Below are 41,497 nucleotides of genomic sequence, written 5' to 3' on the forward strand. Positions count from 1 at the left end.
GAAATCGTGGAAATAGATGTGGCAGAGCCAAAAGCCAAAGAAGTATTGGTGAAAATTCTTTACACTTCCGTCTGTCATACCGATGCGTTCACTTTGTCGGGTGAAGATCCGGAAGGTGTTTTCCCTGCCGTGTTGGGCCATGAAGGCGCCGGTGTGGTCGTTGCCGTGGGTGATGAAGTCACTTCCGTGAAGCCCGGGGACCATGTCATTCCTCTTTACACGCCGGAATGTGGGGAATGCGAATTCTGTCTGTCCGGCAAAACAAATCTGTGTTCAGCCGTCCGCGAAACCCAAGGCAAGGGCTTGATGCCGGATGGAACGACCCGTTTCTCTTACAACGGAGAGCCGATTTATCACTATATGGGGACAAGCACTTTCAGTGAATACACCGTTGTGAATGAAATCAACCTAGTCAACATCGATAAAGAGGCGCCATTGGATAAAGTTGCTTTGTTCGGTTGCGGCGTGACGACCGGCCTCGGGGCTGTCGAAAACACGGCAAAAGTCGAAGAAGGCGCAGTGACTGCAGTCTTCGGACTTGGAGCGATCGGACTGGCTGTTATCCAAGGTTTGAAAAAAGCCAAAGCCAAGCGCATCATCGCTATTGATATGAATCCCGACAAATGGGAACTGGCCAAAAAAATGGGCGCCACTGATTTCGTCAACCCAAGCGAACATGATCGTCCGATCCAGGAAGTCCTGATCGAAATGACCAACGGCGGCGTGGATTACAGTTTTGAATGCATCGGAAATGTCGAAGTCATGAAAGCCGCTTTGGAAGCTTGCCACAAAGGCTGGGGCGAAAGCATCATTATCGGTGTCGCGGGAGCCGGCAAAGAGATCCATACCCGTCCGTTCCAATTGGTGACAGGACGCGTCTGGAGAGGTTCTGCATTCGGCGGTGTCAAAGGCCGCACAGAACTGCCCGGAATGGTTGAGGATTTCATGAACGGCGAAATCGACTTGGACAGCTTCATCACGCATCACCTGAATTTCACCGACATCAATGAAGCCTTCGACCTGTTGCACAAAGGCGAGTCGATCCGCACGATTTTGACCTATGGAGAATAAGGACATGACAACAACTCTGATCGAAACGCATAAAGCGTTCGGGGGCGAACAAAGAAAATACCGCCACTATTCTGAAACACTGGATTGCGATATGGTTTTCAGTCTATTCCTGCCCCAACAAACGGACAATAAGCCGACAGATTTAATCTGGTGGCTTTCAGGCTTGACGTGCACCGACGACAACTTCAGCCAAAAAGGCGCCTTCCAAAAATACGCAAACCAGCACCACATGGCGGTCGTCATGCCCGACACCTCCCCACGCGGAACGGCTGTGGCGGATGATGAAGGTTGGGACTTAGGCCAAGGCGCCGGTTTCTATCTGAATGCCACCCAGGAACCGTGGGCAAAAAATTATCGGATGTATGCTTATTTGACGGAAGAATTGCCTCAACTTGTCTATGCTCTGATTCCAAATTTTTCAGGAAAAGAGAGCATCATGGGACACTCGATGGGTGGCCACGGCGCGTTGGTCATCGGCTTGAAGAATCCGGAACGCTTCCGCTCCATTTCGGCATTTGCACCGATCCTGAATCCGTCACAGGTTCCCTGGGGCCAAAAAGCCTTCACCGCCTACCTGGGGACTGATGAAACAAATTGGGCGGAGTGGGACGCGACCAGCTTGATCGCGGAAAGCCCTGCAGCTCCGCCCATCCTTATTTCGCAAGGGATAGCTGACAATTTTTATGATGTCCAACTGAACGAGGAAGCCTTCCTGCAAGCCGCTGAAGGCAAGAAAGTGCGCTACGAAAAACTGGACGGTTACGATCACAGTTACTTTACGATCGCTACCTTCATCGAAGACCATCTGCAATTCCATAAAGACTGTTTGAAGTAGAAAGCAGCAACCATAAGCACACAAAAAGCCGATAAGATCACGGATATTCCGTTTCCTTGTCGGCTTTTTTATTGAGCAATCAGGCAACTATTTTTTCTTCTGGATCCCTTTCTTAGATGGCTTAGACGGTTTAGATGAAGGCGGTTTGATTAGATTTTTCTTCAGCCAGTTGAAATAGTACATATCCGGCACGACCGCAAAGTCGGTCATTACATTGGAAATCGCGATGTAGAGTTCTTCTTCGCTGTCCGCAAGATAATCAACAGCATCGATTGCTTCCACCATGCTCTCCAGATCAAACTCCCGCCGGCCAAAAACTTTTTTGCAGCTTTTGTTTTCTTTCTGTAGATCTTTGTAATAGCGTTTCGCGCTCAACTCGTCATCGTATTTCAATGAAAGCAGAATCAGCGGCAACAGCATCTGAGCGGATGCTTCAGGGGAGCGCTGGTAAAGCTCTTTGGCTTTTTCCATTTGTTCCAACTGACAGTAGATACCCATCAGAATGTAGCGGATCCCCATATTGTCAGCTTCGTTCAACCGCAAAATATCTTCATACTCCCTCACGGAAGCCGTCAACATCCGGCGTTTCTGCAATTCATCCGCATACAGCGCCTTGATGCGCAAGTATGTCCTGGTTTCGACGATTCCCCAATAGTTTCCGATGGACTCCTCATCATCCAGACCGCGCTTTTGCATCACTGCCTTTCCGAGTGTCTCCAGTTTCTTGAGTTCATGAATGAATTCGAGTGATTCAGGATCCAGTTTAAATAGCCGGGCTTCCAAATTATCCGGATCCAACTTCAAGGCACGCTCCAAAATCGCTGCGTATTCGCGTTCGGAAGCCGCGAACTCCAGCTTCTCCAGCTCTTCAGTCGCTTTTTCCTCGTTTGTCATTTCTCCGATTACGAACGTTTCGCCCTTGGCACTGGCCTCGTTGGAAAGCTTCGTGAATGCTTCAACTGCTTCATCCACAGAGTCGTAATCCTCGACGTGATTCAAAATGAATTTGTTCAACTGTTTCAATACTTTTTCCGTTTCTTTCATGCAATTCATCCTCCCCAATTGCAGTTTGCTAAGTATATTATACCCGATTTTTGACGGCTTGCGTTAAGGAGAAGATACCTTCCAGCTGAAAAGTTTTACTCAGTACGGCACTCTGTTCGACGATCGCCATGATGACGTCGACGGATTTCGCCATCGTTTCCAGCGTAACGAATTCGTATTTGCCGTGGCCGTTTTCGGTTCCGGAGAACAGGTTCGGGGTCGGCAAGCCTTTGTGAGAGATGATGCAGCCGTCCGTCCCGCCGCGCATCGGCTTGAATACCGGCGTGATACCGCAGGATTCATACGCCTGCACCGCCAAGTCGACGACAATCGGATGCTGTTCGATGATATCGCGCATGTTGTAGTATTGATCAAACAACGTCAAGGAAATCCGCGGTTCGACAAACTGGGAGTTGAACGCCGCCACCTGTTCGGTGAAGAAACGCTTGCGGGCAGCGAAGCTTTCCCGGTCATGATCGCGGATGTAGTAGGTCTGTTTAACTTCATCGATGGTCCCGCTCTGGCTAGTCAGCAAGTAGTAGCCTTCGTAGCCGCTGGTGCGTTCCGGAGTCTCCTCTTGAGGCAAAGCCGTCGCAAATTGACTGGCGACCAGCAAAGCGTTGACCATCGTATCCTTTGCGGAACCGGGATGGACGCTCGTGCCGCGGATGGTGAGTTCCGCTTGGGCCGCATTGAAATTGTCGTAGGTCAGATTTCCGATCGGTCCGCCATCGATCGTGTAGGCGAAGTCGGCCGCGAAACGGTCCACATCGAACAGTTTCGCCCCGCGAGCCCCAAGTTCTTCATCGGGTCCGAAAGCAAGACGGATCTTCCCGTGCTTCCGTTCCGGATGCGCGATGAATTGCTCGCAGGCGGTCACGATCGAGGCAATGCCGGCTTTGTCGTCGGCGCCCAACAGGGTCGTGCCGTCCGTAGTGATGACCGTCTCCCCGATATAGTTCCGCAAGCGCGGGAATTCCTTCGGCGAGAGGATAATTTTTTCAGCCTCGTTCAAGACGATATCGCCGCCATCATAAGCACAATGGACCTGTGGATGGATATTGACTGAGTTGAAATCGGCCGTGTCCAGATGCGCAATGAAACCGATGACCGGCACTGCTTCTGCCGTATTGCTTGGCAGGGTCGCGGTCAGAAAGCCGTTCGTTTCATTATATTCGACCTCCTCCAGACCGATTCTGATCAGTTCCTTTGCCAACTCCAAGGCAAATGTCACCTGGTTATGCGTTGACGGCACCGTGTAGCTGCTGTCATCCGAACGCGTGTCGATCTTTGCGTATGCGATGAATCTTTCCAATAAATTTTCGTACATATACCTCATCCGCCTTTCTTTGACGCTTTTCATATCAATATAAGGAAATATCCGACTAACGGTCGCCTTCTGAAGGCAAGTCCGTTAAGCGGATATTTTCTCAAGTGCTTGTTTTCAGTCTATTGTCCGTTTACTCTTCCACGTAAGCCGTTCGGAAATACATCGCTGCGCCCACTGGTTGGATCTGCACATCCTTCAAGGACGGATCAACCAAGTTGGCGTTGGCGCCTTGATAGATCGGCGCATTCACGGCGTTCTCGGCAATCAAGGTTTCTTCCGCCGCCAATAGTGTTTCCCAACGTTGTTCCGCATCGTTCGCATACGTGCTTCTGGTGTCGTCCAACAAGGCATCGTAACCTTCATCCGCAAAGCGCGAACTGTTCAGGCCGCTTGTGGATTCATACATCTCCAGAAAGGCAATCGGATCGGCGTAACTCGGGGTATACGTTCCGTAGGCGATGTCGTAATCACCGTTCGTGGTCGATTCCATCCGGCTCTTCAGCGGCACATTGCGGATTGTAATCGTCAAGCCCGGCAGATTCTCTTGCCATTGCGATTGCAGGAATTCGGCAGTCGTCTTGGAAGTTTCGGTATCGGAAGTCAGCAATTCGATCGACAATGTTTCGATGCCCAATTCTTCCTTAGCGGTTTCCCACTCGGCCTGTGCCGTTTCCAGATCGTAGACTGCCAAATCGCCGCTCTCTTCGCGGAAATCTTCATCGGTTTCCGGATTGAAGGCGTAATTGGAAGGCACAAAACCATTCGAAGGCACGGAACCGTCATTCAAAACGGTATCCACATACGCTTCCTTGTCGAACGAAGTAGAAAGAGCTTTCCGCAGATGGACATTGGCTGTGCTCGTGCGGCCTTGGTTAAACCAGACATAGCCGGACAGAGCTTTCGGTTCCGTCACCAAAGCGTCGGATCCTGCATATTGTTCAATGTAAGGATTGCTGATCTGCGTCAACTGGACCTCACCGGATTCGAACAAGTTGATGTTCGTGGCGATTTCTTTGCTGACTTCCCAGTTGATCTGATCCAATTTGACGTTTTCCGCGTCCCAATAAGCTTCGTTTGGAACCATCGACCAGTTCAGATCTGTGCCATCCCAACCTTCCACGACGAAAGGTCCATTGTACACCGTGTTTTCACTGTTCGTTCCGTAGGCGCTGCCCAACTCGCTCGCCACTTGATGGTTCTGCGGCAAGTAGGAAGACGTCCCCAACAAATCCTTGAAATAAGCGGTCGGATTGCCCAAAGTGAACTTCACGGTCTTTTCATCGACCGCTTCGACACCCAGTTCGGCTTTGTCCAACTCCCCGTTGTTGATCGCTTCGGCGTTCTTCAACGGGTACAGTTTATTGATGTTCGGGGAAGCCGTCGCCGGATCGACGATTTTTTGGTAGGTATAGACGAAATCCTGCGCAGTCACCGGATCACCGTTCGACCAGTTCGCATCTTCCCTAATCTTGAAAGTATATTCCAGTCCGTCTTCACTGACGACAGGCTCTTCGGCGGCGATACCCAATTCAAACGCGCCATCGTCACCGACGCGATAAAGACCTTCATTTGCGTTCTCGAGCACCACCAAGCTGGAGTTATCTGCTGAGATGGCGTTGTCCAAGGAAGCCAACTCCCCCGTATTCGTGATCGTGATGACTTGCTCCGCGGCAGGTGTGGCTGATGAAGCGGCTGCCCCTTCGCTGCTTTCCGTATTTGCGGCATCCCCGGTCGAACAGCCCGCCAACACCAAACTTATCGCTAGCGTTGTCGTGATGACCCATTTATCTTTTAACATACTGTTCCTCCTGACGATTCTCATTATTTTTATCCCTATGTTGGAATTCATTTCTTTGATATGTATGTACAAGTAGCTTACCATCACAGGATGCTTTAGGATAATTCCGATTTCCGAACAACTGTGATAGGCAACGCCGATACTTCCAATAACCACAAAAAGCTCGCCCCCGTTGCGAACGGTAGGACGAGCAAGACTTACCCGTTGTCGCTGGAAGTTAAAGAAACGTCCATGTCTGTGTTGATAAGATCCAGAATTTCATTTTTTATTTCCAGATAGGCAGCGTCTACGTTTACGCGATTACTTTTTGTATCTAGCGTTTTATGCGTGTAGTCCAATTCATAAGTCTTTATGATTTTCCCTGGTTGCTTGGACATCACGATGACGCGATTTCCCAAAGATAGCGCTTCGTCGACATCATGGGTAATCATGAGAACCGTGTTTTTGTTTTCTTGCCACAAATCACGAATCAATGTCTGCATATTCAAGCGCGTGAGAGCGTCCAATGCCCCTAATGGCTCATCCATGAGAATCAGTTCCGGCCGATTAGCCAGAACTCGCGCCAATGCCACACGCTGGCGCATACCGCCTGAAAGTTCAAAGACGGCTTTGTCTTTATCTTTCAGTAATCCGATTTGTTCGAGGAAGTGATTACTGATTTGGTCAACTGCTTTTTTGCCCAACCCTCTGATATTCGGGCCGAAGCCGACATTATCTTTTACACTTAACCAAGGATATAGGGTAGGTATTTGGAAAACCACACCTCGATTCCAGTCCGGGCCTTGGATCGGGTTGCCTTGGAAAGTTGCTTCACCTGTTGTTGGTTGTTGATAACCAGCAATGATTTTCAGCAACGTACTTTTTCCACAACCGGAAGGCCCCAACACGCAAACAAAGTCTTGGGGGGCAATCGTCAGGTCAATTCTTTCCAACGCCAACATCTGCTCTTTTCCGTTGCCGTAATCCATGCTGACATTGCGCAGCTCAATTAAAGATTTTTGTGAATTCATATCAAAACATCCTTATCTTTCCAAGTACATTTCAATGTATTGTGGATTAATAAAAGCATCAAATTCATCTTGCGACGGGGATTCTGTGATTGTTCCTTGTCCCAACAAGAAATCGGATGTTTCTTTCATAACTTTCGAAAAAGCACCAGCTTTTTCGCTGGTCCCCATATATTCATCAGATATTTCTTCTTCAGAAGTCAACCAAATTGAACCTTGCATTTGTGCCAACGCATCTTCAGCTGTGATTCCCAATGGATCCGCAACGATTTCAGCAGCTTTGTTCGGATTTTCCCGGTAAATATTTCCACCTGCGACAAGCGCTGCAATGAAATCAGTTGTGAGTTCTGGATATTGTTCAGTGAATCCTTTTCTTGCAAGCAATACGTTCGCCGTTTTGTGGCCCATGGCAGCAGCCTGTTCTGAAGAAATCAGTATATCACCATCTTCCAACAGATGCCCTAGTGAAGGCTGCCATGTATAGGCTGCATCAATATCCCCTCGTTCCCATGCTGCGACAATATCCACGGTCTTCATGTCAAGCAGTTGTACTTGATCGGCAATGCCCGCATCGTTAAGAACTTGCAAAAGGCTGTAATGAGCAGTGGACGCAAATGTTGTTGCCACGGTCATACCCGCCAAATCTTCGACTTTCTCGATTTCGCTATCTTTCCGAACGGCTAAAGCTTCTATTTCACCCAGTATTTCATGTAGCCAAATCAATTCTACATCTAGTCCTCTTGCTAAGGCGATGATTCCGTTGGTGTTTCCCATCGATGCAAAATCGATACTTCCTGACGCAAAGGCTTGGTTCGCTTCCACCCCCGAATCAAAAACCAAAAAATTGGTCTCGATGCCTTTATCAGCGAAATACTCATCAAACAGGGCCTCCGTCTTGGCAATTTTTTCATCGTTTGGTACGCGCAAATAACCGATATTGATTTCTTTCGGCAGCTGGCCTCCTTCGGAACTGACCTGTTCCGTCGTCTCATCGGCTCCGCCACATGCGGCTAATGCACCGGCTGCCAAAATAGTGAGCATAAATCCAAATATTTTTTTTCTTTTCATATTAATCCTTCCCTTTCCAGAATATCAATTTATTTTCCAAATACAACAACCCGCTGTCCATCATAATGCCTGTGACACCCATTATGATGATTCCAACAAACATGACATCCGATTTTAGGTAACGAGAGGCATCGATCACCATCCACCCAATACCGGAAGTTGCCGCAGTCATCTCAGCAGCCACCAGTGTCGTGTAGGAGAATCCTATAGCGGTTCGCAGTCCTGTAAAAATATTCGGCAAACAAGCAGGCAGGACGATTTTGACAAACAAATCCTTTTGGCTTGCCCCCAAAGACAGCGCACTCAGAATGTAGTCCTGATTCACATTATTTACCGCGGCGACACATGCGGTATAAATCGGTGCAAACGCAGCGAGATAAAGCAGGGTGACTTTTGACCCATCATCGATTCCCATCCACAAAATCAACAATGCATAATAGGCTAATGGCGGGATGGGACGATAGAACTGTACGATTGAATCTATAATAGCCCGAAATTTTCTGAAATAGCCGCTCAATAGCCCCAGCGGAACTGCTGTCACAAAAGCAATACCCACAGCCCATAACAGACGCACAAAACTATCGCTCAAATGTTGCCATAGGCTAATGTTGTTGTAACCTTTCCGGACGATAGTGATGAATGTTTTCCATACTTCTTGTGGTGACGGAAGAAGCAAGGAAGATACATCATATAAGTTGGTGACCAAAAACCACAGCAGAAAAATGGTAAACCAAGTGATGAATGTCAACGTAACTTCGAAGCGATTTTTGGTTATTTTCACATTCATAAACATCCCCCATTAATTGTTTTAATAAACTATATTTCAGATAATAACAATCAAGCGAGCAGAAATCGTTTTCTCCTCGCTTGAAACTGACTATTGAATTAATAGACCGAAGTTTTTTTTCGTATTAATTGAAGTTATATTCTGTCACAATCGGATCACGATTCAAAGTAACATCGTTGAAGTATTCATATTCCGAAATACCTAGGAATGAACCATCTATATTATAAACATGCTCGTAACCTAATTGACCAAGCGCACGCACCATATTATAGCTGCGTTGGCTTGAACGGCAGTGAACGTAAACTGGTTTATCTTTAGGAATCTCATCCAGTCTTCCGCGGAATTGACTCAACGGGATATTGACAGCACCTTTAATATGGCTCAATTGATATTCATGTTCTTCGCGTGCATCAATTATCATCTCGCCACTCTCAACCAATTCGCGCACTTTGGTTACCGGTACTTTTTTCACTTCTCCGTTCAAAATATTCAGCCCGACAAGAACGGCATGGTTCACGACATCCTTGGCTGTGGAGAAGTGTGGGGAATAAGTCAATTCCAACTCTTTCAAACTCTCAAGGTTAGCATTCAACATTATCGCTGTTGCGATGACATCGATCCGTTTATCGACATTCCCGCGTCCCACTGCTTGCGCTCCCAATATTTTTCCAGACGGTACAGCGAAAATCAATTTAAAAAACAAGTTTTCCGCATCCGGCATGATGCTGACTTTGTCTTTCGGAATAACGTAGGCAAAGTCATATACAATGCCGCGTTCTTGGCATTGTTTTTCGTTCAATCCAGTATTTGCGGCATTCAAACCGAACATCTTCAGGCTAGAAGAACCGATGACGCCTGTATTCACATACGTACGGCCATAAACATGATCAGCTGCTGCCCGTGCTTGACGCTGTGCTGGACCAGCAAGAGTCAATCGTGTTTTTTGACCTGTAAAGAAGTCAGTTGTCTCAATAGCATCCCCAACGGCATAAATATGTGGATTGCTTGTCTGGTAGTGATGGTTCACTTTGATGGAGCCCCCGAGGCCCAATTCCAAGCCGGCTTGTGCAGCCAAAGTGTTTTCTGGTGTCACTCCGATTGCAATCACTACCGCTTGCGCTTTGAGCGTGCGGCCTGAAGCCAAAGCCACTCCAGTTGGCGCGATTGCTTGGACACTGTCGTTCAAAATCAGATCCACGCCATTCTCCTTGATTTCACGATTGATGATTTGGACCATATCATAATCCATAGGGGGCATTACTTGGTTCTGTGCTTCAATCAGCGAGACATTATATCCAGCGTATTTCAAGTTCTCAGCAACTTCAAGTCCGATATATCCGCCTCCAACCACAGCTACATCTTTGACATGGTTATCTTGGGCATATGCAGTAAGAGAAGCTACATCCGGTACAGTCTTCATGACAAAAACATGTTTGGAGTTGATTCCTTCAATAGAACGCGGACGAACAGCGTTCGCACCAGGCGCCAAGAATAAGACATCATAAGCCTCTATGTACGTTTCACCAGTCTGCACATTTTTTACGGATACTGTCTTTTCCTCTTTGTTGATTGCCACTACTTCATTGTACACACGTGCATCAATCTTATATTGCTTATCGAATTCCGGTGGTGTCATCAATACTAGACTTTCTGATTTTTCGATATCCCCGCTGATGTGGAACGGGATACAACAGTTCGAGAATGACACATAAGGTCCTCTTTCAAATATAACAATTTCAGCTGACTCATCCAAACGTCTTACGCGTGCTGCGACTGAAGCACCCCCAGCAACGCCTCCAACAATCAATACTTTTTTACCCATAGTAAAGGCCTCCTAATATATTATGATGTGCAGTATTCAGGTTTCAGGTTATTGATCCAGATCAAGTAATGTTTATTTCTTTCCGATTCGGTGCGGAAGGATGCATACTTTACCGGCAAATGCCTTCATTCCTACGATACCGCCGAGCGTCATAGCAATCAGGAATATCCATCCTGAGAAGGAAAAGCTGGAAATGGATGCGTACATTGCCCCGATATTGCATCCTAGACCCAAACGAGAACCAAATCCTAACATCAATCCACCTAATCCGAAATAGAATGCATCTTTCTTACTGAAGTCAAAGTTGAATGAAAAGCGATTTGCCAACAAGAAGCTGAGCATAGAACCAAAGAATAGTCCGATGTTCAGGATTGTTCCTCCGTCACTCAATAGTCCGGCGTTCACTTTATCGATATGGGACTGGAAATATTCTACAGGGAATTCAAAGCCCAGCGATTGGAAAATTGCAACATTCCATGTTACAAGCGCAGTGGACACACCCCAGTTTTTATCCGTCGCCACTAATACAAATACCGCACCAAGCGCCAATGCCAACGCCCCAACAGTGAAGCTCCAGCGCTCAACAAACAGTTTGTGGTATGTCTGATAGCTGAAGAAAGAAGCTTTGTCACGGTTATCAAGCGGCAACTCAAAATCTTCATAGTCCCCTTTTGGATCTAGGTAGGTGCCTTCTTGCTTGCGCATATTTTCATAGCGGACGACAATCCAATAAATGACCGCCAACAGGATGACCGTAATCGCAAAGGCGCCGAAATATCCGAACATCTGCGGTAAATGCAATTGATAGCCAATTTTCCCAAGCGTTGTTTTGTCAAAAACTTCACGAGTATATTCTCCAGGAGCTGCGCCTACAACAAAGAAAACAAACGCGATCAAAGCACGCCCGGAACCTTCACCGAAGTCCGCCAACGTACCGGAACCACATCCTCCCGCAAGCATCATACCTACACCGAAAATAAAGCCGCCCAAGATTGTAGCTAGATTTGTAAAATACACGTTTGCGGTTCCCGGAATGATTGATTGGCCATCTGCAGCCAAGTAATCAGGGACCGCACCACCAGCCGCCGCTTTCCATTGAATCCCCATGATAATGAAAGAGGTAACCAAAATCAGGACAAGTATGGATTTTGATAAGCTCCCTTCTCCCCGCATATAAATACGTTTAATTCCACCGCCGAAGCCGAACCGAGAACGAGTCAAAATGTATCCCAAAACTACTCCGGCAAATAAATTGAGCGGCAGATTTTCTTTCAACCCGGCCAAATAGGTTGCAAAAAAAATAGCCCCAAAACTAAGTGCAACACCTATGATTGGTTGCAAGAAAGGTCTCTTTCTTGTTGTTACTTGTGATTCCGATAGTGCTTGTGACATGTTACTTCCTCCTAATTGTTATAAACTCAACTTTCGCACACTAAAAAAGACCATCTGGACTTGATGCATCAACATTTCCAGCTATAATATTATGCCGCTAAAGTACTTGGAAGCTGCTTTTCCGGTTGTGGGAATGCTCGTTTCAAGAAAGTTGGTAAATTATCGAAAACTCTATCCAGAAGGGACTCCACCATTTCTTCGGACAGGACAGGTTCTTCCGTCAGTGAAGCCTTCAGACAGTCAAATACCAATAGAATGGCCTCTGCAAAGCGGATGTCTTCCAGTTCATCACAACACAAGAAGAACAACTGACCGATGGTCCGGGGATCTTTCTCTTCGCGTGTTCGAAGTGCAAGCATGATGTAACGAGTGAAGACAATTGTCGTGTGGGCCACCATCGCATCGTAACTGCGGCATTGGAACTCTTTTCCTAGCGCCAGATGTGACTTTGCCACCTTGAAGAAACACTCGATATCCCAGCGTTTGCCATAGAGACGCACAATTTCTTCTTCAGGCAGATTGACATTCGTGGACAAGATTGCAAGCCAATTTTTGGAGCGATTTCGGTCACGCACGAAGACAATACGGGCTTGGATTTCTTTTTCATTATCGTCCAGTCCCAAGCTGACGACAACAGATGCGAGGATCTTGGCACGACCACGTTTTTTGCGCACAACCTGATACAACTGAGGCAGGGTATACTTTTGACCTTCATACGTGTAGTACACGCGGTGCATGCGTTTCAGCATACAGATCACCTCAAGTGGATACTCCGAAACAACGCGCTTGATTACTTTTGGAAATGCGAACCAACTATCGAAAAGTAATGTTTGAGCGCAGAGTTGGAGCGGATTTATATCATCAAGCAAGTCGAACAGCGCTTCCGTCGACTTTTTGACGGCTTCCTTCCGACGCTTGTAACCCACGGTACGCTTATCTATGGCAGGATTGATTTCCTGGAAACGGTTCGTTTGTTTTTCTGAGCTCAATAAAGAGAACGCAAGCGGCAGGAAAGTGTTGCCATCCGACCAACCCAAAGTCAGCATGCGAAAGCCACGGACGAATTTCTTCGTAGCATGATCATGGACTAGCGCAAGCATCTCGACTGATTTACTGCGGGCGCGGCTGTATAAGGAATCATCCAAAATCAGGACGCGTTCGCGGTTCTCCGAGACAATCGGGAGCAATTTCTGGGTAATGACATTCCGGCTCAGCAGCAACAAAAACCTGCGCCAATTATAGGATGCGTTGTTGAGCAAGCGATACACCGCATCCTTGGCAGGAGCCTCTGGCTCCCGTCCCGCTTCCAACGTCCGATACAAATTTTTCTTTTGAAGGACCAATGAAAAGATGAACTGGACCAGCAGTACCGGTGAGATGCCCGCATCTTTCCGAATGTTGGATTGATTCAGTAACGTTCCCAGTTTCTGTTCGCGAAAAAATTGATGAACGGAAGAATTAAGTTCCTGATTGATTTGATTTTCTGGTAAAATAGCAGCCATAAGACATCCCTCTTTCGTGTATGTTGTTGTGGTAACTACATTTTACCAAAGAGAGGTGTCTTTTTGCGTACATTTTTGATATTGAAGGATTTAAGAACATTGATATATCAAAGGTTTAAGTGGATTTTTAAAGTGCGAAAGTTGAGTTATAAAATAATATATAATTGCGTAGCACCATTTCACCTTTCCCAGTCACTCATACTTATATACCTAAACCCCCAAAAAACTAAATTACTTACTAAATAAATCAAAATAATAATCCGACCAGCCTTTGCTACATAACCTTAATTTCCGAAATTTACAACTCTTTCGCTGATGAACAGTTCTTCGGCAATGATTTCCAGTTCAAACACTACCTTCTGGTCAACCTGTTAAAGCAGAGCCTTTAGTTTGGGTTCTCGAGTACCGCCAAACTGATCGCTAGAATTGTAGCGATGACCCATTTACCTTTCAATATACTCCCCCCTGACAATTCCCATATTTATTCACCCTATATTGGAAGTCATTCCATTTATAGTTCGTAAGAGTAGCTTACCATTGCAGCAACCTTTAGGATAATTCCGATTTCCGAACAAGTGTGACAGGCAGAACCGATACATCCTGCAACACAAAAAGCCCGTCCCCCATTGTGAACGGCAGGACGAGCTGATTAAGGGAGCAGCCACAAAGATCAAGCGCGGGCCAAAATCCGCTGCAGGAACCCTCTGGTGCGGGCTTCTTTCGGATTGCCGAAAATAGCTTCAGGGGCGCCTTCCTCCACAATGACCCCCTGATCCATGAAGATGACGCGGTTGGCCACTTCCTTGGCGAAGGTCATTTCATGCGTGACAATGACCATAGTGGTGCCTTCCTCCGCCAGTTTGCGGATCACATGCAGCACTTCGCCCACAAGTTCCGGATCCAAAGCCGAAGTGGGCTCGTCGAACAGGATGACGTCCGGGTTGACCGCGAGGGCGCGGGCGATGCCCACCCGTTGCTGTTGGCCTCCGGATAGTTGCGAAGGATAGTAGGCCAAGCGGTCGCTCAGCCCGACCTTTTCCAAGGCGCGGATGGCCGCTTCGATGGCTTCTTTTTTGGGAACTTTGCGTCCGACGATCAGGCCTTCAGTGACGTTATCCAATACCGTCTTGTTGTCGAACAGGCCGTAATTCTGGAAAACGAATGCAGATTTTTTCCGCACCGCATTGATGTCCTTCTTGCTTGCTTTCGAAAATTCGGTCTGGATCTCATCGAAATGCAGCGAACCCTCGTCGGCGCGCTCAAGGAAGTTGATGCAGCGCAGCAAGGTCGTCTTGCCCGAACCGCTTGGGCCCAGGATCACGACGATATCGCCCTTTTCAACGGCGATATCCACACCTTTCAAGACTTCCAGTTCACCGAATTTCTTATGAATATTCCTCAATTCCAGCATGGTATCGCTCCTTTCGCGCATCTAAAAAATACTCCGGTTGGTTTTCTGATTTTACGGCAATGTTACGCCCGCGTTTGTAGCGGGACAAGCGCTGCTCCAACAATTGGAAAAACACCTGAACGAGTGAACAGAGCACAATGTACACAATGAAAATCACAAGGTACGACTCCAGATAATTGTAGCCGAATGCCGCTTCCGTCTTGGCGATGGCCGTGATATCCTGGACCGACATCAGAAAGGCCAGCGAGGTCGATTTCAGCAGATTGACGGTGCTGTTGCACAAGTTCGGCGTTGCCGCCACCAATGCTTGTGGAATCACGATGCGACGGTAGGCCTGGATCGGCAGCAGGCCGATCGAAAGGGCCGCCTCCAGCTGACGTTTGTCGACCGTTTCGAGGGCCGAACGGAAGACTTCGGACAGGATTGCGATCGTATTCAGCGTAAAGACGATATAGGCGTAGTAGATCGGATTGATGCCGAAAACGTCGAAATCGATTCCCCTGCTTTTCACGAACACATTCAACAGGCTCGGGAAGATGCTGTACATCACCAGAATCTGAACGATCAAAGGGGTTCCTCTGATGAAGGACACATAAACTTGGGAAACACGGGCCAGTACTTTGAGATTGCGCTGTCTTGCCACTGCGATCAGGAAAGCGAACGGCAACGCAAGCAGCAAGGGGATAAAGGTCAAGCGCAGTGTTGTCGGGATGCCCTTCAACACAAGGATCAGAATTTCCTGCACATAGGCTAAATCAATGGTCATGCGTCTTGCTCCTTTCTCTTAGGCCGCGCGCAGCGGTTGTTTTCCTGCTGATAGTTTGTCTTCCGCCAACTTGAACGCTTTTTCGATCGCCAGCGTCAATAGCCAATAGATGCCCGCCAAGGCGATGTAGGTCTCGATCGAATATCCGCCGAGATTGCGCGCGATGATCAGCTGGCCTTTGCCCATGATGTCGACGATGCCGATGGTGTAGGCCAAAGCCCCCTCCTTCATCAACAGGATGAACGAATTTCCGAGGTTCGGCAACGCACTCACGAGCGCTTGGGGCAAAACGATTCTTCTGAACGCTTGCGCTTCCGTAAGGCCGATGCTGAGGGCAGCCTCACGTTGCACTTTAGCGACCGCCAAGTAAGCCGAACGCATGATTTCCGAGCAAGGTGCGGAGAACAGGAGCGACAGGGCGATGACGACAAAGTAGAGGCGGTTCCAGCTATTGATGTCGATGCCGAAGACACCCAACAGCACCTCCGGCAGACCGTAAAAGACCAAGAACATCATGACGATCGAAGGCGTGCAGCGGATGATCCAGATATAGCTATGGACGATTGCCCGCAGCCATTTTGGACCGCTGAGCCTTGCCCAGGTCGCCAGGAAGCCCAAAAGCCCTCCGATCACGATCGTACCGATCAAAAATTGCAGCGTCACGCCCAAACCGGACAGAATGTCCGGCACTGCCTTCCAAATATAAGTGATGTCGAATGGACGATTCATCTTTTTGCCTCCCTTTGTAGCTTCAGCTGTTGTGTTCCGTTCTCCGGCAGCAGCGCGAATCTTATTCCTTCACGTATTGGAATGTGTTTTCGCCAAGAAATTCGATCATCAAATCATCGATTGTTCCGTCTTCTTGCAATTGCAGGAAGGCTTCGTCGTATGCGTCGGCCAACGCTTGTTGGTCCTTGTTGAACAACGGCCATGTCGGCAGCGCTTCATAGACGAAGTAGGAAAAATCATCCTTGTATTGGCTGTACGGTGCGCCTTCTGCCAGCACATTCACTTCATAAGCGGTCTTAACGGCGAAATAGCCATCATAGCGTCCTTCCAACAACCAGGTGTAGGCATCCGCGATTTCGAATACATCTGCCGCAGTCAGTTCGATCGGTGTATCCGGATGTTCCGCGTTGAAGTCCTCGATCACGTTGTACTGGGCATTATTCGGCGAAATCGGAACAAGGCTCTTGCCTGCAGCCGCAAAGGATTCCAAATCTGTGATTTCTTCGGCATCTTCCGAACGGATCAGCACGCCGATGCTGCTGGCACCGATATAATTTTCAGGGAAGATGAATTTTTGCGCGCGTTCCTCGGTGTACCAAGCGCCTTTCGTTCCGACAGCATACTTGCCGGATTCGATCCCGATCAGCAGATCCTCGTCGGAAGTCGGCACATATTCGAATTCATACTGCGGCAATAACTCGTCGATGGCCTTCAGCACGCTGACTTCGTAGCCGGTCGATTCGCCGTTCTCATCGACATAATTCATCGGTGCGGAACTTTGTGTATGCGCGACTTTCACCGTAGTCACTTCCACCGCCTCGGCTGCAGAACCGCTCGTTGCTTCGCTTGAAGTTTCCGCTCCGATCTGGCCGCATCCAGCCAAAAATGCTGCCCCCAATAAACTTACTGTCGTCACTAATCTTTTTCGCTTCATATATTTACTCCTCCTGTATGTTTCTGATTCGTTTAATGGTTCGCTGTTTTTAGGATGGTCGCCTGCACTTTTTGGGCAGCCGCATGGATGCGTTGGTAAAAATCCGGGTTGGCTTCCAATGAAATCGCGCAGCCCGGCGCAAATACGATGCCCGTGTCGCCGGTTTCAGTCAGGACATCCGCCAAGCGATCGACCAGCAAGTCCTCGATTTCCTGCGCCTGATTTGAGAACGTCAGATCGGTTTTTGGCGAGATACCGCCAACCAGCAGTTTATCCGTCAGGGCACGTAGTTTGCGGAAACTTAACCGGGTTGGATCCTCCGCGTGATCGCTGCCGTCTTCCCAGTTGATGGCTTGGACATCGTAATCGATAAAACGCTCCACAGCCAAATCGACATGTCCATGCGCATGCAGGATATTGAACCAGGTGCGGTCCTTGATATAAGCCAACAGGTCATCCGTATAAGGTTTGGCGAAAGCGGCATAATCGGCTTCGGATATGTCGCCGCGCTGGCTGTACTGTTCGGCGATGAAGAAGCCGTCCACGCCGGCAGCGATCAATTCGTCCACGAACACCTTGTTGGAGGCATGCAGCACATCGAGCGCCGCCTTCAATTCCTCACGGTGATGCTCCAGAAATTCTGCAATCGGGCTTTCTTCCGGTCCGTCGACGATATGCGCGATCGAATCGTTACCCGGCGCAAATTGCTTCACCCATGACAAAGGCGAGAAGACGGTACCGACGACCACTTTTTCGCCTTTGTAGTGCTCCACGATTTTCTTGGCAAAAGCGGCTTCGCGCTGGATCACCGGATTGTCCGCCTTGAGAGGCACCAAACGGGTCAAATCTTCCGCGCTCCGGATCGGATAGTCCAGTATTTTGCCTGCCCATTCTTTCGCATCCGTCGAGAAGGTGATTGGCGTTCCGTAGGCTTCAGCGAAGAATTGGCCTTGCGACATCAGCTTGATCAGGTCCCAATCATTCTCATCCGTGAAGGCGATCGTCGCTTCGGCGAACGCCTCAACATCCCGATCCACCAACGGCATGTGACGCCAACCGGAAATGGCCGGTCTGTCCAAAGGTTGCTTCTTGAGTGCCGCTTCTATTCTTTTTCTTCCATTAAATGTTTCTGTCATGTTATGCATCCTCCTGTTCGATGGGTATCCATGTCTGTGTTGCTTGCGAGCGGTAAGCGGCGGCCAGAATGCGCAATGCCGTTATCCCCTGTTCCGCTGTCACGAAGGGAACTGTATCCTGTTCGATGCTTTCGACGAATCTGTCGACGATCGGTGTCAATGGTTCTGTATAGAAGCCGTCCTGCGAGGGATCATCCAGGTAGGTCTTTTCCCCGTTCTTCCGGTAAAGTGCCACCGGATGCCCGTCCGCATAAGTTACGGCCGTGGCCTTTTCGCCGTAGATGACGGTCTGCCTTTCGTTCGAATAATCAAACCAGTGGGTCAGCAAGGTTCCTTGGATGCCCGAGCGATGTTGGAGTTGCAACACTGCATAATCCTCATAAGGAACCGGGCTTCCGTCCGCCAACTGCTTGCCTTGTGTCGCGGTCTGAGCCAACACTGCAGTGACGGGATCTTCGCTGAATAAGTAGTTCAACAAATCGATACGGTGGACGCCCACCTGCGTCAGAGCGCCGTTCGTATGGCCGATCCGATCGTAGAAATCGGGGACCGCCGTACCCCAACCGTCATTTTCCTGACCTTGGTTGGCCAATGTCGTCCGGTAAGCATGAATCTTTCCGAGTGTCCCTTCCGTCAGCAACTTTTTCAGCAGCTGATGTGCGGGATAAAGCCGTTGGTTATGGATGATCATCAGCTTTTTCCCCGTTTTTTCGGCTGTCTGCTGCATGCGTTCGGCCTCGGCCACCGAATCCGCCATCGGCTTTTCACACAGCACATGCTTACCGGCTTCCAGTGCAGCGATGGTGATGGGGCTGTGCGATTGTTCGTTCGTTGCGACGATAACGGCATCGACCGTTCCGTCTTCCCAGATTTCCTCAAGAGTCCGATAGACTTTTCCGCCGTACTTCTTTTGGAAAGCTTCTGCTTTTGCGATCGTACGATTATAGAATCCAACCAGATCGACTTTTTCGTTTTTATCGCTTAGAGGGGCGTGCCGCTGTTTCGAAACATCCCCGCAACCGATGATGACGATCCCGACCATGGGACCCCTCCTTCCTGAACTCCGGCTTACCGGAATGGCTATCGTTTTTAAGTATGTGTCTGATTCTAACACGGTGCTTATTTTAAAAATAATACCGATTGTCTATCAGGGTTGACCGACTTTGGCGAACACCGCTCCTGCCGTCCTGTTTTATTTTTGCAGCGACCTCGTTTGTTTGTTGTTTTTGCCTGAGACGCCTGCCGCTGTTTGCCTTACCAATTCCAAACGATCCAGTCCGATCTGCGGATCGACAGTGCAATCCGCTCCGATGATGACGCCTGTATCGCCGATTTCGTGGATGATGTCGACCGTGAATCGGGCGATGTCCGCCTTGTTCCCCGAGTCCAACAATGTGCCGGTGTTATTGTCGAAGCCGCCGATCACCGCTTTGTTGCCGAAGAAATCTTTGCCTTCCTTCAGGCTGATTTTTTCGGTGTGTACCGCCCAGTTGTAGGCTTTTGCTTCATAATCCCGGTAGTACGACAAGTCGTTTTGATGATGCTCATAGCCGCAGATATGTAGGATATTGTAGTCGCTGACTTTGTTCGCCTCCGCCAATACCGCCAACTCACTCGGCGCGATGTAATTTTGATAGGCTTCTTTGGTGGCAGTGCTGCTTTGGACGTTCTGCACGCTCAGATAGATGCCGTCCGTGCCCGCCTCTTCAATGACTCTCTGGGTCAAGACTGCGATGTCTTTTGCGATTTCGTTCGCCGCATAAGCGAGGGCTTCCGGTTCGGTCTCAAAGAAACGGGTGAATTTTTCGGGATCCTTGTCCCATGCTTCGAAGGCGATCCGGATATAGTTCGCCGGCGAAAAGATATTATAGAAAGTTGCGACTTCGCCGTTGAAGGATTCCTTGATCCGTTTCACCGTCTTGACCTGCTCCGTGATCCAAGGGTGATTCGGCCCAACTGCTTGGACGTTGTAGAGGTCATCCGCTATTTCAATCCTTTTTTCCAACAGACTCGGATGCCCGAAAAAGCCATCGCTCATGATCTTTACGAAATCGGGTTTGAAGGCGTCATAGAATTCCTTGTGCCCCGCGATCACTCGATCCAAAATCGATCTGTCCTCCAAACCACGGAATTGAGCATCACCGAAAACAAAGTGAAACCAAAAGCCAACCGGCACACGCTCCGTTTCCTTGTTGTCGAAAGTGTCAAAAATCAATTGTTTTCTATTCGTCTCTGTCATATGTTTTCCTCCTAAAATGTAAAATAAAAAGCCGCCCTTCCTGGATTGTTCCAGAAAGGACGACTGTTAGATCGTGGTTCCACCTTTTTTCGCGAAAAGCTTGCGCTTGCCGCCTCAACCGGTACAGAGCCTTTTGCTGCGCTCGATACCGTTGCCTGCCTAACGGGGGCGTCCGGATACGTCTGCAGGAAAATCCCTGTCAACGCATCAACTCCGAGGCCATTTTTCCTGTGCTGCCGTCCGCTCTTTTCCACCGACCAAGAGCTCTCTGAAGGACAATTCAACCAGTACTTTCCTCTTCTTTGCTTTTTTCTGTATGGCTTTTATTTGATAGACAAAGTCTACCACCGCAGCCACGGCCTGAAAAGCACACGATTCCGAACAGGATTGACAGGGAAAAACGAACAGCCGAGTGGCCGGTTGATTATGCATGCTTGGGGAAAACATGGATAACGGCCAAGTATCCATGTTTTCGAATGCGAAAAGGGCCCAAAAAGATGAATACCGCGAAAGTATTCATCTTTTCGAATGTTTGACCTGCATAAAAGATGAATAATATTTATGAATCCATCTTTTCGAGCCGCCGCCTCACGAAAAAGATGGATAACGGCTAGTTATTCATGTTTACGCTCAAAAAAGACGGACGGCCCGCCCCCCACAACATCCATCGTCACGCAACAAAAAGTCCTCCCGGTAAAATGCCGGAAGGACAGATTTTTCATCAATTCAATTTGCCTTGCTCGTTCAGTTTGCCCAGGAAATACGGCATCTGGACGCGCCACCATTCCCAGTCGTGGTGGACGTTTTCACCCCAGAAATCGATCCAGGCGGGGACCCTCTTGAAGCGCAGCGCTTCTTCTATTTTTCTTCGTGTCTTTGATGCTGACTTCTTCCCAGTTGCCTTGGCCGGTGGCGACAATGATGTTGCCGGAACGGTATTTGTCCAGGAACCAGCCGTCGTTCAGATTCCACAGGTAGTCGATCGGCGAATTTTCATAGACGTTGCGGTCGTGGTAATCCCCAAAGAAATAACGCACGTCATATAAACCGCTCAGTGCAATGACGGTATCAAAAGCATCCGGATGACGCAGGTAGAAGTTCAAGCTATGGTAGCCGCCCATGCTGCAGCCGGTCGCAAGCATCGGCCCTTGATAACCGGTCTGATACTTGATGTGCGGCATGAGTTCATCGATGATATAGCGGTCATAGCGTTCGTGCATATTGGCGCGGTCGTAAGGACTTTTCCATTCGCAAAGCCAAGACTCGTTGTCCACGCTGTCCGGTGTGTAAAACTGCACCAAGCCTTGGTCGATGAACCACTGGCAGGCTTCGATCATGCCGAAGTCCGCATATTCGTTGTAACTTCCGCCGGACGATGGGAAGACGATGATCGGTTTCCCGGCATGTCCATAGCGATTGAAACGCATCTCACGGTTTAGGTGGCCGCTCCATTGTGATGAATATTCTACGTGCATCTTTTTTCCCCCATTCTATTCGGTTACGGAAATCATATGGATAATGTCCATCAGTTCTTGATATTCTGCCGCACGGATCACATAGCCGAAATCCCCCATAATAGCCGCAAAAATCCCCGGCATTTCTTCAAACAGGACCACGTTGCCACCGTAACGGGCCATCACTTCCTCATGTGTGAAGCGGTAAGGATGGACGCCCTTGCGGCTGACGTAGCAGCAGTAATAAGGAAAATGCATCTGCGCCGTGAAATTTCCGGTCGCGACCAGTTCGCCATAAGCGGCATAGAGATCGGCGTCATTCGCCCAGTTCCACATGTCCATCGTATGCCCGCCAGGCGGACGCAGGTTGGCCTCCAGGGCAACAAGGCTGCCGTCAGGCAAACGGAAAAACTCAAAATGGAAGAAACGCTCACGGACATTGAAAGCCTGCACGAGCTTGGTGCCGATTTCACGCAAATCATCCGGCATATTGCGGTCGACATAGTAGAACATATCCGCATTTTTTTCGACGATTTCCAACACGGCTTTTTCGTACACCAGAGTAGCATCGAAAAGGATATTCCCCGCGGCATCGGTCAGACCATCATACGTGACGATCTTTCCGTCGATGAATTCCTCGAGAATGTAGGACTCATAAGGATTCTTCACATGGAAAAAGTGCCCGAGTTCCTCTTCGGAACGAATTTTGTGTGTATCCGCCGCACCGACACCGGAATCCGGCTTGATGCAGACCGGAAATCCGTATTCGTGGCATAACCCAAGGGCATCTTGATAGTCGCCGATGACACGCCCGCGTGCCACCCGGATACCGACTTCCTTGAATTTTTCTTTCATGGCGGACTTCAGTTTTACGAAGGCCATATCCTCATTTTTGAAGCCGAACACGTTGAAATCGGTGCGCAGACGCGCATCCTGCGCCAACCAGTATTCATTGTGCGATTCGATTCGGTCCATTTTGCCGTGCTTGTATGTCAAGTAAGCCACCGCGCGCAGCATTTCGTCATAATTTTCCATATCATTGACGCGGAAATACTCGGTCAGACTCTCGCGCAAGTCCGTATCCAACAACTCGTAAGGTTCGCTGGCGATCCCGAAAACATGCACGCCCGCCTTCTTCAGACCGACCGCGAAATTCTTGAAATTACTGGGAAAATGGGGTGAAATAAATACATAATTCATGCTGATTCCCTTCTCTCTTCCGAACATTAGATTATAATGAGAATGTACCATTATAACGGCAGATTTACAAGCGTTTTTCTGGTGAAAACGAAAAATATTGATACAATCGTGAGGTTTTTCTGATAAGCTATGAATAACTAAAATCCATTTCTTCGAAAGGCGTGAACAGTATGAAAAAGATAAATCGGTTCTCAGCCAAAAGAGCATCCGCCAGGATCATTCGACTCTCATCAGATGCGCGAAGCACCCTTCTTTCCCGGCAACAAAATCAGAAAACGAATGATTCGGAAACATTTTTAGCATGTGTGATTGAATCCATGGCTGAATACGACGAAGCTCTAAGGGGATTGATTGAGCGTTAACAACCTCACTTTCTTAAACGAACAGCCATTCCAAATTCAACAGTTCCGGAAAGCTGAGCATCAACCGGTTGACCTGGTCCAAGGTCAGTTCCCCCAACTCCAGTTCACCTGCCCGGATAGCATCCAATCGTTGCATCGCGACCCCACTCACGAAAGCCAACTCATCTGTCGGTTTGTTGACAAGGAAGATCAGTTCGAACAATGCGCGTTCGACCCGATCCAAGAAAGTATCATAAAAAACCTCACCGATTCCGGTTTTTTTTGCCGATCCGTGCGCTATCTTTCCGCAAGCTGAAAGCATATGGTCGATTGTTTCGTCCGTGTCGGCGTAAAAAATGCGGATCCTTTTCTCATCCATCGAAAACCCAATGTGGTCGACATCACTGAAGTTTGCGGAGATTTTTTCAAAAGCCGCGATTATGCCCGGCATCTGAAGTGTGATCGCCCTCGATATGAGCACATCGTCCATGAACATCCGTTTGGACTGGAAATTCAGGTCCAATGGGAAGCCATTTTTTCGCAACTCAAGCGCTGCCCGATTGATGATTTCGTTGCGGAAATCGATCATGCTGATGACCATATCCGGGTGTTCCCACGTCTCGGTTCCATCAGCTGCCGCCACTTCATCCTCCTCACTGGGATCCCAGACCTTTTCCTCTACCTGTTTCTCAATTTCCTCCCAGTTATCGGGCATACCGTAGACCATGACGAACTGCCTGCCTTGGCGGTCCACCGCTTCAACCGTCATCATTTCATGAAAATAATGATAGGCGAAGTCATCCATGAGGGCATATTCGATCCCATCGATTACCCTAGTGCCGTATGTGTTCGCCATGCTTGTGTAGAATTCTGCAGATTCGTTTTCTCCGACATAGAGCTGTTCATCCATCAAATTCAGATAGCGCAGTTCTTGGAAATGCAGTTCCAGGAACGGAAAGCCACCATCCTGAGCAGCCAATTCACTCAATCTCTCTTCAGGTATTTCATAATCGCTCAGTTCTTCCAACAAGTCTTCCCAGTCCATTTCAAAATCAGCTTTTGCCTCAAATTCATGACTCTCAAAAATATTGTCTTCATCCATTATTGTCCGCCTCCCTTTCAACCATGTAACAATGATTCGGAACCGCGCGTCCAGAGTGAATCCCAGAGTTCGTCCGTTTCCGCTTCGGTCAATAGCGCATTTTGATAATCTTCCCAAAAAACAACATTCCGGTCCCAATCCTTGATTTCCGTGAAGGCCTTTGTTTCCTTGCAACTCGGGCAATACATATGTTTGACGTGCCCCAATTTACGCTGCTCTGCTCTTTTGCGGTAAAGCACCATCTGCGCTCCGCATTCTTGGCAGATGAACTTGCTTTGGACCATTCTCTGATCTTTTTTTCTGGTCATTTTCAACACTCCATTCCTCTGAAAGACAAATCCGAAGGGACAGTGCTCAAAAAACAAATGGGTATACGAAACGATTGCAACCTTTCGATATACCTATCATACACCTAGACACACACTGAAACAATTTTGTGAATTCGTCATCAATATTTCACAAAATTGACTTTCATGCCCCTTGATACGGCCGCTTAAACGGCAACTTTTTATACTGATATAACTATTTTCTGGTATGCTCATCCGCAAAATATCAGGTTGCTTCCCAACCCCATTATTGGTTATGATAGGGATACTAACACCCAAATTGCGGCAATTATTTTTGCCAAGGAGGCTCTTACGTGATTTACGAAATGACGATAGAAAAAAATCTGCTGACCGAACCGATTTCACACACAATCCGGATTGAGGACAATTCCACATTCGAACAACTATATCAAGATATTTTGCAAGTCCTCCAGGAAGAGGCTCCCAAAAATCATTCTTTCCAGATCATGCGCTCCAACGGAAAAAAGCAGTCCGGCATCTCGATTCAGCCGCAACCTGCCCCTGACCAAGTGTCTGAAGATCCCTTTGTTTACAACGAAGACTCTGAGAATACCTCGCTTTTCGATGAAAGATTCTATGAAAATGGCACACCCCTCAAGGACTACTTCAAGAAACCCGGTGACGCGGCAACGTACATTTCCGTTCAGGATATTCCAGATGAATACACAGTCACTTTCAGCAAAACATTAACTCCCGCAGAGGCTATCTTGGCAGAGCTCAACCAACTCATTGAACGGTCTCCCGAACGCGGAGAAAGCTATGACATTTTAAAAGGACAGTTGGATGAATTAACACAGCTATTGAATCCATCCTCCAGGAAATCGAAAAAGCCAGCCTCACCTAAGCAGCCACAAATCTATTCCTTCAAGATCACGCTCGAAAACGTCGGCGTGCCTGTCTGGAGGAAGGTGCAGGTCAACAGCTCCAGCACTTTCCTGGAGTTGCACAAAATCATCCAGATCCTGTTCGATTGGCAGGATGACCATCTGCACGAATTCAGGATCCAGAAATCGAACGGCATCCGCCAGAAAAACGTCGTCATCGAATCTGATGAAGAAGCCTCATCCCCCTTCGACAGTATCTTTTTTGATGATGAACAGACCTACCTCTCCGAAACAGAGGAGCGTCTGCATGATCATTTTCTGGTGGAGAAGGATCAGGCGCGTTACACCTATGACTTCGGCGATGATTGGCAACATAAGATTGTCCTCGAAAAAATTCTCGAGCCCGCAGAAGGAACGACCTATCCGATCTGCACGGCCGCGAAAAACGATGCCCCTTACGAAGACAGTCGTTATGAAGTCATGACCGGGGATCTCAGCCTCCTCAACAGCGATGCTAAAGGTATTGTCAGTAGCGTGAACACAGTATTGGAAATGAGGCTACATAATAAAAAAACGGCTCGAAATAAAAATATTAAAGTGTGGCGCGGCCGGTTTCCCGAATAGACCTCCAACATTCGCGGATTTCGTCTTACGTTGGGGGAGAATTGTCGAATGTCACTGCAACATCCGACAATTCCGTTCCATGCTGTAATCGAATTGTCGAATGATTTCACCTATTCGACAATTTCACCTTACGCTGAGGTTAATTAGTCGAATAGCCGTCCACTATTCGACAATCTCACCCTCCTGTACAGTTTTTTATCGGTGATGAATCGGTAAGCACAGCGATTCACTCCGCATAAGCTAAGCCCCGCACCCCTGCGTCTCGATCAAAAAGCAAAAAGCCGATCTCCAAAAGAGACCAGCTTTTTGCCTTTTTCAAATAAATTTCAAAACGAAATACAGAATAAAGATACCCGTCAATCCGTACATCATTTTTGATACCGCTTGTCGATCACCCGAAAACACTTTGATGAACGTATACAGGATAAACCCCCAGCCGATACCATCCGCGATATTAAACGTCAACACCATCATCAGCACCATCAGGATAGCCGGAAAATATTCCGTGAAATCATCAAAATTGATGCCCTTCAGATTGTTGGCCGCTAACAAGGACCCTACAATGATGAGCAAAGCCGAGATGACCGCCAGCGGGATAAGGGCAATGAAGGGAATCAACGCGATGGTGAACAGGAAATAAACGCCCACCATAAAGGATGTCAATCCGCTCCTTCCTCCTACAGCGATGCCCGTTGCGCCTTCCGCACTTGTGCAGGTGGAGCTGCAGCCCAACAAACCGGCAATCATCACTGATAAAGCATTCGATTCCAGCGTTCGTTTCAATACTTTCGGTTGTTCGGATGTCAAAAAACTGACTTGTGTCCCTAAGTTCTGGAAAACGACCAAAATCAGAAGAGAAAATACGGCAACCCAGTAGTCCATCGACAGAACGCCCGAAAAATCATGTTGGAAGACAAACGGCTCCAAGGAACCCAGATCGATGAAGGAATAGGAAAAGGAGCTGATATCCGTTACCCCTAGCGCAATGGAAATGAGAACACCGAAAATAATCGTTAATAAAAAATTGCCTTTTATATTTTTGACGAACAGGATCAGCCCGACCAGCAGCGTTGCCAAGAGCGTCAACGGCACCGGTTGAAAAATATTATTCAGTGCCACGATTGTACCCTCTGAGGATACGATGATGCCGCCGTTCTTCAGGCCAAGAAATATCAGGAAGAAGCCGACTCCCGCGCTCATCCCTTTGATCAAAGTCACCGGGATGGAGCGAAGGAGTTGATCTACCACGTTGAAATGCGTCAACAGAAAAAAGAGCAGCCCGACGATAAAGATAATCGATAAACTTTGTTGCCAAGTAAAAGCAAAGGCACCGACCAAGATATAGGTAAAGAACGCATTGTCGCTCATCCCTGGGGCAAGTATCAAGGGTGAATTGGCATACAGGCCCATCAGAATGTTACTGACGGCCGTTGTCAGTATCGTCGCAATCACAACCGAATTATAATCCATGCCGGCTTGAGACAAAATCAACGCATTGACGGCCACAATATACACAATAGAGAAAAAGGAAGTCGCACTCGCCAACATTTCGGTTCGTAAAGAACTCCCTTTCTCTTTCACATGAAAGAGTTCTTGCAATAGTTCCATCATCTCACGCTCGCATCCGGGCAAGCTGCCGCATCGGGAGCCACTCCAATTCCAACAGAGTCCAAAACAATCAAATGTAGTCTTTTACTTTTCACAATTCCCTTCCTTTCTGTTGCTTGCTACAATTCAATCGAACCGTTTCCTCTTCGAAGTGGCTGGGATGTTGAGCTCCGTCCTGTACTTGGCCACTGTCCGCCTCGAGATATCGATTTTCTCTTGGACCAACAGATCGACTATTTTCTGATCGGACAGCGGTTTGTGCTTGTCCTCTTCCTCAATCAGTTTTTGGATCATCTGTTGGACCGACGTTGTGGAGATGGCGTCTTCATTTCCCGATTTGGCTTTCCGGGACAAGAAGTACTTCAGTTCATAGAGACCCGAATCTGTTTGGACATACGTGTCGTTTATTGCGCGACTGATGGTGGATTCGTGCAGATTCAATTCCTCGGCGAGGTCTGTTAATTGCAGTGGAACAAGCGGATGCGCTTCATCAAAGAAAAAAGCTGCCTGTCTGTGCACGATTGCCGTACTGACGCGTAAAATCGTTTCACTGCGGAGCAACAAATTTTCCTGCAGCGATTCGTACTCTTTCTTTTTTTCTCTGACATACTTAACGACTTCCTTGTCCTTCATTTGCTCCAGTTCCTCTGCATAGGCTTTATTGAAGGAGAGGATCGGCACGCCATAGCGGGCTTCGTTTATCTGAAGTTGTGCATCTTTGATGGTGACAATGATATCCGGTCTGACGGAGATTTGCTCATCGGCTTGGAATGCTGACCCGGGAGAAGGATTCAGATGCTGGACAAAATCGAAAACGGATTGGATATTTTCTAATGTTACCGCATATCTTTTAGAAATGGCGCCCCATTTTCTGTTGATCAAATCATCAAATGACTCTTCCAACACGATATAAGCGATATCGGGTGCATCCTCCCGCCGTTCCGTCTGCAGCATCAGACACTCCTGCAGGTTACGCGCCCCGATGCCAGGCGGATCGAGTTGCTGCAGCAGTGTCAAGGCATCCATCATTTGGATCGGGGTGGCCTTCGTTTCAGCAGCAGCTTCTTCGATGCTTTTGATGACATACCCCTTATCGTTCAATTGGTTAATCCACCAAACAATCAAGGTGCGGAGGTAGGTATCCCGATAAGTCAGCATAATTTGCTCCGTAATATATTCATAAAGGGATTGTTTACGGTCAGGTATCCAACTCAAATCATTGGCTTGACTGCCTCTTCTGGAAACCCGCGACTCCCTTACTTTCATCTGCAGAAACGGATTATCCAAAACCTTCTGATTCAGATAATCGTGCAGTTCGAGAGTACCTAACTGAAGTATATGGATTCCTTGCAGCATCGTTTGGGAAAGCGTTTGCTTTTGTGTCTGCGTTTGGGTAAGATTTTGGCTTTGGCTTAAGTTCACACATATTCCTCTTTTCTCCTTCAACTCTGATTTGATGATGCACGCACTGACACTATACCATTTTTCGGTAAAAAATGGCTTTATTTTGGCGCAAAAATAAAACGTTGCCCTCAAGGGAAACTCCCCGCAGGCAACGAAAAGACTATCCAGCTTTTCCCGCTCATTCATCTCCAACCGTCTTCACAATGCTGTACGCATCCACAACCGACTGGTCGGCGGTTTTATAGGTTGTGAAAGTCAGGGAATCGTCGGTCACTTCGACATTCATAAAAGTCGGTTCCTCCAACTGCAGCGCAACAGCCGCATAGCGTTCATAGACGGAGGAATCCTGCATGTCGTAATATTTGGAGTCAGAAGCTGAGTTACCGGTCAAATACAGTGTGCCTTCCGGATCGACAGCGGCACCTGCCTCATCGTAGGCGATTTCCTCAACGACCGCATCGCCTTTCATCTGATAGGTTCGCACATAGACATGGTCATGCCCCATCAAAGCCACATCGATATCAAGTTCATCGAAGACCGGCACCAATCCGTCCCGCAAAGCCAGGACATCTTCTTCAAGCGCATGGTCCGCGCTGCTGTAGAGCGACTTGTGCAAGAGCACAATCCGGTGGGTGGCATCCGGATTTGCCGCGATCGCCCTTTCCATCGCTTTACGGTGCTCCTCGACATCGCTGCTTTGGGAATTCAGCGCCATGAACAAGGTGTTCCCATAAGAAAAGTAAAAATCGCTGCCTTCGGAATCCCCTCCCAAGCCTGTTTCATTCGGTACATTGAAATAATCCGCAAACGAGGCGGCATCATGGTTACCGACAATGGACATGATGGGATAGGTGGTCAGCTCTTCAGGGAAGAACCAGCCATCATATTGTTTCAGATTGTAGGCTGTGTTCACCTGATCTCCCGCTGATACAAGAAAGGCTGTGTCGGGAAACATTTCCATCGCGGTCGTCACCGTCCGGTCCCAGCCATCCGCATCGATCCGGGCGCCATCGCCCGCTCCTATCTGCGGATCACCGAAGAACAGGAAGTTGAAGTCACCGTCCTCGGTCGCCTGCGTCCGGAAGGTATAGGATTCCGACCAGGCACGGTGGCCATCGCCGAAACGGTAGGAATAAAGCTGTTTCTCCTCCAGTCCGGTGATGGTGGCTTTGTGTCTTGAAAAGCCGCGCAAAATAGCTTCGACATTTGACTCAAACGTTTCGCTCGACAGGACATTGCCTTCTTCATCCAGCTGGGTCAGCTCCACTACGGCTTTTTTGTTCATGCCCCGGGTATGCCAACTGAACGTCCGCTCCGTTTCATCCGATCCGGGGGCAAAGGCTATATGGAATACATCCAATGTATGAGGAGCATCTTTGGTTGCCACCGATTCTTCGACCGGGGAATCCCTGTATGGTTCCTTCGCGCAGCCGGCCATAGCCGTCACTATTATTAGTGTTGCAAAAAGGACTTTCATCCTGTGATTTCTGTTGAACATCGTCCATCCCCTCCAAAATGTCATAGGGCAACTTGCAAGAAAACTGATTTGCTTACATTATATAACATCTGCCATAAATCGAAAGAAAGAGAGGTCGCTTATCTCGTAAGCGCCTCTCGGATAATTCTTTATGCATGCCTGTCACAGCAAGTGCGGCAAGAACATTTTCGCCAAGCTCAAAAATAGAAAGAAGCCGAATACATCGGTCGCAGTGGTCAGGAAAATGGAGGAAGAAATCGCCGGATCAAGATCCCATCTTTTCAAAGCCAACGGAATCAAGAACCCGAAGAAGCCTGCGATGATGAGATTTCCGATCATGGCTATCAGAATGATCAGTCCCAAAAAGAAATTATCATATCTGAAGTAAAGAATGATGCCGGTGATCAATCCGGTCACCGACCCGTTGATTAATCCCAAGCCAACCTCGTTGAAAACATATTTCCAATCGTTTTTTATATCGACTTCCCCCAAGGCGATGCTCCGGATGACCACGGATAACGTCTGGGAGCCGGCATTCCCGCCCATTCCGGTAACGATCGGCATTGCAGCAGCAAGCGCGACCACTTGGATGATGACATCCTCGAACATCCCGACTGTAAAGGAAGCCAGGAAGGCAGTCATCAAATTGATGACCAACCAAGGCAGCCTTCTGACAACAGAAGTGCTGATTTTGTTGCCGACCTTTTCATCCTTGCTTACCCCTGACAGCATCAGCAAGTCTTCTGTTTGTTCTTCGACTATAACGTCGATGATGTCATCAATCGTGATGATGCCGAGGATGACGTTTCGGCGGTTCACGACAGGGATGACTTTCAGATCGTATTTGGAAACAATAAGCGAGACTTCCTCCTGATCGGTTTCCGGGCGGACCGAAAGGACATTGTCGTTCATGATTTCTTCCAAGCTGACATCTTCAGCGGAGGCCAAAATATCACGCAAGTCGGCTGACCCGATCAATTCATTCGATTTATCGACGACAAAAATCGTTTCGATGATTTCTGTTTTAGGGCCGATGCGCCGGATTTCCTGCAGCACATCTTTCATGCTGAGCCCGCTTTTCAAAGCGATGTATTTCGTGGTCATGATCCCCCCGGCAGTGTCAGGTCCATACCCCAAAAGCATCTGAATCTCATTCGAATCGCTTTTTTTCATCATTCCCAAGATTTCTTTGCGTTGTCCGACACCGAGCGTTCCCAGGATATCGGCAATGTCATCGGGCGACATGTAAGCGAAGAACTTGACGATTTTCTTCGAGTCCAACAAGCCGATCATGCCTTGTTGGAGTTCCTCTTCCGCTTCCTCTATGATGGCGGCGATTTCCTTCGCTTCCAACAGATTGAGCAAAGCTGCCAATTCTTCATCTTCAAATTCAAACAGAGCCGTTGCGACATCCACTGGATAGTGATCGCCGACGAGCTCCTTCAATTCTGCAACATTTTTGTTTTCTACTGCATTCAATATCATTTCGTTCAATTCCATGTCCATACCTCCAATTTGATTCATCTTTTTGAAGGCATAACAGACGGATTCGAGACGACAAGTTTCCGGTTTATATTATCTGCGATTGGGCTGAGGATACAAACAGACCTGATGGCTGGCTCCACGCGGAACCATTCAGGCTAAAACCGCGCCTAGGTGGTTTGTCTGCTATACCCTGACTACTATCTGCGTCCATTTGTTCTCACCTCAATCTTTTTATTCTTTCATTACGCACAAGGATATCGATAAATCCCCCTGCTCTCCATACTTAGTCTACTACTTATCATCGTGTATGGCCACCTTTGCCTAAAGAAGTATTCCTTTACGGATTTCATGGCCAAAGTGATATAATAGTCACAAATGAATCCGCTATCAAAATGCGGTGCGAGAGGGGAGCCATTATTGTGAACGAGTCTGAACTATTAGCGCACGGCTATAGAAAATACACAGGGGAAAAGGTCGATGTCTACTTCAACTTAAGCGTCTGCACATACTCCGGCAACTGCGTGCGGGGGAACAATGCAATCTTCGACACGAAAAGAAAACCTTGGATACTGGCTGATGCAGATTCGCCTGAAGAAGTGGCACGTGTCATCCATACATGCCCATCCGGAGCGCTGAAGTACCGCTTGAAAGGCTCGGAAGAAATCTTACCGACCTTTCCCTTGGGAGCGATGAAGCCCGAACAAACTGCGGACGGCCCAGAGGAAACAAATGATTGCCCTCCCGATCAAACCAAAAAATAGCCTTCTACCCAAAAAATCACCCACAAAGGACCTCAAGATCCTTCGCGGGTGATTTTTTATGTCTTTTTTTATTATTCATTCTATTCTGCCGCAGCTATCTGCGCATTTTCCCTTGGTTTCCTCAAGGTCACCACAAATCTGAAGACCGCCAATCCAAGCAGGATCGCAGCTTCGATATAGAAGATACCGCGCACCGAAGTTACCTGGAACAGCCACTCCAATACCACGATGCCGTATGGCGAGAAGGCTGCGCCGATATTGAAGCCTACAAGAATGAGTGACGTCCGGTAAGCCGCATTGCCGGCAGATGACGTGCTGACCTTGTTGAAAAGATAAGGGAGGAACGTCCTGAAGGAAAAGCCGCAGACGACCGCTGCGATGCTGGTCTGCAGGACACTGTTCGATGACGCGATCAAAAACATGCCGACGCTCATGACGGAGAATGAAATCGGCAGCGTGTAGTTTCGAGTGATCCGGTACACTTTCCCGAAAAGAAAACCGGCTGACATGGCCCCTACCCCGATCAGCGCCAGGATGTTGCTGCCGTCAGTCGCATCGCCGTAGCCCAATGTGGTCATCAAGGTCGTCCCTTTCACTGCGATGGACATATAAATGATGACGGCTATGACCAACAAAACGATGTAACCCTGGAAGTCCCGTTTGCCGAGAGCGGGCTCGCTGTTTTTTGGAACGGCCGATGATTTCATTCCCCCGTCTGCAGGCTTTTCTTTCCCGATTTCGTCATAAGCGACATTCGGGACGAAGAGCAGGAACAGGATGAAGACCGGCAATGCGATCAGATAGACCCAAAAGGAGGTTTGCCAATGGACCTTCAGCAACTGTCCGACGGCGAATGTCATGAACATCCCGCTCAGCCCTTCGAAGGCACTCTGGTAACCGATCATGGCCGCCCTTTCGTCGCCTTCGTAAAAATGGCTGATGATTGCGACAAGGAGGGAATTGAACATGCCTACACCGAAACCGAAGAGCGCACGCGATATAAGGATGATCCAAAAATTGCCAATCAGAGCCGGAATGATGCCGGAAACGAGGACGATTGCGATTCCGATCAGGATCGTGCGTTTGTAACCCAAATAACGCGCGAACAGATTGCTCATCAATACCGAAATAATGATGAACAGGGATGGGATGGTCGACAGCATTTCTACCGTTTGGAGCGGAACATCCGCGTATGTTTTCGCCATGGCCGGAATATTGGCAGCGATGGCCCCTCCTGACACCACGACTAACGAGGCCGAGAGGATGGACATTTTCAATAGCAGGTCTTTTTTCAAATCGATACCGCCTTTCCGCGACAAAGCACCTCGTAGATTTGTAATCGCTAACTTGTTAGGCTAAGCATAACACCTGAAGTGAACTCCAGGTCAAGCCTTTTCGCTGAAATATTTGCGGCGAGTGAATTCCCGCGCCGAGCGACGGAATCGGCGCGCTCCTCCGGCGAGAGTTCCCCCACCGGAGGACAGCGGTACCTTGCAGGTTCTTCTCCGGCAAGCCTGTTCTAATCGGAGCACATACTTATAATGTGAAGCGTCCTCCGGCATAGCCTTCGTTCGCCGGAGGACAAACCTCATTGTTGTTGACGTATCACCCGAAGCAAGTAGTATAATGATAATGCATACGCTTCACAATTCAGGAGGATTCCATATGAAAAAAACCTTATACTTGATGCGCCATGGCCAGACGCTTTTCAATGTCCGCAGAAAAATCCAGGGCGCCTGCGATTCGCCTTTGACGGAGCTCGGCATCCAGCAAGCCGGAATCGCCAGTGCCTACTTTGATGATATCGATCTCGACCACGCCTACAGCTCCACCGCCGAGCGCGCCAGTGATACACTGGAGATCGTGACGAACGAATTGATGCCTTACCAACGCCTGAAAGGACTGAAGGAGATGCATTTCGGCACTTTTGAAGGCGAGAGCGAAGACCTCAATCCCAAAGACAAGAGCACCTTTTTTGTGCAGTACGGCGGCGAATCCGGCGACCAGGTAATGGAACGGATGGTCCGTACTTGCACCGAAATCATGGAACAGGATGATCATCAAAACGTACTCGCCGTTTCCCATGCCGGCGCCTGCATCCACTTCCTGCGCGCATGGCAGGATCCCCGTGAAGTAGTGAAGAACGGCATCACCAACTGCTGCGTCTTCAAGTACGAATACGACGTAGAAGCGAAAACTTTTGCGCTGTTGGAAGTCGAACGGCATGGGTTTTAAGGTTCCTTGAAAACAAATCTGGATAAATAAGAAAAGTTAAGGAAATGCCTCGAAATAACGAGGCTTCCCTTAACTTTTTTGCGCTTTTCCCACATTTAATTGGTTACCTGAGAAGCCGAAACGATGAGTAATTTTCTCTTATTCATCTTTCCCCCCCAGGATCTTGCCAGCACACTTCCTAATCCCACTTGGTTTTATCCTGCAAATCGAGACTGAAGCGTTTCAGCAGCCAGGCGTCCGCCAGGTCGATCCATTTGGCGGCATTTTGGTCTACCAACGTTTTAGCGTTGGCTGTAGCCTGCGTGGCAAGGCTCAATCCATGCGGACCTTCTTCAAATACGTGCATCTCAAACGGGATATCGCGCTCCGAAAGAGCCATCCCCATCCGTAACGTGTGCCCGACCGGAACAAGTGCGTCGGATGCGGTGGCCCACAGGAACATCGGCGGTGTTTTTTCGGTCACCAACAACGCCGGGCTCACTTCCTTCAGCGTTTTATCGCTAGGGGTCGCTTCTCCTAGCAGCGACGTTACGGAGGCATCAAACAGAAGGGTGCCCATTTCATCCTTTTCGGTCGCTTTCATGAACAGATAATCGCTCAACGTATAGCCCAAAATCGTAGCAGCGGGACGAAGTTTTTCTTCCGACACTTGGTAATGATCGGTCAGAATCGGTTTGTCCCAATAGACCGAATACATCGCGGCATTGTGCGCACCAGCCGAAAAGCCACACAAAGCGATCCGATCCATATCCACCAACCATGCTTCGCTGTTCTTGTGGATCGTCAGCATAGCTTTGCCGATGTCCCGGATCGCTGCCGGAAAGACCGTATGCTCGCGCCTTTCAACTCCTTCGAAAATGGATTCGTAAGGTTCGTGCTTATCCAAGTAAACAGAATAGCGCAGCACAAAAGCATGATAGCCCATCGCCGCAAACCGCATCGCCACGGGCTCAGCTTCCCGATCCGAACAGGAAAGATAGGCGCCGCCAGGGCAGATCAGTACGGCCGGACGCGTTGCGCCGTCCAATAATTCCGGCGAATCCTGCAGTACATAAGTCGTCAGCGTGACGTCTTCCCGTTCCGGATACAATTTTATCGTTTCAACAATCATATTTTTGCCTCCTTGTACTTTTTGCTTTTCCCAGTTTTTCCACAAAACGGCGAGCTAGCGATCGGTCACCCATACGTGTGTGTTTAGCCCTCGTAAAAAAATGAAGTTTCGCCGTATCGGTGTGATTTTGCTATCCAAACAAACTGATACCGCTTCCACATATCCGCTCCTTTCAGCCATATTCCTTCCCTAAGCTGAAATATATATCAAAGCTTACGCAAGAAAAAGGAACCTGTCAACAGATACCTTTGACCATCAATTATTTTACAGCCAGTTGTTCAATCAGCCTATCAAATTATCCAAACTAAAAGAGGGGCTAATTCCCCCATCACTTCAACTTTTTATTTGCTCACCAAATTTTTCTTGCTCCACTCGCCCATACTCCGCAGTATCGGAATAAAGCTTTGCCCCAAAGGTGTTAAGGAATATTCCACTTTCGGCGGAACTTCTTTATAGACCTCTCTATGAACCATCTGGTCTTCTTCCAATTCCCGCAATTGTCTTGTTAAGATCCCTTTTGAAATATTTGGCAACAACCGTTGAAGTTCATTGAACCTTCTCGTCTGCGTGCTCAGATTCCATAATATAATGATTTTCCATTTCCCTGCAATGATGTCCTGCGTTTGCGTTACGGGGCAAACTTCTATTTGATCCCCTACAGGTTCCCCAAACCGACTTTTTGCCATAATAAACGCCTCCCTTCCGTATTAGTCCTTTTTTTGTGACTAGGTAATAAAAAAGTGCCTACTTCCAAAAATCTGTCTATTACTATACTATTAGTTTACATTAAATAAGTAAATAAAAGAAAGGGAGAGATACAAAATGAAATTATTAGTGACGGGAGCAACAGGAAAATTCGGCACCAAAGTTGTGGAGACGCTGTTGAAGACTGTACCGGCAAGTCAATTGGCCGTCAGCGTCCGCAATCCAGAGAAAGTGGAAGAATTACGAGCTCGTGGCGTGGACGTCCGACAAGGGGATTTTGATCACCCGGAAACACTGGATGCTGCTTTTGCAGGCGTTGATCGTTTATTACTTGTTTCCGCGGATGGGGATAACGAAACAAGAATTCGTCAGCACGCCAATGCAGTGGCTGCGGCAGAGCGCGCCAGAGTCGGTTTCATCGCATACACCAGTTTAGCGAATGCAAAAGAAAGCAAAAACTTATTCGCCCCAACGCATCAGGCCACAGAAGAAGCAATTCTGAAAACTGGGATTCCCTACTCCTTCTTGCGCAACAACTGGTACTTGGAGAATGAAATTTCAGGAATTCAAGGTGTCCTGGCAGGAGCTCCATGGGTCACATCAGCAGAAAACGGTAAGGTGGGCTGGGCTCTTCAGCAAGATTATGCAGAGGCTGCGGCTGCTGTACTTTCCGGTGACGGGCACGAAAACACAATCTACGAGCTTTCTGGCAAGGTATTGACTCAGGAAGAAATAGCAGCAGCGCTCGGAATTGTATTGGGCAAAGAAGTAACTGTACAACAAGTTGATGACGCTGCCTATGCTGAAATTATGCAGAATGCTGGTGTGCCGGATTTCGTTGTCCCTATCCTTGTTGAAATCCAAAGAAGCATTCGAGTGGGCTCCCTTGATGTTGAGAGCGATGATTTCGAAAAACTCCTTGGCCGTCCAGCAACCCCGATCAATGAGGGTTTGAGCCAAATCGTAAATGGACTTCGCAAGAATCAGTAATATCCCACAACAATAGCGTTAGAGATTATCGCATTGCTTGAATGCGTGGCGATGTTCCCCGCCAACATGGTTTTCGCAGGGAATATCGTGTTTTCCGCGGACGCTTTCCCCGCCAAGGCGGATTTGGCGGTTTTTCTGACTGTGATTTGAACTGATTTTCCCCGTCAACAAGGTTTTGACGGGTTATTCCGGACGTAAATTCAATTTCCAAACAGAAGAGGCTGTATCAGCACCAGTTTAGTAGCTCTGGTTTTGATACAGCCTCATTTTTTCACTATGATACCAGCCATGACCTTGCCTGTTATGCAACCCGATAGATTTCCGCTCCGAACGGGAACAATGCCAGCTTGGCGTGCTTGAAATGCTGCAGACCGAACGGAATGCCTACGATGGTCAGACAGAAGATGATACCCAAAACAGCTTCCTCGGCTGCCAATGCCAAGCCGCCCAACAGCATCCAAATGATATTCAACACTAACGACGTACCGCTTTCGCTGATGCGGATTTCCCTACCGAACGGCGCAGCCGCCATCACCGCGAACTTGAAGCACTGCATACCAATCGGGATTCCGACGATGGTCAAGCACCACAGAACACCGATCACGATCCAGGAAGCAAAGCTAATAAAACCACCTAATACAAACCAAATCAGATTCATTAAGAAATTCATGGCCTTTCCCCTCTCTTTCCCTTACATTATAATCCCTGTTGCGCGCAAAGGCATCAGACTAAGTACTGAATTTTCATTCATAGCCTATAATCCACAAACAGGCACTGTCTGCCCTGCTCCGGTGAACGCAGGTTTCGCCGTAGTTCGCCCAACATTTTATCTTTCTTCTCCGATAAGGCTGGCTTCGTCGAAGGTGCGACTGACAGTTATCACCGTCCTCCGGGGAGCGATGCTTAACCGGAGCTGATGACCCAATTCCGCCGCGCTCCCCCGGCTAACCCGCACCCTAAGCATCCGTCGCCGTCACTCTATTTCCCACTCAGATTCTTTTTGCTCCACTCGCCCATACTCTGGAGGATCGGGATGAAACTTTGCCCCAGTGGCGTCAGGGAGTATTCGACTTTAGGCGGGACTTCTTTGTAGACTTCCCGGTGAACCATGTTGTCTTCTTCCAGTTCCCTCAATTGTCTGGTCAATATTCCTTTTGAAATATTCGGCAGTAGCCGCTGGAGTTCATTGAACCTTCTTGTCTGCGTGCTCAGATTCCACAAAATGATGATTTTCCATTTTCCTGCAATGATGTCCTGCGTCTGCGTGACGGGACAAACCGTCTCCTCTATTTGTGCCTCAGCGAGGTCCCCAAACCGACTTCTTGCCATGATAAACGCCTCTCTTTCACAATGGTCCTGTTTTTGTGACTAGGTAATAAAAAAGTGCCTACTTTCAAAAAAATGCCTACTGCTATATTATAAGGTTACTAATGAAAAGTAAACAGAAATAGGAGCGATGCAAAATGAAATTATTAATAACCGGAGCAACAGGGAAATTCGGCACCAAAGTTATGGAGATTCTATTGAAGACTGTACCGGCAAATCAGCTAGCTGTCAGCGTCCGCAACCCGGAGAAAGCGGAAGTATTACGCGCTCAAGGAGTCGACGTTCGCCAAGGAGATTTTGATCAGCCGGAAACATTGGACGCCGCTTTTGCGGGTGTCGATCGTCTGTTGCTGATTTCCGCGGATGGCGATAACGAAACCAGAATCCGCCAGCACGCCAATGCGGTAGCTGCGGCCGAACGCGCCGGCGTGTCCTTCATCGCTTATACCAGTCTGGCGAATGCACAGGAAAGCAAAAACTTATTCGCGCCAACGCACCAAGCTACCGAAGCGGCTATCTTAAAAACAGGCATTCCCTACTCCTTCCTGCGCAACAACTGGTACTTGGAGAATGAAATTTCTGGCATTCAAGGTGTCCTGGCTGGCGCTCCTTGGCTGACAGCGGCAGCTGACGGAAAAGTCGGTTGGGCACTGCAACAAGATTTTGCGGAAGCTGCGGCGGCCGTCCTTGTCGGCGAGGGACATGAAAATACCATCTACGAGCTTTCCGGAAAACCATTGACCCAGGAAGAGCTGGCTGCGGCGCTTGGCGAAGTGTTGGGCAAAGAAGTACCTGTCCAACAGGTTGATGACGCTGCCTATGCCGAAATCATGGCGGGTGCCGGTGTGCCGGATTTCGTGGTCCCTATACTTGTCGAAATCCAAAAAAGCATCCGCGTAGGCTCGCTGGATGTCGAAAGTAAGGATTTCGAAAAACTGCTCGGCCACCCAGCAACGCCAATCAATGAGGCGCTACGCCAAATCGTGGACGGACTCAAGCAAAACGGTTGATTCCGTCCAATAGCCTGCGCACTGTTGTAGATATGCTTTAAGAAATATAAAGGGATCAATGCTTGGGCTAGGAGTATTTTGGGAAACACTCCCAACAAATTTCCACCTTCCAATATTGACTCCTTTATTTTTTATCGTAATTCTCCTTGCTCGCATTCCAAATATATTAAATATTAATAAAAACATAACGATAATTACATAAGTTCATATGAAATCAAAAGGTATACTTAATGCCTGCTGAATAAATCCCTATTTTTAGCTTACGGCTTCATTAGAGGTTCAATTCTAGGGGAGCTCATCCATTGGATGAAAGTCAAAAAAATGCGCAATGAAACCTTGGACAGGTTCATTGTAAGGATGGATAAAGCAATCACACAGAGACTGGTCTCTTCAAGGCGTGTTCGAATAAGCCTGAGCCCGAACTTTCTTTTCGCCAGGCTGAAGCCTCTCTCGACCTCTACTCGATCGCAGTTGTCGCTGTATTCTTGTTTTTTGTCAATCTTCTGATCCTTCTTGGGCCTGCCGAGCGACGGGCCGGATAATCGGATTCCGAGTTCTTTGCAGTAGCTTAAGTTTGTGCGATTTCGGTATATTTTATCCGCCAAAACTCGTTCAGGATACA

General features: G+C 48.2%; 35 protein-coding genes, 3 pseudogenes and 1 other annotated feature (1 of these 39 running past the window's edge). Of the genes and pseudogenes, 8 read left to right on the forward strand and 30 right to left on the reverse strand.

Going from position 1 to position 41,497, the window contains the following annotated elements:
• Both TES5_RS09065 and fghA read left to right on the forward strand, forming a co-directional pair.
• Window positions 1–1,071, forward strand: the 3' portion of a protein-coding gene (locus TES5_RS09065) for an S-(hydroxymethyl)glutathione dehydrogenase/class III alcohol dehydrogenase (protein ID WP_068561550.1). 45 nt of this gene lie to the left of the window's left edge; the window shows 1,071 of its 1,116 coding nt (coding positions 46–1,116); its start codon lies beyond the left edge, outside the window; its stop codon occupies window positions 1,069–1,071.
• A gap of 4 nt (window positions 1,072–1,075) precedes the next feature.
• Window positions 1,076–1,906, forward strand: a complete 831-nt coding sequence (gene fghA / locus TES5_RS09070) for an S-formylglutathione hydrolase (protein ID WP_068561551.1) — start codon at window positions 1,076–1,078, stop codon at window positions 1,904–1,906.
• Window positions 1,907–1,993: 87 nt separating this feature from the next.
• Here fghA and TES5_RS09075 read toward each other — a convergent pair whose 3' ends face one another.
• The 18 genes and pseudogenes from TES5_RS09075 to TES5_RS09165 form a co-directional block, all read right to left on the reverse strand.
• Complete coding sequence (locus TES5_RS09075) at window positions 1,994–2,950, reverse strand: hypothetical protein (RefSeq protein ID WP_068561552.1); 957 nt, start codon at window positions 2,948–2,950, stop codon at window positions 1,994–1,996.
• A gap of 37 nt (window positions 2,951–2,987) precedes the next feature.
• Complete coding sequence (pepT, locus tag TES5_RS09080) at window positions 2,988–4,280, reverse strand: peptidase T (protein ID WP_068561553.1); 1,293 nt, start codon at window positions 4,278–4,280, stop codon at window positions 2,988–2,990.
• A 130-nt stretch (window positions 4,281–4,410) separates the two neighbouring features.
• On the reverse strand, window positions 4,411–6,078 hold the full coding sequence (locus TES5_RS09085) for a peptide ABC transporter substrate-binding protein (RefSeq protein ID WP_068561554.1): 1,668 nt from the start codon (window positions 6,076–6,078) through the stop codon (window positions 4,411–4,413).
• Between the two features lie 197 nt (window positions 6,079–6,275).
• Window positions 6,276–7,088: an ABC transporter ATP-binding protein gene (locus TES5_RS09090; RefSeq protein WP_068561555.1), complete on the reverse strand. Its 813-nt coding sequence runs from the start codon at window positions 7,086–7,088 to the stop codon at window positions 6,276–6,278.
• 12 nt (window positions 7,089–7,100) lie between these two features.
• Complete coding sequence (locus TES5_RS09095) at window positions 7,101–8,153, reverse strand: taurine ABC transporter substrate-binding protein (protein ID WP_068561556.1); 1,053 nt, start codon at window positions 8,151–8,153, stop codon at window positions 7,101–7,103.
• A 1-nt stretch (window position 8,154) separates the two neighbouring features.
• Window positions 8,155–8,940: an ABC transporter permease gene (locus TES5_RS09100; RefSeq protein ID WP_068561557.1), complete on the reverse strand. Its 786-nt coding sequence runs from the start codon at window positions 8,938–8,940 to the stop codon at window positions 8,155–8,157.
• Window positions 8,941–9,064: 124 nt separating this feature from the next.
• On the reverse strand, window positions 9,065–10,762 hold the full coding sequence (locus TES5_RS09105; protein WP_068561558.1) for an FAD-dependent oxidoreductase: 1,698 nt from the start codon (window positions 10,760–10,762) through the stop codon (window positions 9,065–9,067).
• Window positions 10,763–10,834: 72 nt separating this feature from the next.
• Window positions 10,835–12,154 (reverse strand): YeeE/YedE family protein, encoded by a 1,320-nt coding sequence (locus tag TES5_RS09110; RefSeq protein WP_068561559.1) that lies wholly within the window; start codon window positions 12,152–12,154, stop codon window positions 10,835–10,837.
• An 89-nt stretch (window positions 12,155–12,243) separates the two neighbouring features.
• On the reverse strand, window positions 12,244–13,656 hold the full coding sequence (locus TES5_RS09115; RefSeq protein WP_068561560.1) for an IS4 family transposase: 1,413 nt from the start codon (window positions 13,654–13,656) through the stop codon (window positions 12,244–12,246).
• A 670-nt stretch (window positions 13,657–14,326) separates the two neighbouring features.
• Window positions 14,327–15,067, reverse strand: coding sequence for an amino acid ABC transporter ATP-binding protein (locus TES5_RS09120; RefSeq protein ID WP_068561561.1), 741 nt, complete (start codon window positions 15,065–15,067; stop codon window positions 14,327–14,329).
• Window positions 15,042–15,827 (reverse strand): amino acid ABC transporter permease, encoded by a 786-nt coding sequence (locus tag TES5_RS09125; RefSeq protein WP_369813491.1) that lies wholly within the window; start codon window positions 15,825–15,827, stop codon window positions 15,042–15,044. The genes TES5_RS09120 and TES5_RS09125 overlap by 26 nt, the downstream gene beginning before the upstream one ends.
• 24 nt (window positions 15,828–15,851) lie before the next feature.
• On the reverse strand, window positions 15,852–16,562 hold the full coding sequence (locus TES5_RS09130; protein WP_068561563.1) for an amino acid ABC transporter permease: 711 nt from the start codon (window positions 16,560–16,562) through the stop codon (window positions 15,852–15,854).
• A 61-nt stretch (window positions 16,563–16,623) separates the two neighbouring features.
• Window positions 16,624–17,496, reverse strand: coding sequence for a transporter substrate-binding domain-containing protein (locus tag TES5_RS09135; protein ID WP_068561564.1), 873 nt, complete (start codon window positions 17,494–17,496; stop codon window positions 16,624–16,626).
• A 32-nt stretch (window positions 17,497–17,528) separates the two neighbouring features.
• A complete protein-coding gene (locus TES5_RS09140; RefSeq protein WP_068561565.1) occupies window positions 17,529–18,632 on the reverse strand; it encodes a uroporphyrinogen decarboxylase family protein in 1,104 nt (367 codons plus the stop codon).
• Window position 18,633: 1 nt separating this feature from the next.
• Window positions 18,634–19,674, reverse strand: coding sequence for a Gfo/Idh/MocA family protein (locus TES5_RS09145; RefSeq protein WP_068561566.1), 1,041 nt, complete (start codon window positions 19,672–19,674; stop codon window positions 18,634–18,636).
• Between the two features lie 150 nt (window positions 19,675–19,824).
• Complete coding sequence (locus TES5_RS09150; protein ID WP_068561567.1) at window positions 19,825–20,871, reverse strand: uroporphyrinogen decarboxylase family protein; 1,047 nt, start codon at window positions 20,869–20,871, stop codon at window positions 19,825–19,827.
• A 52-nt stretch (window positions 20,872–20,923) separates the two neighbouring features.
• Window positions 20,924–21,183, reverse strand: a binding site (T-box leader).
• Window positions 21,184–21,592: 409 nt separating this feature from the next.
• Window positions 21,593–22,346 (reverse strand): annotated as a pseudogene (locus TES5_RS09160) (esterase family protein).
• Between the two features lie 15 nt (window positions 22,347–22,361).
• Complete coding sequence (locus TES5_RS09165; protein ID WP_143148234.1) at window positions 22,362–23,525, reverse strand: ATP-grasp domain-containing protein; 1,164 nt, start codon at window positions 23,523–23,525, stop codon at window positions 22,362–22,364.
• A gap of 170 nt (window positions 23,526–23,695) precedes the next feature.
• Between TES5_RS09165 and TES5_RS15210 the strand changes: the two genes are divergently transcribed.
• Complete coding sequence (locus tag TES5_RS15210; protein ID WP_143148235.1) at window positions 23,696–23,887, forward strand: hypothetical protein; 192 nt, start codon at window positions 23,696–23,698, stop codon at window positions 23,885–23,887.
• A gap of 13 nt (window positions 23,888–23,900) precedes the next feature.
• Here TES5_RS15210 and TES5_RS09170 read toward each other — a convergent pair whose 3' ends face one another.
• A complete protein-coding gene (locus tag TES5_RS09170) occupies window positions 23,901–24,968 on the reverse strand; it encodes a hypothetical protein (RefSeq protein WP_068561570.1) in 1,068 nt (355 codons plus the stop codon).
• A 17-nt stretch (window positions 24,969–24,985) separates the two neighbouring features.
• Window positions 24,986–25,276: a hypothetical protein gene (locus TES5_RS09175; RefSeq protein ID WP_068561571.1), complete on the reverse strand. Its 291-nt coding sequence runs from the start codon at window positions 25,274–25,276 to the stop codon at window positions 24,986–24,988.
• A 332-nt stretch (window positions 25,277–25,608) separates the two neighbouring features.
• Between TES5_RS09175 and TES5_RS09180 the strand changes: the two genes are divergently transcribed.
• Window positions 25,609–26,763, forward strand: a complete 1,155-nt coding sequence (locus tag TES5_RS09180; RefSeq protein WP_068561572.1) for a plasmid pRiA4b ORF-3 family protein — start codon at window positions 25,609–25,611, stop codon at window positions 26,761–26,763.
• Window positions 26,764–27,078: 315 nt separating this feature from the next.
• Here TES5_RS09180 and TES5_RS09185 read toward each other — a convergent pair whose 3' ends face one another.
• From TES5_RS09185 to mgtE, 4 genes are all read right to left on the reverse strand, one after another.
• On the reverse strand, window positions 27,079–28,374 hold the full coding sequence (locus TES5_RS09185; protein ID WP_068561573.1) for an NCS2 family permease: 1,296 nt from the start codon (window positions 28,372–28,374) through the stop codon (window positions 27,079–27,081).
• 123 nt (window positions 28,375–28,497) lie between these two features.
• On the reverse strand, window positions 28,498–29,793 hold the full coding sequence (rpoN, locus tag TES5_RS09190; RefSeq protein WP_068561574.1) for an RNA polymerase factor sigma-54: 1,296 nt from the start codon (window positions 29,791–29,793) through the stop codon (window positions 28,498–28,500).
• 160 nt (window positions 29,794–29,953) lie between these two features.
• Entirely contained in the window at window positions 29,954–31,273 is a 1,320-nt protein-coding gene (locus TES5_RS09195) for a purple acid phosphatase family protein (protein WP_068561575.1), read from the reverse strand.
• Between the two features lie 141 nt (window positions 31,274–31,414).
• Entirely contained in the window at window positions 31,415–32,752 is a 1,338-nt protein-coding gene (gene mgtE / locus TES5_RS09200; RefSeq protein WP_143148236.1) for a magnesium transporter, read from the reverse strand.
• 377 nt (window positions 32,753–33,129) lie between these two features.
• On the opposite strand from mgtE, the pseudogene TES5_RS09205 reads away from it, so the two are divergent.
• Window positions 33,130–33,387 (forward strand): annotated as a pseudogene (locus TES5_RS09205) ((4Fe-4S)-binding protein); the annotation flags it as partial.
• A 191-nt stretch (window positions 33,388–33,578) separates the two neighbouring features.
• Here TES5_RS09205 and TES5_RS09210 read toward each other — a convergent pair.
• Window positions 33,579–34,793, reverse strand: coding sequence for an MFS transporter (locus TES5_RS09210; protein ID WP_232309342.1), 1,215 nt, complete (start codon window positions 34,791–34,793; stop codon window positions 33,579–33,581).
• A gap of 370 nt (window positions 34,794–35,163) precedes the next feature.
• Between TES5_RS09210 and TES5_RS09215 the strand changes: the two genes are divergently transcribed.
• On the forward strand, window positions 35,164–35,733 hold the full coding sequence (locus TES5_RS09215; protein ID WP_068561578.1) for a histidine phosphatase family protein: 570 nt from the start codon (window positions 35,164–35,166) through the stop codon (window positions 35,731–35,733).
• Between the two features lie 178 nt (window positions 35,734–35,911).
• Here TES5_RS09215 and TES5_RS09220 read toward each other — a convergent pair whose 3' ends face one another.
• Both TES5_RS09220 and TES5_RS09225 read right to left on the reverse strand, forming a co-directional pair.
• Window positions 35,912–36,844 carry an alpha/beta hydrolase gene (locus tag TES5_RS09220; protein WP_068561579.1) on the reverse strand — a complete coding sequence of 311 codons (933 nt, stop codon included), beginning with the start codon at window positions 36,842–36,844 and terminating at the stop codon, window positions 35,912–35,914.
• A 341-nt stretch (window positions 36,845–37,185) separates the two neighbouring features.
• Complete coding sequence (locus TES5_RS09225; protein ID WP_068561580.1) at window positions 37,186–37,530, reverse strand: winged helix-turn-helix transcriptional regulator; 345 nt, start codon at window positions 37,528–37,530, stop codon at window positions 37,186–37,188.
• A 136-nt stretch (window positions 37,531–37,666) separates the two neighbouring features.
• Between TES5_RS09225 and TES5_RS09230 the strand changes: the two genes are divergently transcribed.
• A complete protein-coding gene (locus tag TES5_RS09230) occupies window positions 37,667–38,539 on the forward strand; it encodes an SDR family oxidoreductase (protein WP_068561581.1) in 873 nt (290 codons plus the stop codon).
• Window positions 38,540–38,840: 301 nt separating this feature from the next.
• On the opposite strand, the gene TES5_RS09235 is transcribed toward TES5_RS09230, so the two are convergent.
• Both TES5_RS09235 and TES5_RS09240 read right to left on the reverse strand, forming a co-directional pair.
• Window positions 38,841–39,209, reverse strand: coding sequence for a YccF domain-containing protein (locus TES5_RS09235; RefSeq protein WP_068561582.1), 369 nt, complete (start codon window positions 39,207–39,209; stop codon window positions 38,841–38,843).
• 308 nt (window positions 39,210–39,517) lie between these two features.
• The gene (locus tag TES5_RS09240) at window positions 39,518–39,868 is read right to left on the reverse strand and encodes a winged helix-turn-helix transcriptional regulator (protein WP_068561583.1); all 351 of its coding nucleotides are present in this window, start codon (window positions 39,866–39,868) and stop codon (window positions 39,518–39,520) included.
• A 134-nt stretch (window positions 39,869–40,002) separates the two neighbouring features.
• Between TES5_RS09240 and TES5_RS09245 the strand changes: the two genes are divergently transcribed.
• Entirely contained in the window at window positions 40,003–40,875 is an 873-nt protein-coding gene (locus TES5_RS09245) for an SDR family oxidoreductase (RefSeq protein ID WP_068561584.1), read from the forward strand.
• 305 nt (window positions 40,876–41,180) lie between these two features.
• Here TES5_RS09245 and TES5_RS09250 read toward each other — a convergent pair.
• Window positions 41,181–41,497, reverse strand: a pseudogene (locus tag TES5_RS09250) (transposase); the annotation flags it as partial.

Source organism: Trichococcus sp. ES5, assembly GCF_900067165.1.
Classification (GTDB): domain Bacteria; phylum Bacillota; class Bacilli; order Lactobacillales; family Aerococcaceae; genus Trichococcus; species Trichococcus flocculiformis.

Bases quoted from the DNA above. Each gene is read 5' to 3' on its own strand.
- fghA (WP_068561551.1), top strand. From the start codon at position 1,076: ATGACAACAACTCTGATCGAAACGCATAAAGCGTTCGGGGGCGAACAA.
- TES5_RS09075 (WP_068561552.1), bottom strand. From the start codon at position 2,950: ATGAAAGAAACGGAAAAAGTATTGAAACAGTTGAACAAATTCATTTTG.
- pepT (WP_068561553.1), bottom strand. From the start codon at position 4,280: ATGTACGAAAATTTATTGGAAAGATTCATCGCATACGCAAAGATCGAC.
- TES5_RS09085 (WP_068561554.1), bottom strand. From the start codon at position 6,078: ATGTTAAAAGATAAATGGGTCATCACGACAACGCTAGCGATAAGTTTG.
- TES5_RS09090 (WP_068561555.1), bottom strand. From the start codon at position 7,088: ATGAATTCACAAAAATCTTTAATTGAGCTGCGCAATGTCAGCATGGAT.
- TES5_RS09095 (WP_068561556.1), bottom strand. From the start codon at position 8,153: ATGAAAAGAAAAAAAATATTTGGATTTATGCTCACTATTTTGGCAGCC.
- TES5_RS09100 (WP_068561557.1), bottom strand. From the start codon at position 8,940: ATGAATGTGAAAATAACCAAAAATCGCTTCGAAGTTACGTTGACATTC.
- TES5_RS09105 (WP_068561558.1), bottom strand. From the start codon at position 10,762: ATGGGTAAAAAAGTATTGATTGTTGGAGGCGTTGCTGGGGGTGCTTCA.
- TES5_RS09110 (WP_068561559.1), bottom strand. From the start codon at position 12,154: ATGTCACAAGCACTATCGGAATCACAAGTAACAACAAGAAAGAGACCT.
- TES5_RS09115 (WP_068561560.1), bottom strand. From the start codon at position 13,656: ATGGCTGCTATTTTACCAGAAAATCAAATCAATCAGGAACTTAATTCT.
- TES5_RS09120 (WP_068561561.1), bottom strand. From the start codon at position 15,067: ATGCTGGAATTGAGGAATATTCATAAGAAATTCGGTGAACTGGAAGTC.
- TES5_RS09130 (WP_068561563.1), bottom strand. From the start codon at position 16,562: ATGAATCGTCCATTCGACATCACTTATATTTGGAAGGCAGTGCCGGAC.
- TES5_RS09135 (WP_068561564.1), bottom strand. From the start codon at position 17,496: ATGAAGCGAAAAAGATTAGTGACGACAGTAAGTTTATTGGGGGCAGCA.
- TES5_RS09140 (WP_068561565.1), bottom strand. From the start codon at position 18,632: ATGACAGAAACATTTAATGGAAGAAAAAGAATAGAAGCGGCACTCAAG.
- TES5_RS09145 (WP_068561566.1), bottom strand. From the start codon at position 19,674: ATGGTCGGGATCGTCATCATCGGTTGCGGGGATGTTTCGAAACAGCGG.
- TES5_RS09150 (WP_068561567.1), bottom strand. From the start codon at position 20,871: ATGACAGAGACGAATAGAAAACAATTGATTTTTGACACTTTCGACAAC.
- TES5_RS09165 (WP_143148234.1), bottom strand. From the start codon at position 23,525: ATGAATTATGTATTTATTTCACCCCATTTTCCCAGTAATTTCAAGAAT.
- TES5_RS15210 (WP_143148235.1), top strand. From the start codon at position 23,696: ATGAAAAAGATAAATCGGTTCTCAGCCAAAAGAGCATCCGCCAGGATC.
- TES5_RS09170 (WP_068561570.1), bottom strand. From the start codon at position 24,968: ATGGATGAAGACAATATTTTTGAGAGTCATGAATTTGAGGCAAAAGCT.
- TES5_RS09175 (WP_068561571.1), bottom strand. From the start codon at position 25,276: ATGACCAGAAAAAAAGATCAGAGAATGGTCCAAAGCAAGTTCATCTGC.
- TES5_RS09185 (WP_068561573.1), bottom strand. From the start codon at position 28,374: ATGATGGAACTATTGCAAGAACTCTTTCATGTGAAAGAGAAAGGGAGT.
- TES5_RS09195 (WP_068561575.1), bottom strand. From the start codon at position 31,273: ATGTTCAACAGAAATCACAGGATGAAAGTCCTTTTTGCAACACTAATA.
- mgtE (WP_143148236.1), bottom strand. From the start codon at position 32,752: ATGGAATTGAACGAAATGATATTGAATGCAGTAGAAAACAAAAATGTT.
- TES5_RS09215 (WP_068561578.1), top strand. From the start codon at position 35,164: ATGAAAAAAACCTTATACTTGATGCGCCATGGCCAGACGCTTTTCAAT.
- TES5_RS09220 (WP_068561579.1), bottom strand. From the start codon at position 36,844: ATGATTGTTGAAACGATAAAATTGTATCCGGAACGGGAAGACGTCACG.
- TES5_RS09225 (WP_068561580.1), bottom strand. From the start codon at position 37,530: ATGGCAAAAAGTCGGTTTGGGGAACCTGTAGGGGATCAAATAGAAGTT.
- TES5_RS09230 (WP_068561581.1), top strand. From the start codon at position 37,667: ATGAAATTATTAGTGACGGGAGCAACAGGAAAATTCGGCACCAAAGTT.
- TES5_RS09235 (WP_068561582.1), bottom strand. From the start codon at position 39,209: ATGAATTTCTTAATGAATCTGATTTGGTTTGTATTAGGTGGTTTTATT.
- TES5_RS09240 (WP_068561583.1), bottom strand. From the start codon at position 39,868: ATGGCAAGAAGTCGGTTTGGGGACCTCGCTGAGGCACAAATAGAGGAG.
- TES5_RS09245 (WP_068561584.1), top strand. From the start codon at position 40,003: ATGAAATTATTAATAACCGGAGCAACAGGGAAATTCGGCACCAAAGTT.